The organism is Actinocatenispora thailandica (genome assembly GCF_016865425.1).
GTDB lineage: Bacteria > Actinomycetota > Actinomycetes > Mycobacteriales > Micromonosporaceae > Actinocatenispora > Actinocatenispora thailandica.
The window spans coordinates 2934556-2990810 of the sequence record NZ_AP023355.1 but is presented as its reverse complement, the minus strand read 5'-3'; the positions used below and the strand labels follow the sequence as shown (position 1 = coordinate 2990810).

Genomic DNA, 56255 nt, shown 5'->3' with positions numbered 1-56255 from the left:
GCGCGAGGCCGGAGAGCGCGCTGGCGGGGAAGGCCACCGCGGCGACGACGAGCCCGGCCACCACACCGGCCAGCAGCAGGGTCGCCACGCCGGCCAGGCCGGACCGTCGTGCCGTGGTCGGCATCGCCACCTCCGTCGCATCCCGGGTACTTCCCGCAACCCTCTGCCGGTGGCGCCGACCGCGACCAGCACATCACCGGATCGGGAGCTGATTCACTGCCCGGTACCGGCCGATCCCCAGCAACCGACCCACCATGGCGGGTTTAGCCGACTTGCCTGTTTCGCCCCATGCACCCGGGAAGATGGTCCTGGCACCGTTATGCCGCCGGATCCGTTCGCGGTTGGCCCGTGCGGATCGTTGCGTTCCGCGCCCCGGCGCGTGAAACTTCCTTACCAACGTCACCTCCAGGCTTGAAGGGAACTTCAGATGCCCCCGTCAGGTCCCGACCTGCCCGAGCGGTTGCTCGGCACCCCGCTGACCCGGCGCCGGCTCGGCACGCTCGCCGCCGGTACCGCCCTCGCCGCCGGCGTCGCCGCCATCCCCGGCATGCTGCTACCCACCGCCGCCCACGCCGAGGGCCCGGCCGCGCCCGGCGCGGACCCGAACGCACCGCTCCGGCAGCTGCGCGCGATGTGGATCGCCAGCGTCGTCAACATCGACTGGCCGTCCGCGACCGGGCTGCCGGCCGAGGAGCAGCGCGCCCAACTCACCGCCTGGTTCGACCTCGCCGTGTCGCTGCGGTTCAACGCGGTGATGCTGCAGGTACGGCCGACCGCCGACGCGTTCTGGCCGTCCCGCTACGAGCCGTGGTCGCAGTACCTGACCGGCACCCAGGGGGTCGACCCCGGCTACGACCCGCTGGCGTTCGCGGTCGAGGAGGCGCACAAGCGCAACCTGCAGCTGCACGCCTGGTTCAACCCGTACCGGGTGAGCATGCAGACCGACCCGAGCAAGCTGGTGGAGTGGCACCCGGCGCGCCGGCACCCGGACTGGGTCTTCCCGTACGGCCCGAAGCTCTACTACAACCCCGGCATCCCCGAGGTACGCCGGTTCGTCGAGGACGCCATCCTGGACGCGCTGCGCTACGACATCGACGGCGTGCACTTCGACGACTACTTCTACCCGTACCCGGTGTCCGGTAAGGACCTGCCGGACACCGACACGTTCGCCACCTACGGCGACGGGTTCGACGACATCGGCGACTGGCGGCGGCACAACATCGACCTGCTGATCAGCGAGATGTACCAGCGCATCCACGCGCGCAAGCCGCACGTGCAGTTCGGCGTCAGCCCGTTCGGCATCTGGCGCAACGCGTCCAGCGACCCGGCCGGTTCGGACACCGGCGGCACCGAGTCCTACAACGCCAACTACGCCGACACCCGGAAGTGGGTGAAGGAGGGCTGGCTGGACTACATCAATCCGCAGATCTACTGGAACATCGGCCTGCCGGTCGCCGACTACGCGAAGCTGACACCGTGGTGGGCCGAGCAGGTGCGCGACACCCCGGTCAAGCTCTACATCGGTGAGGCGACCTACAAGGTCGGCGCCGCCGGGCAGCCCGCCGCCTGGCAGGACCAGGCCGAGCTGTCCCGCCACCTGGACCTGGACGCGAAGTACCCGGAGGTGGCCGGCAACGTCTACTTCTCCGCGACCGAGGTGCGGGCCGACACACTCGGCGCGACCAGCCGGCTGGTCGCCGACCACTACCAGCACCCGGCACTGCCACCGGCGATGCCGCGGCTGGATCCGCGGGCGCCGCACCGCCCGCAGCTGACCCACGCCGTCCGCACCGACGACGGGGTGAGCCTGCGGTTCCACCCGACCGGGTCGCTGCGGCCGAGCAGCTATGCGATCTTCCGCTTCGACGGCCACGGTGCGCAGCCGGTCGTCGACGCGACCAACCTGATCGCGACCGTGCGCGCGACCGGACACACCCAGCGCTACACCGACACCACCGCGGGCTCCGGTACGTACAGCTACGCGGTGCTGGCGCTCAGCCCGACCGAGGTGGCGAGCCCGCTGTCGGCCGCCCGTACCGTGCACTGACCCGGTCCGCGCCACGGGCCGGGGCGGCCACCGAGCCGCCCCGGCCCCGTCTGCCCGGCCGCGCCGGCACGTCCGCGCGGCGCCTTCGGCGCCGGCAGGTCCGGCGCCGGCAGATCCGGGGCCGGCAGGCTTCCAGGCCGGCAGGCCTCCGGGCCGGCAGGGTTCCGGGCCGGCAGGGTTCCGGGCCGGCAGGTTCGGCGCCGGCGATGACAACCCGCGCGACGGCCCGGCCCGTGTCTAACGCACACGGGTACGGAGGGAGCACCGCCGGATGGGCCGACGCGAGGACGGGTTCACCGCGTACTACCGGGCGCGCGCGGCATCGATGCGGCGCACCGCGTACCTGTTGTGCGGCGACTGGCATGCCGCCGAGGACCTGGTCCAGACCGCGTACACCAAGCTCTACCTCGCGTGGCACCGGGTGTCCCGGCACGACCGGCTGGACCAGTACGTGCGGCGCATCGTGCTGCGATCCTTTCTCGACCAGCAGCGGCGCGCCTCGCGCCGGGAGTACCCGACCGACGCGGTACCCGACGTGGCTGTCGACGCGTCCGCGCCGGAGGAACGGATGGTCCTGCTGGCGGCGCTCGCCCAGGTCGCGAGCCGGCAGCGGGCCGTGCTGGTACTGCGGTTCTGGGAGGACCTGTCGGTCGCGGAGACGGCGGAGGTCCTCGGCATCACCGAGGGCACGGTGAAAAGCCACACCGCGCGCGGGCTGGAGACGCTGCGCCGGGCGCTACCCGAACGGCACTCGATCACCGCGGGAGACCCGGCATGACCGACCAGGAGATCAAGGACCTGTTCGCACGGGTACTCGACGAGGCGGAGCCGCCGCTGCCGGAGGCGGGCGAGGTGGTGGCCGCCGGGCGGACCGCCCGCCGGCGCCGGGCGCTGGGCGTCTCCGCCACCGCGCTCGCGATGGTCCTGCTGGCCGGTGCCGGTACCGCCGGCGCGGCCGGCCTGCTGTCCGGGGAGCGGTCCGTACCGCCGCAACGCGGTATCGCCCACGAACACACCCCGCATCCGACTCCGAACGTGACGCACTTCCTGCCGTCCGGCCGCCCCCGGACCGCGGGCCCGGACCTGTCCGCCCGCGCGTCCGAACTGCTCGACGCGCTGACCCGTTCGGTACCGCCGGGCTACGCCGTGCCGAAGGCGGACCTCGTGCGGCACGGAAACCTCACCTACCAGGTCCGCGGGTACACGGGTCCGGCCGGGCCGGCGACCGGCGACTGGGTCATCGAGGCGCACACCGACGTCTACCGCGACGGACGGGCCGGGTCGCTGTGGGTGGTCTGGACGAACAGCCAGCGGTACCCGCCGGGCGGCTCGCCGTGTGCCGCGTCGATCCCGCTGCGGCACCACGAGACGCCGGCCCGGTGCTCGGTGACGGCGGTGGGTGGGATCCAGGTGCGGCTGGACGAGCAACGCCTGCCCGACGGCACCACGGCGCGGTACGCAACGGTGTTCGGCAGCGGTCACGCCGTCACGCTCAGCGCCGACCAGCGGGGTGCCTACCCCGGCAGGGCGCCGCTGCCCGCCCCGGCGCTGTCCGACGCCGACCTCGCCCGGTTGGTGACCGGGCCGGGCTTCGCCGGTGGCGACTGACGGCCCGCGGCGCAGCACGCCCGTACCGAGTGAGGAGACCAGGATGACCGACCGAGACGCCCTTACCGGACCACCGCACCGGCACCGCACCCCGGGGCCCGACCGATGACCGTCGGTCACCCCAGTGCCGCGCCATCGGAACGCTGCGCAACCATTGACGCGCCATGCGCGTGGTGTGCCGGGCCGCCCCGCGCGAATCCCGATCCGTACGGCAAGGTAGGAGACGAACAAAGCGGCAGGTCGATCGGGAGAAGTCGACTATGCCGCGTCGCGTGACAACGTGGTCGGCCACGAAACCGCCGACCACGACTCCCCCCACCGCGATGAACAAGGAGTGACCCGATGAGCCGTCGCCGGAACCGCAGGCGCAGTCCCTGGTGGACGAAGTTGTGCCTGATCGCCGGACTGGTCCTGGTGATCACCAGTACCGGCGTGTACGCGGGCACCGTCGCCGTGGCCGACAAGGTCAACAACTCGGTCGCCCAGGACGACCTGCTCGGCGACGGCAACGGCCGCAACACCGAGCACGACAGCCGGGTCACCGGGCCGATCGACATGCTGCTGGCCGGCTCGGACATGCGCAAGAGCTGGAAATCCTCCGGCGAGCTGCCGCGGACCGACTCGATCATGTGGCTGCACATCCCGGCCTCGCTCGACCACGCCTACCTGCTGTCGATCCCGCGGGACCTGGAGGTGACGATCCCGGTCGACAAGCACACCGGTAAGGGTGGCGAGACTACCAAGATCAACGCCTCGTTCCCGGACGGGATGAAGGACGTCAACGACATCAAGGGCGGCATGCAGAGCCTGCACGCCACCGTGCAGCAGCTCACCGGTGCCGACTTCACCATGGCGGCGCTGGTCAACTGGGACGGGTTCAAGGCGATCACCGCCGAACTCGGCGGCGTCACCCTGTGCGTGGACAAGACGTTCACCTCGACCCAGCCGTCGCTCGGCCACCACACGTTCCAGAAGGGCTGCCACCACTACGACGCCGACATGGCGCTCGCCCTGGTCCGGGAACGCTACGCGTACAACGACTCCGACTACGGTCGGCAGCGGATGCAGCAGCAGTTCATCAAGCAGATCCTCAAGCGCGCCACCAGCGCCGGCGTCCTCACCAACCCCAGCAAGATCGACAAGGTGATCGGCGCCGCCGGCAAGGCACTGACCATGGACCTCAACGGCTACCAGGTCGTCGATTTGGTCCTGGCACTGCGCAAGATCAGCCCGGACAGCATCACCACCCTGCAGATCGCGCACACCACGCTGCAGGACGGCAACGAAGGCGTCGTGCAGCCGGTGGACGACCAGCTGTTCAAGGCGTTGCGTACCGACAAGGTGGACGACCTCCTGCTGTCCCACCCGGAGCTGGTCAGCAAGGGCGAAGGCACCGGCAAGTCCGCCGGCTGACCCCGCCGGTTGCGGACGCACGGCGGCGGCCGGCCCGGACGTACCGGGCCGGCCGCCGCCGATCCGATCACTTGGCCTTGTCGACGAACCGCGTGGTGTAGGTCTTCGACAGGTCGACGGTGTCCTGCTTGCCCTTGACGTTCGGTGAGAACGAGCCGAGCACCTTCAGCGAGTTGTGCGGCGCGCTCGGGGCCATCCGGCCGTCGCTGTTGAACATGCCGATCGTGTCCTTGATCGACTTGACGTACAGCTGCTTGCCACCGTTGGCGTAGTCGGCCGGCATCTTCGCCGCGATCTGCTCGGCGGAGTGCGCGTGGATCCACTTGAGCGTCCGGACCAGTGCGTTGGCCAGCTTCTGCACGGTCTGCGGGTGCGCCTTGACGTACCCGCAGTCCATGTACAGCGAGGTGGACGGGTACAGGCCGCCGAGCGCCGCCTTGGTGCCCTCCTCGGTACGCATGTCCAGCAGCACCTTGCCCTTGCCGGACGAGACCAGCTGCGCCACCGTCGGGTCGGTGGTCATCCCGGCGTCGATGCCGCCGTTCTCCAGCGCCGCGATGAAGGTCTGCCCGGCACCGGCCTTCACGGTCGTGTAGTCGGCCGAGGTCAGGCCCTGCTTGCTCGCCAGGTACTGGGTGAGGAAGTCGGTGGACGATCCGGGGCTGGTGACGCCGAGCTTGCGGCCCTTGAAGTCCTTCGGCGACCGGATCTGGCCCGCCTTGTCGCTCGCGACCATCTCGACCTCGCCCGGCACGTCGGCCATCTGCACCACCGACTCGATGCACTTGTGTTTGGTCTGCAGGTCGATGGTGTGGTCGTAGAACCCGACCACACCCTGCACGTCGCCGGAGATCAGCACGTTCTCCGCCTGCGCACCGGCCGGTTCGGTGAGCAGCTTGACGTCCAGGCCCTCCTGCTTGAAGTAGCCGAGCTGGTCGGTCAGCTTCGCGGGCAGGTAGATCACCTTGTCGATGCCGCCGACCATGATCGAGACGTGGTTGTCGGCACCCGCGGCGCCCGCCTTGTCGCCGGTACGCGAGTCGCGGCAGCCGGTCGCCGCGGTGAGGGTGAGCGCCGCCGCCAGCACGGCGCAGACGATGGACCGGGTTCTCATGGAAACTCCCTGGGGGTAAGGAAACGACTGTCGGGGCGCGGAACCGCTCAGGTCTGTGCCGCGGTACCCGCGCTGGGTGGCCGCCAGCGCAGCAGCCGCTTCTCGGCGGTCGAGATCAGCCACTCGGCGACCAGCGCGAGCACGGTCACCACGATCATTCCGGCGTAGATGCCGGCCGAGTCGAACGTGCCCTGGGCGTTGTTGATCAGCAGGCCGAGCCCCTTGTCGGCGCCGGTGAACTCGCCGACCACCGCGCCGATCAGGGCGAACCCGAAGGCCGAGTGCAGCGAGGCGAAGATCCACGAGGTGGCGGACGGGACCACGATGCTGCGCAGCACCGCGATCCGGCTGGCACCGAGGATCCGGGCGTTGTCGACCAGGTTGCGGTCCACCTCGCGGGCGCCCTGGAAGGCGTTGAAGAACACCGCGAAGAACACCAGCACCATCGCGGTGGCGACCTTCGACGACATGCCCAGGCCGAACCAGATGATGAACAGCGACGCCAGCACGATGCGCGGTACCGCGTTGGCCGCCTTGATGAACGGTGCCGCCACGTCGGCGAGGAACCGGGCCCGGCCCAGGACGATGCCGAGCACGACGCCGGCCAGCGCGCCGATCGCGAACCCGAGCACCGCCTCCTCCAGCGTCACCGCGATCTGGGTCCAGATCGAGCCGAACGCGGTGCCCCTGCTGAACCAGCCGACCAGTCGGTCCAGGATCGCGGTGGGCTTGGAGTAGTAGAACGGGTCGATCCAGTAGGTGGCGGTCAGCTGCCAGCCGACCAGCCACACCACGACCGCGGCGAGCCGGACCGCCCAGACCGCGCCGCGCCGGCGCCGCCGGCGGGCGACCAGCTCCGGTACTCCGGTGGGTCGCTGTTCGGCGGCCATCGCCGCCGCACCGTTGTCCACTATGGACAGATGGTCACCCGACACGGCTGGCCTCCCCGCGCGCCCGCGCCACCTCGACCCGCAGGCTCTCCCACACCTCGCGGTAGATCTCCAGAAACTCGGCGGTCAGCCGTACCTCCTCGACGTTGCGCGGGCGCGACAGCGGCACCTCGAACACGTCCTTGACGGTCGCCGGACTCGCGGTCATCACGACCACCCGGTCGGCGAGCGCGATGGCCTCCTCCAGGTCGTGCGTGACGAACACGACGGCGGCGCCGGTACCGGCCCACAGCCGCAGCAGCTCGTCCTGCATCAGCGCCCGAGTCTGCACGTCCAGCGCGCTGAACGGCTCGTCCATCAGCATGATCTCGGGCTCGTTGACGAGCGTCTGCGCCAGCGCCACCCGCTTGCGCATCCCGCCGGACAGCTGGTGCGGGTAGTACTTCGCGAAGCCGGCGAGGCCGACCCGTTCCACCCATCCCGCCGCCTGGGCACGGGCCGCCGCACGGCTCGCGCCGCGGTAGCGCGGTCCGGCGGCGACGTTGTCCAGCACCGAGCGCCACGGCAGGATCGCGTCGTTCTGGAACATGTACCCGACGCCGTGCGGGATGGACCGCACCCGCTCGCCGCGGACGAGTACCTCGCCCTCGCTCGCCGGCTCCAGCCCGGACACCAGCGACAACGTGGTGGACTTGCCGCAGCCGGTCGGCCCGACCACGGCGACGAACTCACCGGCAGCCACCCGCATCGTCAGATCGCGCACCGCGGTGTGCGCCTGGCCGGAACCGCTCGGGAACCGCTTGGTGGCACCCCGAAGTTCGATCACGGGGTCGTTCATGGATTTCCTCCCTGGCAGGCTCGGTCGCCGCCCGACCTCGGCGGCTTCGGCCGTCGCACGACCCGACGGACGGATGCGCGCGACCTCTTGCCTCGGCGCGGAACGTTAGGTGAACTGGCTCACGTGCGGAACCTTCTCGAAATTGTTCGTTCAATCCGCGTTAACACCGTTTCGCGCATTACGAACGCCACCGCGGTGCGCCGGCTGGCGCACATCCGTTTTGCCCGCCAGATTCTGCTGTTTCAGATTTGCGTGGTGTTACTGGTCGTCGGGGTCGGGTTCACGCTCGTCGGCTGGCTGATGGACCGCCAGCTCACCGACCAGTACGAGCGGCGCGCGCTCGCCGTCGCGCACGCGGTCGCCGCCGACCCGGACATCGCCGAGGCGGTCGCGGCCGGTGACGTGCCGGTCGTCAGTACCGACGCCGAGCGGGTACGGCGGGCCACCGGCGCCCTGTTCGTCGTGGTCACCGACGCGCGCGGGATCCGGCTCGCGCACCCCAACCCCGCCGAGATCGGCCGGCACGTGTCGACCGACCCGTCCGAGGCGCTCGCCGGACACGACGTGGTCGACGTGCAGCGCGGCACGCTGGGCTGGTCGGCCCGCGGCAAGGTGCCGGTGTTCGACGCGAAGCACCGGGTCGTCGGCGAGGTCAGCGTCGGGTTCGCGGCCGACGACGTGCGGGCCAACTGGCTGCGGGTGCTCGCCGACGCGGCGCTGTTCGCCGGCGGCGCGCTGCTGCTCGGCGTCGCCGGCTCCGCGCTGCTGTCCCGGCGGCTGAAGAGCCAGACGCTCGGCCTGGAACCGCGCGAGCTGGCCGAGCTGGTGCAGGAACGCGAGGCGGTGCTGCACGGGGTCGGCGAGGGCGTGGTCGCCGCCGACGCCGCCGGCCGGATCACCGTGTGCAACGACGAGGCGGCCCGGCTGCTCGGCAGCAGGCCACCGATCGGTGCCCGCGCCGCCGGGCTGGACCTGCCGATCCGGGTCCGCGCCGCGCTGTCCCGGCGTACCGACCAGGAACGGATGATGGCGATCGCCGGCGACCGGGTGCTCGTCGCCACCAGCCGGCAGGTACGCCGGGACGGTCACGACCTGGGCACGGTGCTGACCCTGCGGGACCGTACCGACATCGAGACGCTGACCCGGGAGCTGGACACGGTCCGGTCGCTGTCCGGCGCGGTCCGGGCGCAGCGGCACGAGTTCGCGAACCGGCTGCACACCCTCGCCGGGCTGCTGCAGACCGGCCACCACGCCGAGGCGGTCGAGTACCTGCACGCCCTGCAGGACGCGCCCACCGAGCTGGGACCGGCACCGGACGGGGTCCGCGACCCGTACCTGCACGCGTTCCTGTCCGCGAAGGCCGCCGAAGCCGCCGAGGCCGGCGTGCGGCTGCGGGTCGCCGACGTCAGCTGGGTACCGGGGCGGGTCACCGCGCCCGTCGCCGTGACCACGGTGGTCGGCAACCTGGTCGACAACGCCATCCGGGCCGCCCGGCTGGGCACCCGGCAGCCGGCGTACGTCGAGATCACCCTGCTCGCCGACGGGGACGCGCTGCACGTGTCGGTGGCCGACTCCGGTGACGGGGTGCCGGCCACGCTGCGGACCCAGGTCTTCGCCGAGGGGTTCACCACCCGGATCAGCGCCGGGCACGGGCTCGGGCTGTGCCTCGCCCGGCAGGCCGCCCGTACCCTCGGCGGCGACGTCCGGCTCGCCGACGCCGGCACCGTGGCGTCCGGAGTCGGGGCAGACGGGCCAGCCGGGACGGACGAGGCTGGCTCGGCCGAGCTCGGCGCGGGTGCCGGGCACGGCGCGGTCTTCGTCGCACAGCTACCGGCCAGCCTCGACGCAGCCGTGCCGCCGGCCGGCCGGGCTGGTGTACTGGTCGACGAGCGGTAGCCGGCGCGGAGGGGGCGGGGTGCTGAAGGTACTGGTGGTGGAGGACGACTTCCGGGTCGCCGAGGTGCACGTCGCCTTCACCGAGCAGGTCGACGGGTTCACCGTGGTCGGCACCGCACGCACCGTCGCGGACGGGCGCCGGCTGGCCGCCGAGACCCGGCCCGACCTGCTGCTGCTCGACCGGTACCTGCCGGACGACTCCGGGCTGACCCTGCTGCGCGAGGTGTCGGTGGACGCGATCCTGCTCACCGCGGCCGCCGACACCGAGACGGTACGCGCCGCGTACGCCCACGGCGCGCTCAACTACCTGGTCAAACCGTTCACCGCGGAGCAGCTGGCGGACCGGTTGCGCGGCTACGCACGGTACCGGGCCGCGCTGGCGGCTCCGGGCACGCTGACCCAGCCGGACATCGACCGGGCGATCCGGCTGCTGCACGAGGGCGACCGTACCGCCGCGCCGAAGGGCCACTCCCCGGTCACCGCGCGGCTGGTGGCCGACGCGCTGCAGGCCGCGGCCGAGCCCCGGTCGGCCGCCACGGTCGCCGCCGAGCTCGGCATCGCCCGGGCGACCGCCCAGCGCTACCTGGCCTCGCTGGCCGAATCCGGCCGCGCCACCATGACGCTGCGCTACGGCACCACCGGCCGGCCGGAACACCTGTACAGCTGGCTGCCCCGCTGACCGGCTGCCGGGCGGCCGAGCCGGTCCGGGCGGCCGGGGGCCGCCGCCGGGCCGGGGCGAGGTGGGCGCGTAGTCGGCCGGCACAACATGTCGTACCCCCGACCTAGCCTCTCCCCCATCGGTACCGCCGTCGGCGGCTGGCCGATCCACCGGTGTGCCAGATCGGGGGCAACGATGAAGCGATTCGTGGCGACCGTCGAGCAGCGGGACGACGGGTGGGCGGCGACCGTGCCGGACGGCGAGCAGGTGCTGGCGCACGACCCGCGGTCGATCACCTGGGAGCTGCGCGAGCAGCTCGGCGCCCGCCTCGGGCTGTCCAGATCGGCCGCGCAGCAGGAGATCCGGGTCGAGCTGGCGGACCGGTCCGGGCGGCCGGTGCACGGTTTCGTGCTGCTGTTCGTGCCGCTGGGACCGCCGGCCGACTACGGCGCGGTGCGCTCGGCACCGCCGGCCGGCTGTCGCTGGTTCGGCGCCGAGCTGCCCGGGCTGCGCTGCGTGCGGCCGGGGCCGACCCGGCTCGCGGCGATCGCGGACACCGTCGCGGCGCTGCAGGCCGGCTACGGACTCGCCGCCGAGGCGAGCGATCTCGGCTTCGAGAAGCCGTGGGAGTGGTCCGCGGACCCCGAGCACGGCACCGACCTCGTCGCCCAGTTGCTGCTGATGGCAGCGCAGCGGGCCGGTCAGCTCGGCATCGACCCCGGCGAGCTGGCCCGTTTCCTGCAGACCGCGCACGCCGGCAGTGCACCCGCCCCGCCGCACCCGGCAGCCCAGGGGCACCTGTAGCCGGCGACCGGGGTGCTCGCTCGGCGCCGAACCCGGTTGGCGTCGCGGCTCGGCCGGTGTCATGATCGCCGTCCACGAGGAGAGGTGGCGGCATGCGGCGCACGGTGGACCCGACCGCACTCGCCCCGGTGGTGCGGGCCGCGACCGGTCGCCGCCCGGTGACCGTCGACCGCCTGACCGGCGGTTCGAAGAAGGGCGTCTACCGGGTCCGGCTCGACGACGGTTCCACGGTCGTGGTCTACCTGTGGCGGCCCGACGAGGACCTCTGGCCGGCGGCGACGCGGCCGGTCGAGGGTTCGGCCGAGCCCTTCGCGCACGCCAGCGGGTACCAGCTGTTCGTGTCGGCGCACCGGCGGCTGGCCGAGCTCGGCGTGGGCGTTCCGGAGATTCTGCTCGGTGACGCGCAGCGGCGCTGGCTCGATGCCGACGTGATGGTCGTCGAGGATGTCGCCGGGCCGTCGCTGGAGGCGCGGTTGCGGCAGGGGCCGCAACCGTCCACGATGGACGCCCTGGCGGCCGCGCTGGAGCGGATGCACCGCTGCCCCGCCCCCGCCATCGGTAAGGTCGGCCCGGTCGAGTCGGGCGCCCGGATCGGCGAAACCCGGTGCGAGCGGATCGTGTCCGACCGCGCACTGGCCGACCTGGCCGAGGCCGCGCGTCGCGAGCCGCGGCTCGCCGCCGCCGAGGACCGGCTGGCCACGATGCTGCGCGCGCTGTGTGACCGGGTGTCGCCGCGCCGGCCGGTCGGGCTGATCCACGGCGAGCTGGGCGGTGACCACGTGCTGGTACGGCCGGACGGCGCCCCGGTGCTCATCGACATCGAGGGCGCGATGTACTTCGACCCCGAATGGGAGCACGCCTTCGCCCGGATCCGCTTCGGTGCGGACCATCCGTTGCTGGTTCGCGGCGCACTCGACCCGGACCGGCTGCGGTTCTACACGCTGGCAGAGCACCTCTCGCTGGTCGCCGGGCCGCTGCGGTTGCTCGACGGCGACGTCCCGGACCGGGCGGGGTTCGCCGCGATCGCCGAGTACAACCTGCGCGCCGCGCTCCGCTTCGATCCGGACCGCGACGGCTGCCCGGTCGAGCGCTGACGCCGGCCGAGAGCCGGCTGGCGCGTCCGGTCGGAGCGGGGCCGCCGGCCGCCTCAGCGCAGGCCGATCTGGGCGGCCATGGTGCGGGCCTGGTAGTCGAACCACTCGGTGCGGCGGTCGATCATGTTGTTGAGCTGACCGAACAGTTCGAAGCTGATCGCCCCGTAGAGCTGCGACCAGGCCAGCAGGGTGCTGGCCAGGATCGGCTCGTCGAGATCGACCTCGACGGTGCGCGCCAGTGCGGCCAGCTCGGCGCGCAGCCGGGCCGGTAGCGGCGCCGCGGTCGCCGGCGCCAGCTGCCCGGCGGCATGTGCCTCGCGGACGATGCCCACCAGCACGAACGGGGTGCGGCTGGCCGGGCCGGTGGTGTCCAGCGGCGCCCGGTAGCCGGGCACCGGGCTACCGAGCACCAGCGCGTACTCGCTCGGCGCGGCCAGTGCCCACTCCCGCAGCGCGCGGGCCACCGCGACCCACCGGCCGGCGAAGTCGGTGCGCCGCCGGTGCTGCGCGTCGGCGGCTTCGGCCGCCGCGCCGAGCGCGTTGTACGCGTCGATGATCAGCGCGGTCAGCAACTCGTCGCGGCTGGCGAAGTACCGGTACACCGCGGACGAGGCCATGCCCAGCTCGCGGGCGACCGCGCGCAACGACAGGTTCGCGCCTTCGGCGGCGAGCTGCCCGCGCGCCGCCTTCTTGATCTCCTCGGTCAGCTCGGCCCGGACCCGGGCCCGAATCGACGTGCCACGCTCCACCATGTCGCGAGTATCGCACACAATCGAGAGCAGTGCTCTTGACAACGAGCAGGCCAGCGCGAATAGTGGTCTCAAACGAGAGCACTGATCTCCATTGTGAACGGAGGAACCATCATGGGCCTGCACGTGATCGTCGGGGGTGGCCCGGTCGGCACCGCCACCGCCCGGGTCCTGGTCGAGCGCGGCGAGAAGGTCCGGGTCGTGACCCGCAGCGGCAGCGGCCCGATCGACGTCGAGCGGGTCGCCGCCGACGCGACCGACGCCGACCGGCTCACCGAACTGGCCACCGACGCCGAGGTGATCTACAACTGCGCGAACCCGCAGTACCACCGGTGGCTGACCGACTGGCCACCGCTCGCCCGCGCGCTCCGGCTCGCCGCGGCCAACACCGGCGCGGTGCTCGCCACGGCGAGCTGCCTGTACGGGTACGGCCCGGTCGACGCGCCGATCACGCCGGCCACCCCGCTCGCCGCCACCCACCCGAAGCTGCGGATCCGGGCGGACATGTGGCGCGCGGCGCTCGCCGACCACGAGGCAGGCCGGATCCGTGCCACCGAGGTCCGGGCCAGCGACTACCTCGAGGCGAACTCGGTGTTCAGCGCCATGCTGGAGACCCCGATCCGAGCCGGGAAGCGGTGCTACTCGGTGCTGCCGGTCGACGTGCCGCACACCTTCACCGCCATCGCGGACATGGCGCGCACCCTGGTCACCGCCGCCACCACCGAGGCCGCCTGGGGTCGGGCCTGGCTGGTGCCGAGCACCGCGCCGCTGACCGTCCGGGAACTCGCCGGGCGGTACGCGACGGTCATCGGGGCGTCGGCGCCCCGCCTCACCGCGCTGCCGTACCCGGTGCTGTGGGGCGCCGGGCTGGGCAACGCGTTCCTGCGGGAGATGCGCACCACCTACTACCAGTGGGCACGGCCGTTCACGATGGATGCCGGCGCCACCGAGGCCGCACTCGGCCTGACCGCCACCCCGCTGGACACGGTGCTGGCCTCGATGCGGGGCTGACGGCTGGTAGCCGGGGCGACGCGGCGGGCCTGGCTGGCGTGGTCGGAACCGGCGGTTGGTAGCGTCTGCGGCACTCGCGCGCGAAGCCGTCACCGTCGACGAGGAGGACCATGGCAACCACGATTCGCCGGGCCGTCATTCCGGCCGCGGGCCTGGGGTCGCGGCTGCTGCCGCTGACCAAGGCGACGCCGAAGGAGATGCTGCCGGTCGGCGACAAGCCGGTGATCGAGCACACCGTCCGGGAACTGATCGCGTCAGGCATCACCGACATCACCATCGTGGTGTCCGAGGGCAAGTCGCTGATCCTGGACCACTTCCGGCCCAACCCGGCCCTGGTGGCGCGGCTGCGCGCGGACGGCAAGACCGCCTACGCCGACGCGGTGGAGGAGGTCGGCGAGCTGTCCTGGCAGGGCCACATCACCTACCTGGACCAGCACGGCCCGTACGGCAACGGGACCCCGGTGCTGAACGCGGCCCGCAACTTCGGCGACGAGCCGGTGCTGGTGCTGTGGCCCGACGACGTGTTCGTCGCCAGCGTGCCGCGGGCCCAGCAGCTGATCGCCGGGTACGAGAAGACCGGCTGCCCGGTGCTCGCCCTGATGCCGATGGAACCGGCCGACTCGGTCCGGTACGGGGTGCCCACGGTCAACGAGGATCTGGGCGCCGGGCTGCTGCGCATCGGCGGCCTGGTGGAGAAGCCGAACCCGGCCGACGCCCCGTCGAACTACGCCGCGATCGGCGGCTACGTGATCACCCCGGGCATCGTGGACGAGCTCGCCGAGCAGACCAGGCGCTGGTACGAGCACCGCACCGGCGAGATCTACCTGACCGACGCGATCAACGCGTACGCCGCGCACCACGCGGTCTACGGCAAGGTCATCCAGGGCCAGTGGTACGACACCGGCAACCCGCTGGCCTACCTGACCGCGCAGTTCGCCGCCGCGCTGGCCGATCCCGAGTACGGTCCGCACCTGCGCCGCCTCGCCGCCGACCAGGCCGGCCGGGCCGACCGGTCCTGAGCTTCCCCGGCCGGCCCGGCCGACCGGTCCTGACCCTCCCGGCCGACCGGCCCCGACCTTCCCCAGCCGGCCGAGACCGGGGCGGCCGGCCGGATCCGGGCACGGGCGGGATGTGGACCGGGCGCGAACGTGGGCCTGGCCGGTCGGCCCCGGCCGTCCCACCGGGTGGGCGGACCTGAGCCGGACGGGCCGGTCCCGGGCGGCCGGCCCGGGCAGCCCGGAGCGACCGAAACTCAGGCGCGGCAGCGGATCTCGCCGTGCAGCAGGCTCAGCCAGCCGTCCTCGTCGTCGGCCCAGGCACGCCACGCGGCGGCAACCCGGTCCAGGTCGGCACGGGTCGCGGCGCCCGACTCGACCAACTGCCGGGCCAGGTCGGAGGCGACGATGCGCTCGGCCCACATGCCGCCCCAGTACTCCCGGTCCGCCCGGGTGGCGTGGCACCAGACGCTGGCGCTCGGAGTGATGTCGGTGAATCCGGCCTGCCGGGCCCAGGCCAGCAGCCGCCGCCCGGCATCCGGCTCACCGCCGTTGGCCCGGGCCGCCGATCGGTACAGTGCAAGCCATTCGTCCAGCTCGGGCAGCTGCGGGTACCAGGTGAAGGCGGCGTAGTCGCCGTCGCGAGCGGCCACGGTGCCGCCGGGCCGGCACACCCGACGCATCTCGCACAGCGCCAGCACCGGATCGGCGACGTGTTGCAGCACCTGGTGCGCGTGGACCACGTCGAAACTGTCGTCGCCGAAGCGCAGGTGGTGCACGTCGTCCACGACGAAGTCGACGTTGTCCAGGCCGCGCCGGCCGACCTCGGCCCGGGCCAGGTCGAGCGCCGGGCCGGTCCGCTCCAGCGCGGTGACCCGGCCCGGCGCGACCAGCTCGGCGAGGTCGGCGGTGATCGTGCCGGGCCCGCACCCGACGTCCAGCACCGACATGCCCGCGGACAGGTCCGGCAGCAGGTAGCCGGCCGAGTTCGCCGCCGTCCGCCACCGGTGTGACCGCAGCACCGACTCGTGGTGCCCATGGGTGTACACGTTGCTCGTCATGCCTCGACCGTAACCAGGTGTCTCGTTATTCGGAACGACAATCTCATATTTCAAGAATCAGTGACCGTGCCCGTGGTGGTACCGGTGAGCGACGGCGTGGCCACGTCCCCGCGAGATCAGCCACCGGTTGACCGGCGTCGCCGCCACGAGCGCGAGCGCCAGCGCGATCAGCAGCGACGACCAGAACAGCACCGAGCCGAGCCCGGCGACCATCGCGCCGGGGATCGCCAGCACGGTGAGGTTGTCGATGATCTCCATCACCACGATCGACACGGTGTCGGCGGCGAGCGCGATGCGCAGCGCGGCGCCGAGCCCCAGGCCGGCGCGCACCATGCCGCGCACGGTCAGCGCGTACCTTCGCGAACGCAGCAGCGACCCGCCGGACGTACGCGAACGCCGGTATCGGCCCGGCCGACCGTGGCACCACGCGCCTGGACAGACCCGTACGGTCGTGCGATTCTGTGCAGATGACCAAGGGCGCGCAGACCCGGGAGGCGATCGTCGACACGGCGGTGGCACTCGCCTTCCGCGTCGGCCTGGGCGGGCTGACCATCGGCGAGCTCGCCCGGGCCCAGCAGATGTCCAAGAGCGGGCTGTTCGCGCACTTCCGGTCGAAGGAGTCGCTGCAGCTCGCCGCGCTGGCCCGGGCCCGCGAGACGTTCATCGACCTGGTCGTGCGGCCGGCACTGACCGCGCCGCGCGGCCTGCCCCGGATCCGCGAACTGTTCGAGCGCTGGCTCGCCTGCGGCCGGGACGGCGTCCCCGGCGGATGCCTGTTCGTCAAGGCGGCCACCGAGTTCGACGGCCAGCCCGGTGCGCTGCGCGACCAGCTCGCGCAGGACCACCAGGACCTGTTCGACACGATCGGCCAGGTCTGTCGCAGCGGGATCTCGGTCCAGCAGGTGCGCCCCGACGTCGATGCCGACCAGTTCGCCCACGACCTGTACGGCGTGCTGCTGGTCTTCTACCTGACGCACCGGCTGCTCGCCGATCCGGCGGCCGAAACCCATGCCCGGGCCTCGTTCGAGGCGCTACTCGCCGACATCGCCACCTGACGGCTCGACCGCGGACGACGACCGAGCCACAGCCATGAAGGAGCACCCGTGACCACGACCACTGGCTCGCCAGAAAAAAGCACGATCGTTCGTATGAAGATCGGCCCGCGCATGCGCGCGATCCGGCTCGCGTTCGGCGCCGCGGAGCGGCTCGTCCCGGCACTCGGCGGCCGGCGGGCGGCGCTGCTGTGGTGCACCCCGCCGGCCGGCCGGGGGCGCCGGCGGGACGACCGGCCGGCCCTACCGAGCCGGCACGACGTCCTGCGCACCGGCCGCGGGCAGCGCATCGCGGTCGAGTCGTGGGGGCCGGAACGGGCGGCACCGGTCTATCTCGTACACGGGTGGGGCGGCTGGCGCGGCCAGCTCGGTGCGTACGTCGAGCCGCTGGTCACCGCCGGCCACCGGGTCGTGGCATTCGACAGCCCGGGCCACGGCGATTCCGGACCGGGGGCGCTCGGCCCGCGTCGCGTCACCGCAGCAGAGATGGTCGACGCGCTGGCCGCCGTGGTGGCCGAGCTGGGCCCACCGGCCGGCGTCCTGGCCCATTCTCTCGGCTGCGCCACGTCGCTGGTGGCCCTGTCGGACGGCATGGCACCGGCGCCACTGGCGTTCGTCGCGCCGGCCGCCGATCCGCTCGGCCGGCTCGGCGAGTTCACCGCAGCCATCGGCGCCGGCAGCCGGGTCGAGGCGGCGCTGCGCCGCCGCCTGACGACGCTGGCCGGGCGGCCGCTGGCCGACTTCGACGTCGCGGCGGCGTCCGCACCGCCGCACTGCCCACCGATGCTCGTGGTGCATGACCGGCAGGACCGAGAGGTGCCCTTCGAGCAGGGTCGGCGACTCGCCGACCGGTGGCCCGCCGGCGCGCTGATGGTCACCGACGGTCTCGGCCATCAGCGGATCCTGCGGGACACCGCGGTGATCGCCCGAGTCACCGCGTTCCTCTCCGGCCGGTGACGCGAAGGCCGACGGGTCAGGCCATCCCGCCGTTGGCGTAGAGCACCTGTCCGTTGATCCAGCGCCCCGGGCCGGCGAGGAACGCGACGAGCTCGGCGATGTCCTCCGGCGTGCCCAGCCGGCCGAACGGGTTGGCGCCGGCGATCTGGTCGATCAGTTGCTGCGGCTTGCCCTCGAAGAACAGCGGCGTGGCGGTCGGCCCGGGCGCGACCGCGTTGACCGTCACGTCCCGACCGGCGAGCTCCCGGGCAAGGATGAGCGTCAGCGCTTCCACGGCGCCCTTGGACGCGGCGTACGCGGCGTAGCCGGGGGTCTGCAACCTGGTGATCGAGGTGGAGAAGTTGACGATCGCCCCACCGGACCGGAGCCGCCGCGCCGCGAGCTGGTCGACGACCATCGTGCCGCGCACGTTGGTGCGCTGGACCCGGTCGAAGACGTCGAGATCGAGCTGCTCGACCGGAGCGAGCGGCATGATGCCGGCCGTGTGCACCAGCACGTCGAGCCCGCCGAACCGCTGCTGCGCGCGGTCGAACAGGGCGGTCATGGCCGCCTCGTCGGCGATGTCGCCGCCGTCTGCGACCGCGGTGCCGCCGGCCTCGGTGATCGCCTGAACCACCTGTTCGGCCGGCGCCCGGTGGTGGGCGTAGTGCACCACCACCGCCATCCCGTCGGCGGCCAGCCGGGCCGCGGTCGCCCGGCCGATGCCGCCGGACCCACCGGTCACGATCGCCACCCGCTGCGCTGTCTGCATGATCGCCTCCACTGTTGTGGACTGTTCGTCCATTAATTTGAATGTAGACGCGCCGTCCATATACTGCAAGCACAGTGAGGGAGACGACATGAGCGACCAGGCAGCACTGCGACCGGGCCGGGGTCGCCGGCCCGCCGCCGCGGTACGACGAGCGGTCCTCGCCGCCGCCGGTGAACTGCTGTTCGAGCACGGGCTCGGCGCGGTGACGTTCGAGAAGGTCGCCGCGCGGGCCGGCGCCAGCAAGATGACCCTGTACAAATGGTGGCCGTCGCCCGGCGCGCTCGCCCTCGACGGGTACTTCGCGGCCGTCGAGGACACGTTGGCGTTCCCCAACACCGGCGAGATCGAGCGCGACCTCACCAGCCAGCTGCACGCGTTCGTGCGGCTGCTCACCGAGCGACCCGCCGGCCGGGTCATCGCCGAGCTGGTCGGCGCCGCGCAGGCCGACCCGGAGCTCGCCGGCGCGATCGCCAGCCGGCACACCCGGCCCCGCCGGGCGCTCGCGGTCGACCGGATCGGCCGCGCGCAACGGGCCGGCCAGGTCCGCGCCGAGGTCGACCCGGAGGTACTCGTGGACCAGCTCTGGGGCGCCTGCTATCACCGGCTGCTGCTGCCGGACCAGCCGATCGACACCGCCTTCGCCGATGCCCTGGTGCGCAACCTGTTGGCCGGCATCCGCCCCTGAGCGACCGGCTCAGGCCGGTTCCTGGTAGAGACCGATCAGGTTGCCGGCCGGGTCGGTACAGCGGGCGGTGATCTCGGGCGCGTCCGCGCCGATCGGCTGCACCAGCCGGCCGCCGTGCGCGACGACCGCCTCGATCGTGTCCGCGACGCTGTCGACCATCACGTACACGAGCAGGCCGGCCCGCGTCGACGGCGGGCGCCCGGTCACCCAGGTCCCGCTGACCTCGCCGGTCGCGTCGTCGAACGCGGTCGCGCCGTCCTGCCGGGTGCGCAGCCGCCAGCCGAACACGGCACGGTAGAACTCGGCCGACTCGGCCACCCGGACCGCCGGTATCTCCAGGTAGCAGATCTTCCCGTTGCCCAACGTCGGCATCGACACCACCTCCACGTCGCTGCCAGTATCGGCGCACCGGGCCGCCGGTACCCGCGGAACGCACCCGCAGTGGCACGCCGGGCCCGCATCGAGGATCGGTAACGCCCGGCGCGACACCGGCGTTCGTGTCGAATAATGTCCGGTGGTCGCCACCGTTCCGCCGTGGAGCGGTGGACACAGCGGAGGGGTGACCGATGCGGAAGCCGAACGGATTGTCAAGGCGCGGCGTGCTGGCCGGTGCGGCGGGGCTGGCGGCCACCGGCGCGCTCGCCGCGTGCGGCTCCAACACCGGTCGTGGCTCCTCGGGCGGCGGCTCCGGCCCGGCCATCTCGCAGTGGTACCACCAGTACGGCGAGGCCGGCGTCGAGCAGGCGGTCAAGCGGTACGCCAAGGCGTACTCGAAGGCCGACGTGCAGGTGCAGTGGACCGCCGGCGACTACGACACGAAACTGGCGACCGCGCTGGTGGGCAGCGGCGGGCCGGACGTGTTCGAGCAGTCGGTGGCCAAGGTCGACCAGGTCCGGGCGCACCAGCTGGCCGATCTGACCGAGCTGTTCGGCGCCGCGAAGGACGACTTCACCCCGGCGGTGCTGGACGCGCAGACCGTCGACGGGAAGATCTACGGCATCCCGCAGGCGATCGACATGCAGATGCTGTTCTACCGCAAGAGCTGGCTGGACAAGGCCGGCGTCTCGGTGCCGACCACGCTGGCGGAGCTGGCCGGTGCGGCGAAGAAGCTGACGAACAAGAAGGTCAAGGGTCTGTTCCTGGGCAACGACGGCGGCGCCGGCGTGCTCGGTGCGGTACCGCTGTGGTCGATCGGGCAGAGCTACCTGTCCGACGACCAGCGCAAGGTCGGGTTCGACGCGGCCACCGCGGCGCCGGTGTTCGCCGCGCTGCGGAAGATGTACAGCTCGGGCAGCCTGCTCCTCGGTGCGCCGGCCGACTGGTCCGACCCGTCGGCGTTCACCCAGGGACTGACCGCGATGCAGTGGTCCGGGCTGTGGGCGGTACCGGTGGTGGCCAAGGCGCTGGGCGACGACTTCGGGGTGGTGGCGTGGCCCAAGGGCGACGCCAGCGGGAAGCTCTCGGTGCCGATCGGGGCGTACGCCTCGACGGTCAACGCCAAGAGCAAGCAGGTCGACGCCGCGAAGGCGTTCGCGAAGTGGCTCTGGATCGACAAGACCGACTACCAGCGCGACTTCGACCTGTCCTACGGGTTCCACATCCCGGCCCGCAAGTCCATCGCGGCGAAGGCCGACAAGCTGTCCACCGGTGCCGGCAAGGCCGCCGTCGACCTGGTGCAGCAGTACGGCAAGGTGCAGGCGACGCCCGGCTGGACCGCACCGATGAACACCGCCTACACCGACGCGCTGAACAACATCATCCGCAAGGGCTCGCACCCGGAGAGCGAGCTGAAGACCGCGATCGGCAAGATCGATCACCAGCTGAACACGCTGTACAAGTGACCAGTCGCGACGTGGTCGACCGGCCGGCGCCGGTGGCCGACCGGCGCCGGTCGAAGCGGCACGGCAGGCAGCGCACCTGGCCGGCGTTCTGGGTCTTCGTCGGGCCGTTCCTGGCCGGCCTGATCCTGTTCACGTTCGTCCCGATCGTGTGGAGTGCCGTTCTCAGCTTCTTCGACGCGCACAACACGGTCACCCCGACGACGTTCGTCGGGCTGGCCAACTACGTCGACATGCTGACCAACTCCGACTTCCTGGCGAGCCTGGGTACCTTCAGCGTGTTCGCGGTGTTCATCGTGCCCACCACGGTGGCGATCTCGCTCGGCCTGGCGCTGCTGGTGCACCGGCTGCGGTTCGCCCGGGCGTTCTTCCGCTCGGTGTTCTTCCTGCCGGCCGCCTGCTCGTACGTGGTGGCCGCGCTGATCTGGAAACTGTCGATCTTCAACGGGGTCCGGTTCGGGTTGGCCAACACGCTGCTCGGGCTGTTCGGCATCGACCAGGTGCCGTGGCTGTCGTCGGCCAGCCCACCCTGGTACTGGGTGGCGCTGGTGACGCTGCGGCTGTGGCTGCAGGTCGGCTTCTACATGGTGCTGTTCCTCGCCGGCCTGCAACGCATCCCCGGCGAGCTGTACGAGGCGGCGTACGTGGACGGCGCGAGACCGGGCTGGCAGGTGTTCCGGTACATCACGCTGCCGCAGCTGCGGGCCACCACGGTGGCGGTGGTGCTGCTCAACCTGATCGCCGCGTACCAGGCGTTCGACGAGTTCTACAACCTGATGAGCTCGGCCCGCGGGTACCCGCCGTTCGCCCGGCCGCCCCTGGTCTACCTGTACTTCACCGCGCTCGGTCAGGGGCAGGACTTCGGCCACGGCAGTGCGGGTGCGGTGATCCTCGCGCTGCTGATCGGGATCGTGACGGTGCTGCAGGCCAGGCTGTTCGGCTTCGGCCGGCGCGACTGACACCCGCGTCGCGGGAAACCGGACCCGCGGTCGACGCAACGGGCAGGGAGGGAACGATGGACGGTCCACACGCGGTCGGGTACGCGCGCAGCGCCCGTGGTCGCATCGGCGCGGTCGCCCGGTACTCGGCGCTGGTGGTCGCGGCGCTGCTGTTCCTGCTGCCGTTCTACCTGTTGGTGCGCAACGGGCTCGCCACCGACGCCGAGATCACCGCACCGAACTGGACGTTCTTCCCGACCACCCTGCACTGGGGCAACATCGGCGAGCTGTTCGCCGACCCGTCGGTACCGATGGCGCACGCGCTGCTCAACTCGGTGCTGGTCAGCGTGCTGCAGACGATCGGCCAGGTCGTGCTGTCCTCGATGGCCGGGTACGGCCTCGCCCGCATCCCGTTCCGCTACTCGAACTGGGTGCTCGCGGCGATCGTCGCCACGCTGATGATCCCGGCCGCGGTCACCTTCGTCCCCACCTTCGTGGTGGTCTCGTCGCTGGGCTGGGTCTCGACGCTGCGCGGGCTGATCGTGCCGGGCCTGTTCAGCGGGTTCACCGCGTTCCTGTTCCGGCAGTACTTCCTGAGCTTCCCGAAGGAGCTGGAGGAGGCGGCGCGGGTGGACGGGCTGGGACACTGGGGCGCCTACTGGCGCATCGTGGTGCCCAACTCGACCGGCTTCATCGCCGCGATCGGCGTCATCACGTTCCTCGGCTCGTGGAACGCGTTCCTGTGGCCGCTGGTGATCGGGCAGGACTCGTCGTCGTGGACCGTCCAGGTGGCGCTGTCGTCGTTCCTGACCGCCCAGACGATCAACCTGCACGAGCTGTTCGTCGCGGCCGCCGTGTCGATCCTGCCGCTGCTGCTGGTGTTCGTGTTCCTGCAGCGGTACCTGGTACAGGGCGTCGCCGAGTCCGGCATCAAGGGATGAACCGGCCGATCGACCGCATCTCGATCAGCCGATCGGTGGGGTGTCCCCGCCGATCGGCGGGGCCGGCGGATCCGCCGCGGCACCGGCTTTCCGGGCGGCTTCGGCCGATGTGACCGGGCGGTCGCGCTGCGAGCCTGGTGGTGTCCGAGATCGAGGCGCCAACAGGGAGAAGGATTCACCATGGACACCCCACGAGTGGGCACCGACCGGGCCAGCGCCAGCACCGCGCTCCGGACCGCCCGCACGTTCGTCGGCACGTACCTGACGGTCAGCGCGCTCGCGGTCGCCGCCCTCGTGTCGCTGCACGGCCACCCCACGCTGGTCACCGACGCGTCGTGGGTCCGGGCCAGCATCGTCCTGGTCACCGCCGTACTGATGTTCCTGTTCGCCCGCGGCGCGGTCCGCGGATCGCGCCGGGCCTGGCTGCGGCTGCGGATCGTCTCCGCGGTGATGCTCGTCGCGATCGCGGTGATCGTGTCGCTGCCCGGCTTCCTGCCGCTCTGGCTGCGCCTGGAACAGGGCCTGTGCGGGCTGCTGCTGCTGGCCGTGGTCGTACTCGTCAACGGCCGCGGAGTGCGCAGCGCGTTCGCGGCGGACTGACCATGGCCGCGCCACGCGCCACCAGCGCCCTCGACGTCACCGGCAAGGCCGGCGGTCCGGTTAGATTGGCCACCGGGGACGTCGAGGGGGCACCGTGGTCGCTACCTGGGCACGATCCCGGCTGGCCGGCCGGGCGGGCGGGTCGCCGGTGCTCACCCTGCTGCCCTACCTGCTGCTGGCGGTCCTGGCCGCCATCACCGTCCCGATCGCGCACTCCAACGGGCGCTCACCGCTCGTCGAGCTGGTTCTCGCCGCGGTGCTGGCCGGCTGGATGCTGGGCCTGTTCACCCTGCACCCCGGCTGGCGGGACCGGCCGGTGGTGATGGCCGTCTTCGTCGCCGGGGTGGCGGCGCTGACCATGGTGCTGGTGCTGCGCGCCCCCTGGTTCGGCTTCTTCGCGCCGGCCGGCTACGTGTACGCCTACCGCCTGGTGCGCTGGCCCGGCCAGCTCGCCGCGGTGGCCGCGATCGCGGTGGTCGCCGGTACGGCCCAGGCCTACGCGGTGCCGCGCGACGACGCCGCCGGGATCGCCACCTACGCCGCGATCCTCGTGGCCAACGCACTGCCGATGTGCGGCTACGCCTGGCTGCGGCAGAACCTCGACCGCCAGGACCGGCAGCGCCGGCAGGCGCTGGCCGAGGTCAGCGCGGCCAACGAGCGGCTCGCGGCGAGCCTCGCGGACAACGCGGCGCTGCACCGCCAGCTGCTCGACCAGGCCCACCAGGCCGGCGTCGCCGCCGAACGGCAGCGGCTGGCCCGGGAGATCCACGACACCATGGCGCAGGGCCTGACCGGCATCGTCACCCAACTCCAGGCCGCCGAGCAGGCGGCCGACGACCCGGGCCGGTGGCGCCGGCACTTCGCCGCGGCGACCGCACTCGCCCGGGAGAGCCTGACCGAGGCCCGCCGCTCGGTGCACGAGCTGCGACCCGAGCCGCTGGAGACCGGCCGGCTGTCCGAGGCGCTGGCCGAGGTCGCGCGGCGCTGGTCGGCGCGCAGCGGGATCGACGCCCAGGCCACCACCACCGGTACGGTCCGGCCGATGGCCACCGACGCCGAGGTGGCGCTGCTGCGGGTGGCGCAGGAGGCGCTCGCCAACGTCGCCAAGCACGCCGGCGCCGGGCGGGTCGGGGTCACCCTGTCCTACCTCGCACACGAGGTGGCGCTGGACGTCCGCGACGACGGGCGCGGGTTCGACCCCGCCGCACCGGCGGCACGGCGTAGCGACGGCGGTTTCGGCCTGATCGCGATGCGGCAGCGGATCGAGGCGCTGGCCGGTGGCCTCACCGTGGAGTCCGAACCCGGCCTCGGTACCACCGTCAGCGCACGGATCCCGACCCCGGAGGCGGACGCATGACAGATCCGGTACGGCTGCTGATCGCCGACGATCATCCCGTCGTCCGGGACGGGCTGAGTGGCATGTTCGCCGCCGACCCCGGGTTCGAGGTGGTCGGCGAGGCGTCCGACGGCGCCGAGGCGGTGCGCCGGGCGGAGGCGCTGCGGCCCGACGTGATCCTGCTCGACCTGCGGATGCCCGGGATGGACGGGGTCACCGCGATCGCCGAACTGGCCCGGCGCCACGTCGAGTCCCGGGTGCTGGTGCTCACCACCTACGACACCGACGGCTACGTGCTGCCGGCGATCGAGGCCGGCGCCACCGGCTACCTGCTCAAGGACGCGCCGCGGGACGAACTGCTGCACGCGGTCCGGGCGGCCGCGGCCGGCCGGTCGGTGCTCGCCCCGTCGGTCGCCTCCCGGCTGATGCACCGGGTGCGGACACCGGCGGCCGAGCCGCTGAGCCGGCGCGAGATCGAGGTACTGGAACTCGTCGCCGGCGGCACCACCAACCGGGAACTTGCGGCCCGGCTGTTCATCAGCGAGGCGACGGTCAAGAGCCACCTGCTGAACATCTACACCAAGCTCGGCGTCAACGACCGGGCCGCCGCGGTGGCCGAGGCGTTCCGCCGTGGCCTGCTGTCGGTGCACACCGACGACGATTCCTGATCGTGGCCGCTCGGCCCCGGTCGGGGTCGAGCGGCCACGCCGGTCAGACCGGGTCCGGATCGGTGACCGCCTCGGCGAACTGCGCGGCGTACAGCCGGGCGTACGCGCCGTCGGCGGCGACCAGCTGGTCGTGGGTGCCCTGCTCGACGATGTCGCCGTGCTCCATCACCAGGATCAGGTCCGCGTCCCGGATCGTCGACAGCCGGTGCGCGATGACGAAGCTGGTGCGACCCGAACGCAGCGCGGTCATGCCGCGCTGGATCAGCACCTCGGTACGGGTGTCCACCGAGCTGGTCGCCTCGTCCAGGACCAGGATCGTCGGCTCGGTGAGGAACGCCCGGGCGATCGTGAGCAGCTGCTTCTCGCCCGCGCTGACGTTGGAGCTCTCCTCGTCCAGCACCGTGTCGTACCCGTCCGGCAGGGTGCGCACGAACCGGTCGACGTGGGTGGCCTGAGCCGCCTCGACGATACGGTCCCGGGACACCCCGTCCACGCCGTAGCCGATGTTCTCGGCGATGGTGCCGCCGAACAACCAGGTGTCCTGCAGCACCATCCCGATCCGGCGGCGCAGCTCGTCCCGGGACATCGTCCGGGTGTCGACCCCGTCGAGGGTGATCCGGCCGGAGTTCACCTCGTAGAACCGCATCAGCAGGTTGACCAGGGTGGTCTTGCCCGCCCCGGTCGGGCCGACGATGGCCACCGTCTGCCCCGGCCGCACCGACAGCGACAGGTCGGAGATCAGCGGCTTGTCCTTGTCGTACGAGAAGGACACCTGCTCGAACGCGACCCGCCCGGTGATCTGCGCCGGGCGCTGCGGCTGCGCCGGGTCGGCGACCTGCTCGTCGGCGTCCAGCAGTTCGAAGACCCGCTCGGCGGAGGCCACCCCGGACTGCAGCAGGTTGGCCATCGCCGCCACCTGGGTGATCGGTTGGGTGAACTGCCGCGAGTACTGGATGAACGCCTGCACGTCGCCCAGCGACAGGTTGCCGGACGCGACCCGCAGGCCACCGATGACGGCGACCAGCACGTAGTTCAGGTTGCCGATGAACATCATCGCCGGCTGCATGATGCCGGAGATGAACTGCGCCTTGAACGCCGAGCCGTACAGCGCGTCGTTGTGCTCGGCGAAGGTGTCCGCCGCCTCCTTCTGCCGGCCGAACACCTTCACCAGCGCGTGCCCGGTGTACATCTCCTCGATGTGCGCGTTCAGCTTGCCGGTGCTCGCCCACTGCTTGAGGAACTGCGGCTGCGCCCGCTTGCCGATCACCATCGCGACCACCAGCGACACCGGCACGGTCACCAGCGCGACGACCGCGAGCAGCGGGGAGATGTACAGCATCATGACCAGCACGCCGACGATGGTCAGCAGCGAGGTGACCAGCTGGCTCAGCGCCTGCTGCAGGGTCTGCGAGATGTTGTCGATGTCGTTGGTGGTCCTCGACAGCACCTCACCGCGCGGCTGCGAGTCGAAGTAGCTCAACGGCAGCCGGGCCAGCTTCTCCTCGGTCATCTGCCGCATCCGGAACGCCAGCCGCTGCACCACCGTGGCGGTCAGCCGCCCCTGGCAGACCCCGAGCCCGGCGGCCACCGCGAACGCCACCGCGGCGAACAGCAGCACCCGGCCGACCGCGCCGAAGTCGATGCCCTGCCCCGGTACGAAGTGCATCGCCGCCAGCATGTCGGCGATCTTGCTGTCGCCCTTCGCCCGCAGACCGGCGATGACCTGCTGCTTGGTCACGGTGCTCGGGAACCGGCCGCCGACCACGCCGCTGAAGATCACGTCGGTGGCATGACCGAGGATCTTCGGCCCGATCACCTGCAGTGCCACGCTGACCAGCCCGAGCGCCAGGATGCCGAAGGCGCGAGCGCGGTCCGGCCGCATCATCCGGATCAGCCGCTTGCTGGAGGCGCCGAAGTGCATCGACTTCTCGACCGGCATCATGCCGCCGCCCATGGGCCCGTGCCCACCGCCAGCCGGCCGCCGGCGCGGAACCGCTCCCTCCCGCTCGCTCATGCTGCCTCCTGCTCGGTCAGCTGGGACAGCACGATCTCGCGGTACGTCTCGTTGCCGGCCATCAGCTCCTCGTGCGTGCCGGTACCGACGACACGGCCCTCGTCGAGCACGACGATGCGGTCGGCGTGCCGGATCGTCGCGACCCGCTGCGCCACGATCACCACCGTCGCCTCCCGGGTCTCGCCCGTCAGCGCGCCACGAAGAGCGGCGTCGGTGGCATAGTCCAGCGCCGAGAACGAGTCGTCGAACAGGTAGATCTCCGGCCGCTGGACGAGCATCCGGGCGATCGCGAGCCGCTGCCGCTGACCGCCGGAGACGTTCGAGCCGCCCTGCCCGATCGGCGCGTCCAAGCCCTCCTCCATCGCCGCCACGAAGTCGCGGGCCTGGGCCACCTCCAAGGCGTGCCAGAGCTCGTCGTCGGTCGCGGTCGGGTTGCCGTAACGCAGGTTGCTGCCCACCGTGCCGGCGAACAGGTGCGGCTTCTGCGGCACCAGGCCGACGGTGCGGGCGAGCAGTGCCGGGTCGAGCTGCCGGACGTCGACGCCGTCGATGAGCACCTGCCCCGGGTCGCGTCGAACAGCCGGGGTACCAGGTTGAGCAGGGTGGTCTTGCCGCTGCCGGTCGACCCGATGATCGCGGTGGTCTGGCCGGCGTGGGCGGTCAGGTCGATGCCGGACAGCACCGGCTGCTCGGCGCCCGGGTAGCCGAACTCGACGTTGCGCAGCTCCAACTCGCCGTGCACGGTCAGGTCGGTGACCGGGTCGGGCACCACGGTGACGCTGGTGTCGGTGTCGAGCACCTCCTCGATGCGCTCGGCGCACACCTCGGCGCGCGGCACCATGATGAACATGAACGTCGCCATCATCACCGACATCAGGATCTGCATCAGGTAGCTCAGGAACGCGGTGAGCGCACCGATCTCCATCCCGTGGCCGATGCGGTGCCCGCCGAACCACAGCACCGCGACGCTGGACAGGTTCATCACCAGCATCACCGCGGGGAACATGATCGCCATCAGCCGGCCGACCGCGAGCGAGACGTCCATCAGCTGGCCGTTGGCCTCGGCGAAGCGGCGCTGCTCGTACCCGTCCCGGACGAACGCGCGGATCACCCGGATGCCGGTGATCTGCTCGCGCATCACCCGGTTGACGGTGTCGATGCGCTTCTGCACGGTGCGAAACAGCGGGCGCAGCTGCCGGATCACCAGGGTCACCACGACCACCAGGACCGGAATGATCACCAGCAGCAGCGCCGACAGCGGCACGTCCTGGTTGAGGGCCATCAGGATGCCGCCCACACACATGATCGGTGCGGACACCATCAGGGTCAGGGAGATCACCACGAGCAGCTGCACCTGCTGCACGTCGTTGGTGGTACGGGTGATCAGCGACGGCGCGCCGAACTGGCCGACCTCGCGGACCGAGAAGGTCTGCACCCGATCGAAGATGCCGGCCCGGATGTCGCGGCCGACGCCCATCGCGGTCTTCGCGCCGAAGTAGACGGCGACCGCGGCGCACACGATCTGGACCAGCGCGACCCCCAGCATGATCCCGCCGTACCGCAGGATGTAGCCGGTGTCCCCCTTGATCACGCCGTTGTCGATGATGTCCGCGTTCAGCGTCGGCAGGTAGAGCGTCGCCAGTGTCTGGACGAACTGGAACAGCACCACCAGGACGATGGCCTTGGTGTGCGGGCGCAAGTAGACCCGCAGCAGTCTGAGAAGCACACCGACCTTCCCCGTAGTAGCCCTATCACGTTAGTCGGACGATATATCGTTAACTGGCCGGCCGGCAAGTCGACGGACCGAGAATAGCCGCCCGGAATGGCTGCCGCCCCGCCGGCGCAGCGGTCGAGCCTACGTGGACCCGAGCCGCACCGGCGACAGCTTTCTCCGCCACGGCCCGGTCACCGTAGCGTCCGCCGACGACACCGACCGGTACCTCGGCCGGACGGCTCAGATCGGCTGTGCCGGACCGGAACCGGCCGGCGCGTGCGCGGCCACCGCGGCGCCCATCCGGCGCACGATCTCGCGCAGGATCGGTTTCGAGGTCGCGAAGTTGAGCCGGACGAACCCGCGGCCGTCCGCGCCGAACGCGGCGCCGTCGTTGACCAGCACCCGCGCCTCTTCGGCGAAGAACGCGGCCGGGTCGGTGACACCCAGCCCGCGGCAGTCCAGCCAGGCGAGATAGGTGGCCTCCGGCGCCCGCCACCGCACCGCCGGCAGGTGCTCGGCCAGCAGTTCGGCCAGCAGCCGGCGGTTCCCGTCCAGGTAGGACACCGTGTCGGCCAGCCAGCCGGCGCCCGCCGAGTACGCGGCGAGGTTGGCGACGATGCCGTGGGTGCTCGCGCCGAGCGTCTGCACCAGCGCCAGCGAGTCCCAGCGCCGCGCGTCGGCCTCGCTGGTCAGCGCCACCTGGGCGCACTTGAGACCGGGCAGGTTCCAACCCTTCGAGGCCGACACCAGCGTCACCGAGTGGCCGGCAGCGGCCGGCGACACGCTCGCGTACGGCACGTGCCGGCCGCCCGGGTACACCAGCGGCGCGTGTACCTCGTCGGCGATCACCCGGGCGCCCGGGTGCGCCTGGACCACCTCCGCCAGGCCGCGCAGCTCGGCCGCGTCGAACGCACGCCCCAGCGGGTTGTGCGGGTTGCACACGATCAGGGTGCCCGCCCCGGCGGCGAAGCCCGCGTCGATCGCCGCCAGGTCGTAGCCGTGTCCCGCCGCCGTCTGGATCATCGGCACCGGCACGACCGTCCGCCCGCAGACCCGCGTCACCTCGAAGAACGGCGGGTACGCCGGCGTCGGTACCAGCACCGGGCGCTCCGGCGCGGAGTAGAGGCCGATGGCGAGCTCGATGCCGCGCAGCACGTCCGGCAGCAGACGGATCCGCTCCGCCGGTACGGCCAGTCCCCGCTCGGCGAGGACCGCGGCGGTAGCGGCCGGCAGACCGGTCGTCGCGTCCTCCGGCGGGTAGCCGGTGTAGCCACGGTCGACCGCGTCGCGCAACGCCGAGACGACCGCCGCCGCCGGCGGGTAGTCCATCTCGGCCACCCAGGCGGCCAGCACGTCGGGTTCCGGCCGGGTCCACTTGATGGACCCACGCCGGCGAAGCTCGTCGACCCGCAACGTGTCGTAGCTGTGCACGGTGCCCCTCCCCGCCGCCGATCGCGGCACGATCCGCCGGGCCGCCGCGGCGGCCACCACCACTGCCCCGCCGACGGTATCCGGCGACGGCGGGCCGGCGCGATGCGACGTGACGTACTCCCACCGGGCCCGATGCCGCCGAGGCATCCGCGATCTGCGAGCCGGTGCGCGGCCGGACCCGTTCGCGATCGCCGCCCAGCGCACCGCCTGGCGCCGACCCCGCCACGGGCGGGCGGCACCGGGCCGTCCCCGCCGGCGGCGGCGCACCTATGCTGGCGGTACGCGACTGGCGCGGCAAGGTGGGGCACCACCGGGGAGCGACGTCGGCCGCACCGCGCGCCTGGGTGTGGCAACCACGATCGTCCTGCCCTCCTGGAGGTGGCAATGTCCGCGTTGCACGACACCGATCCGCAGCTGGCCGGCCTGGTCGACGCCGAGCGGCGACGCCAGTTCGACGTGCTGCGGCTGATCCCGTCGGAGAACTACGTCTCCCCGCGGTGCTCGCCGCGACCGGCACGGTGCTGACCAACAAGTACTCCGAGGGGTACTCGCATCGTCGCTACTACGAGGGGCAGCAGGTCATCGACCAGGTCGAGGACCTGGCCGTCGAGCGGGCCCGGGAACTGTTCGGGGTCGAGCACGCCAACGTGCAGCCCTACTCCGGCTCGCCCGCGAACCTCGCCGTCTACCTGGCCTTCCTGAAGCCCGGCGATCCGGTGCTGGCGATGGGGCTGCCGGCCGGCGGGCACCTCACCCACGGCGCGCCACCGTCGGCGACCGGCCGGTGGTTCGACGCGGTGCACTACGGGGTCCGCCGGGACACCGGCCGCATCGATCTCGACGAGGTCCGTGACCTGGCCCGGCGGCACCGGCCGAAGCTGATCATCTGCGGCGGTACGGCGATCCCGCGCACCATCGACTTCGCCGCCTTCGGGGAGATCGCCCGGGAAGTGGGCGCGATCCTGCTCGCGGACATCGCGCACATCGCCGGGCTGGTCGTCGGCGGCGCCCACCCGAGTCCGGTGGGGCACGCCGACGTCATCTCCACCACCACGCACAAGACGCTGCGCGGCCCGCGCGGAGCGATGCTGCTGTCCACCGCCGAGCACGCGAAAGCGCTGGACAAGGCGGTCTTCCCGGGGCTGCAGGGCGGGCCGCACAACCACACCACCGCGGCGATCGCGGTGGCGCTGCGGGAGGCCGCGCAGCCCGACTTCGGGCAGTACGCGCACCGGATCGTGGCGAACGCGCAGGCACTGGCCACGGCGCTGACCGACCGCGGCTACCAGCTGGTGTCCGGCGGTACCGACAACCATTTGCTGCTGGTCGACCTGACCAACAAGGGCGTCACCGGCAAGGTGGCGGCGAGGGCGCTGGACGCCGCCGGGGTCGAGCTGAACTTCAACACCGTCCCGTTCGACCCGCGGCGGCCGTTCGACCCGTCCGGGATCCGGCTCGGCACCCCGGCGATCACCACCCGCGGCCTCGCCCCGCAGCACATGCCGCAGGTCGCCGAGTGGATCGACCGTACGGTACGGGCCGCGGCCGACGGCGACGAGTCCGGCCATGCCGACACCGCCGCCCAGGTCCGGGAGTTCCTCGCCGACTTCCCGATCTTCGGCGAGACCGCCTGAGCGGCCCGGCGCCTCGGCCGGCGATCAGCGCGGCAGAGTGCCGCGCGTGTTGATCCGCCGGCCGGTGCGGTCGAACACGTGCAGCTGCGACAGGTCGGCGCGCATCGGGACGATCTCGCCGACCTTGGGCGCCGCGTACGGCGGCAGCCGCAGCGCGAACTCCGCGACCTGCTGCTCGTGCCGGCCGGGGTCGGTCTCGGCGACCGGACCGGGATCGGGCGACGGCTCCGCCGAACCGCCGCGGCGCTGCCGCCACCACCGGCGCAGTGAACTCTCCACCGGCAGGACCGCCTCGTGCCCGGCGCCGGTCAGCTCGTCCAGGCCGGCGGCGGCACCGCCGACGTCCAGGTACGCGATCGTCTCGTGACCGAGGTGTTCGGCGTAGCGCACGATGCCGCGCAGCGTCCCCGCGCCGCCCGCGCCGACCGGCGTGACCGCCTCGGCCCGCAGCCCGACGATGACCTGTTCGCCGTGGTATCGCACCAGGTCGCGGACCCGCGGATCCGACCAGGGCAGCGCGATGTGCTGGTGACCGAGATCCAGCAGCAGCCGGTCGTCGAGGTAGGCGTACACCGTGGCCCACAGCAGGTTCATCCGCGGGGTGCCGAGGAACGCGGCGACGAACAGCGATTCGGGCGCCCGGTAGGCGCCGTTCGGGGTACTGAGCTGTTCGATCCGGCCGTCGCGCAGGATGGCGACCCGGTCGGCCATGGTCAGCGCCTCGGTCTGGTCGTGGGTGACGTAGATGGTGGTCACGCCGATGCCGCGGACCAGGCCGGAGATCTCCGCCCGCAGACCCTGGCGCAGCGCGCTGTCCAGGTTGGACAGCGGTTCGTCGAGCAGGAAGACCCGCGGCTCGCGGATGATCGCCCGGCCCATCGCCACCCGCTGCTTCTGGCCGCCGGACAGCTGCCCGGGCCGGCGGTCGAGGGTGTCGCCGACGCCGAGGGCGGCGGCGAGATCGGCGACCCGTTCGGTCACGGTCTCGGGAGCCTGCCGGGCCAGCTTGAGGGGAAGCCGAGGTTGCCGCGCACCGACATGTGCGGGTACAGGGCGAAGTCCTGGAACGCCATCGCGACCCGGCGCTCCCGCGGCGACCAGCGGTTGGCGATCTCCCCGTCGAACCGGATCACTCCGTCGGTCGGGTCCTCCAGCCCGGCCACCATCCGCAGGATGGTGGACTTGCCGCAGCCCGAGGGCCCGAGCAGCACCATCACCTCGCCGTCGGACACCGACAGGTCCAGTGCGTCGACCGCCACCGTTCCGCTCGGGAACGTCTTGGACACTGACTCAAGAGCCAGCGCTGTCATCGGGCCTCCAATACCGCATGGGTACGGCAAAAGCCGCCGAACATACTGTGGCCGCTCTCACAGCACATACAATCAGCCGAACGTGCAGAAGCGAAGTCGCCACTTGCGGTACGCAAGGTGCACGAATTGGGCGATGGCTCGGACACCCATCGTCGCCGGTAACGTCCAGTCCCGTGTTCGTGTTGTTGCCGCCCTCCGAGACCAAGGCGCCAGGCGGTCAGGGTGCCCCGTTACAGCTGACCCGGCTGTCGTTCCCGTCGCTGGGTCCGATCCGGTCCCGGGTCATCGCCGCGGTCCAGGCCGCCTCGACCGACGTCGACCTCGCCCGTACCGTCCTGCGGCTCTCCGCGCGGCAGGACGCCGAACTCGCCGCCAACCGGGCGCTGTGGCACTCCGCGACGACGCCGGCGCTGCTGCGCTACACCGGGGTGCTCTACGAGGCGCTCGACTACCCGTCGCTGCCGGCCGCCGACCGGCAGCGGGCACAGGAGCGGCTGGTCGTCGCGTCGGCCCTGTTCGGCGCGGTACGGGCCGGCGACGAGATCCCGGCGTACCGGCTCTCGGCGGGCATCCGGCTGCCCGGCCTCGGCTCGCTGCGATCGGTGTGGCGACCGGCGCTGACCGCCGCGCTCGCCGGCGGCCCCGTGCTGGACCTGCGCTCCTCGATGTACCAGGCGCTCGGCCCGCTGCCCGACGCGATCACCGTTCGGGTCGTCTCCCCCGACCGGACGGCCGGCTGGCGACCGTCAGCCACCACAACAAGGCGTACAAGGGGCGGCTCGCCCGGGCGGTGTGCGCCGCCGAGCGGCTGGACGGCATCGAGGACGTCATCCTCGCCGCGAAGACCGCCGACCTGGACGTGACCCGCACCGACGACAGCGAGCTGCAACTGCGTACCGAGATCGGCTGACCGGCCGAGCCGGCTGTCCGTTCGGTCCGGAAAAGTTCCCGACAACATCGGTGTCCAGCCCGCCCGGCTGGGTACGGTGGCCGTGTGATGCCACAACCCCCGAGCGTCCCCGCCATCGACGTCGACGCGGTCGCCGAGGACACGCTGATCCTCGATGTCCGCGAGCCGGACGAGTATGCCGCGGGACACATCGCCAACGCACTGCACATGCCGATGGGGTCCGTGCCGGAGCGGATCCCCGAGTTACCGGACGGCCAGCGCATCGTCGTGGTCTGCCGGTCCGGCGGCCGGTCCGCCCGGGTGACCAGCTACCTCCGGCAGGAGGGGTTGTCCGCGGTGAACCTGGACGGCGGGATGCGCGCCTGGATCGCCGCCGGGCGGCCGATGACCACCGACACCGGTGCCGAGCCGACCCTGATCTGACCACGTCGACGGACGCGACGCGAGCGGCGCACGCCGTGAACCGGCGTGCGCCGCTGGTGTCCTCGCCGAGGGCGGCGTGCGCCGCTGGTGTCCCGGCCGGACGATGGTCCCGGTGAACGGCCCGTGCCGCCGCGGCCCGGCTGGGTGACTCCGCCGCCACCGGCCTGCGCGGTGGCCGGCCGGAATGCGTTACTACCGGCATGATCTGTCTGGCCTGCCGCGAGCGCCGGCACCAGGACTGCAAGGGCCGCGCCTGGTGCGACTGCCAGCACCAGACCACGCCCCCACCGCGGGAACCGGCCACCGGCGCGCCCGGCGAGTGAGCCGGTGCGTACCGTCGCCGCAGCCCACGCCGTAGGATGGCCACGATGATCCGTGGCAGCCAGCGCAAACCGCGCCGGACCCGCGCCCAGGGGAGCTGAGCCAGCCCCCGCACGGCGGTCCGGCGTCCGGTGCTGCCACCAGCCACACCGACACGCCCGTTCGCGGGTTCGGAGCGCACCGCCGGCCCTGCCCGTTCCGGCATCCCGCGAGGTCATCGTGTCCAGTCCCGCAACACCGTCTCGTCCGTCCAGCGCCCCGCCGACCACGCCGCACGACGCGGCCACCGTCGCCAGCCGCTCCCCCGCCGTCCCGGCGCCCCCGACCGACCCCGCCGCTGCTCGCCCGGACCCGGCCGGGCGCCGCGGACGGTCGGCGCCCGCCGGGTCCGACTGGGTGACCCGCGCGGCCGACGACGCGCTGGCCGAACACCGGCGCCGCGGCGGCGACGGTGCGCTCGTCTGCGCCTCCGGGATCAGCCCGTCCGGCCCGATCCACCTGGGCAACCTGCGTGAGCTGCTCACCCCGCACCTGGTCGCGGCCGAGCTCGCCAGCCGGGGCGTACCGGTGGAGCACGTGCTGTTCCTCGACGACCACGACCGGCTGCGCCGGCTCCCGGCCGGGGTGCCGGCATCGTTCGGTGCGCAGGTCGGTCGGCCGCTGGCCGAGGTGCCCGACCCGTACGGGGAGCTGCCGAGCTGGGCGGCGCGGTTCGCCGCACCGTTGCGCGTCGCGCTGGCCGAGCTGGGCATCCGGGTCCGCGTGGTCAGCCAGTCCGCCCGGTACGCCGCCGGGCACCACACCGATGCGGTGCTGGCCGCGATGGCCGCACGGCACCGGATCGCCGCGATCCTCGCCGCCGCCCGCAGCGGCGGCGGCGAGCCGGCGTCGGCGTGGCCGTACCGGGTGTACTGCCGGCGCTGCGGTCACGACGACACCCGGATCACCGGCTACCGGGAGGAGAGCACGGCGCTGCGGTACGTCTGCGTGCAGTGCGGTCCGGACGGGTTCCGGCTCGCCGAGACCAATCACGGCAAGCTCGCCTGGAAGGTCGACTGGCCGATGCGCTGGGCCGGGGAGCCGGTCGCGTTCGAGTCGGCCGGCGCCGACCACGCGGCACCGTCCTCGTCGTTCGGGGTCGGCCGGCGCATCTGCGCCGAGGTGTTCGGGGCCCGGCCGCCGGTGCTGCTCGGGTACGGCTTCGTCGGCACCAGGGGCGTGGCGAAGCTGTCCTCGTCCGGCGCCGCTGCCCCCACCCCGGCGGACGCGCTCGCGATCCTGGAACCGGCGATGCTGCGCTGGTTGTACGCGCGCCGCCGGCCGCAGCAGGCCATCACCATCGACTTCGGCACCGAGGTGACCCGGCTCTACGACGAATGGGACCGGCTCGCCGCCCAGGTCGCCGACGGCACCGCCGCACCCGCTCGCGGCGTCGCGTACCGCCGGGCCGTCGCACCGAACCTGCCCGCATGCCGGCCGGCGGCGCCGGAGTCGACCGCACCCGACCGACTGGTCACGGGACCGGGGCTGGTCGCGCCGCAGCGGGCGGTGCCCTGGCGACTGCTCACCTCGGTACTGGATGTCACCGCGGGTGATCCGGCCTCCACCGAGCGGATCCTCGGGCAGGTCGAAGGTGTCGCGCTCCGGCTCGCCGACGTCGAGCCGCGGCGCACCCTGGCGGCGGCCTGGTTGGCCCGGCACGTACCGCCGGAGCGACGCACCCGGGTACGCGCGGAGCCGGACGACGCGTTGCTGGCCACGCTCACCGGCACGCAGCGGGACGGGCTCGCGCTGCTCGTCGAGGAGCTGCCCGGCTGCCCCGACCTCGCCGCGGTGACCGCCCTGGTGTACGGGATCCCGAAGCGGCTCGACGGCGCGCCGGCCGACGCACCCGCCGACGAGGCGGTCCGCGCGGCGCAGCGGTCGTACTTCACCCTGCTGTACCGGCTGCTCGTCGGGGCCGACACCGGCCCGCGGCTGCCGACGCTGCTGGTCGCCCTCGGCCCGGACCGGGTCCGTCACCTGCTGACCGGCTGAGCGGTACCGGCCGAGCAGCCTCGTCGTCGGCCCGGCCGCTGCACGGTGGCCGTAGCACTCGGTGCGGGGGTCAGCCGGCGCGGTGGCCGGCGCGGTAGGAACTCGGCGTACGGCCGAGCTCGCGGGCGAAATGCGCCCGCAGCGAATCGGCGGTGCCGAGGCCGGCGCGCCGGGCCACCGCGTCCACCGACAGGTCGGTGGTCTCCAGGAGCCGCCGGGCCTCGTCGAGCCGCCGAGCCAGCAACCACCGCAGCGGGCTGGATCCCGTCTCGGCGCGAAACCGCCGGGTCAGCGTCCGCACGCTGGTGTTGGCATGCCGCGCCAGCTCGGCCAGCGCGACCGGCTCGCCCAGCCGGGCCAGCATCCACTCCCGGGTCGAGGCCAGCGACACCGCCGGCGGCGGCGCGACCGGCTCGGCCGGCGGTGCCGCCTCGGCCGGCCGGGGCGGCGACACCGCCAGCGCCCGGGCGATGGCACCGGCCACCGCCGCACCGTGGTCGGCGCCGACCAGGTGCAGGCACAGGTCGATCGAGGCGGCGTGGCCGGCGCAGGTGTACACCCCGGCATCGGCGACGTACAGCGTCTCCGACACGGTGACGTCCGGATGACGGCGGCGGAACCGCTCGGCGAGCTGCGGCCCGACCGCCGCCCTGTGGCCGGCCAGCAGACCGCACCCGGCCAGCAGGAACGCGCCGGCGCAGGACGGCGCGACCAGCCGCGCTCCGGCGGCGCGCGCGGCGCGCAACGCGGCGACGACCGGAGCCGCGGGGGGCGCGAGGTCGGCGCCGCCGATCACCAGCACCGTCGCCGCGCCCGCCAGCGCGTCGAGTCCCCGATCGACGGTCAGCCCGACACCACCGATCCCGGGCACCGGTCCCGGATCGGCGGTGCAGCAGACCACCTCGTACGCCGGCTCGGCGCCGGCGCGGGCCTGACCGAACACGATGTCGGGGATCGACAGCTCGAAGCTCGTCACCGGCGGCACGGCGACCACGGCGAGGCGATGCATGGCCCGATCCTCCGGAGTTCTGGCCGGCCGACCCGTGGCTGCTGCCGGGCCCGGGCCGGAGTCTGGAACTGCGTTCATGCCCACCGAACCACGATCGCCCGACATTCATTCCGGAGGAACCATGTCCCTGCACGTCATCGTCGGCGGCGGTGCCACCGCGCTCACCACCGCCCGGCTGCTCGCCGCCGACGGGGAGAAGGTGCGCGTCGTACACCGGCGCGGCGGCGCCGACGAGCCCGGGATCGAGCGGGTCGCGCTCGACGCCACCGACTCCGCCGCACTGACCCGGCTGGCCGACGGCGCCGACACCGTGTTCAACTGCGCCGCCACCTCGTACCACACCTGGCCGCAGACGATCCCACCGCTGTTCGGCGCGATCCGGACGGCCGCCGAACGCACCGGCGCCGGCTACGTCATGCTCGGCAACCTCTACGGTTACGGACCGGTGGAAGGCCCGGTCACGGCGGACACCCCGCAACGCGCGACCGGCCCAAAGGGTGCCACCCGGGCGGCGATGTGGCGGGAGGCGAAGCAGGCACACGATGCCGGGCGGGTGCGCGCGGCCGAGGTCCGCGCCGGCCAGTTCCTCGGTGCCGGCGCCGTATCGCTGTTCTCGCTGCTCGTCGCCGCCCCGGTGCGCGCCGGCCGACCGGCGCTGGTACCGGCCGAACTCGACCACCTGCACTCGTTCAGCGCGATCGGCGACGTGGCGCGCACCCTCGTCGCGGTCGCCCGCGACGACCGGTCCTGGGGCCGGCCGTGGCTGGCGCCCACCATCCCGGCGACCATGCGCGAGTTGGCCATCCGCTTCGCGGCGCTGGCCGGCGCGCCGGTTCCGACGCTGGCCACCATGACCGACCGGGAGGTGTCCCTGCTCGGGTTGACCGACCCGTTCTGGCCGGAGCTGTTCGAGACCCGGTTCATGGACACCGGCCGGTTCCTGGTCGACGCCGGCGAGACCGAGCGCGCGTTCGGGCTGACCGCGAGCGGGGTCGAGGAGGTGCTGCGAGAGATGCTCTGACGTGCCGGTCCGCCCGCCAGCCCTCGCGCTTCTCCGCGGCGAGTCCACGTCGCTGACCGCGACCGGGACGGTCCGGCGGCCGGCCGCAAGCGGTTCCCGGCGGCGAGTCCACGTCGCTGACCGCGACCAGGACGGTCCGGCGGCCGGCCGCAAGCGGTTCCCGGCGGCGAGTCGACGGCGCTGGCCGTGGCCGGACCGGTCGAGCCGGACCGGTCGAGCCGGATCGGTCGAACCGGTGCCGCCGTGCACCGGCGATCTGTCGGTCCGCACCGCTACGGTGCCGTACATGGTGATCGAACTGGCGGCGTTCCGGGTCGTGCCGGGCGCCGAGGAGCGGCTGCTCGCGGAGCGCCCGGCGATGCTCGCCGCGCTGCGGGCCCGGTTCCCGGCCTGCCTCGCCGGGTACCTCGCCCGGGAGGACGACGGCGGCTTCCTCGACGTGCTGTTCTGGCGCGACCGGGCAGCCGCCGAGGATGCGGCCCGGTTGGTCGACACGGTGCCGGAGTGCGCCGCCTGGTTCGCCCACATCGCGTCGTCCGGCGGGTTGCGGCACGTCGAGGTGCTCGACGCCTGGCCCGGTGCGCCGGGTGGCGCCGCCGATGCGCGATCATGACCGGCATGTACCGACTGTGGCCGGAGCCGGACACCACGCCGCTGACCGACGAGCAGTTGCTCGACTGCTACCTGCCCCCGACCGGGACCACCCGCGCGTCCGGGTCAACTTCGTCACCAGCGCGGACGGCGCGGTGAGCGTCGGCGGCTACTCGGCCGGGCTGTCCGGCGCGGCGGACAAGCGGGTGTTCGGACTGGTGCGGATGGTGTGCGACGCGGTGATGGTCGGGGCCGGCACGCTGCGGCACGAGGGGTACGGCGCGCTGCGGCTGGACGAACGCCGCCGGTCCTGGCGCCGCGCCGCCGGCCTGCCCGAGTACCCGCCGCTGGTGCTGGTGTCCAGCCGCCTCGAACTCGACCCGGGCAGTGCGATGTTCACCGACGCACCGACCCGGCCCGTGGTGCTCACCCACGGTGGCTCCCCGGCCGATCGACGCCGGGTCTTGTCGCAGGTCGCGGACGTGCTGGTGCACGGCGACGCGGAGCTGGACCTGCCCGCAGCGCTGGCCGAGCTGGCCGGTCGCGGCCTGCGGCAGGTGCTCTGCGAGGGCGGCCCGCACCTGCTGGGCAGCCTGACCGCCGCCGACGCGGTCGACGAACTGTGCCTGACCGTCGCCCCGCAGCTGACCGGGCCCGGGCCGGGGCGCATCACCGCCGGCCCACCCGCCGCGGTCCGCTCGTTGCGTCTCGGGCACGTGCTCGCCGCCGACGACAACCTGCTGCTGCGCTACGTCCGGGGGTGACCGGGACGTCGCCGCCGACACCGGCCGGGCGGTTCTGCGCGGCGTGGCCGCGGCCGTGCGGCACCATGGGGCGGTACCACCGGACGAGCAGGGAGTGTCGAGCGTCATGACCCAGGTCCAGCCGAGAACCGAGGCGGACGACGCGGTGGTGTGGGAGGAGCTGTCCGCCGACGAACCGGAGATCGAACCCGGCGCGGTCGTGGGCCGCGTCCTGGGCACGGCCGACGCGACGCCGCTGAGTTTCTGGGTCGCCGTCCGGCCGGGCGCCTACCTCCAGCTCGACGACGTGGTGGTCACCGACCGGCAGGTGCCGGGGCGGGACCCGGTGACGATCGCCGGCGTGGTCACCCAGGTGCGGGCCCGGCACGAGGGTGCCCAGTTCGACTCCGACGTGTTCCTGATCTCGGAGGGCACCCTGCCGGCGCAGGTGCAGGAGGCGGCCGAGATCACCACCACCCGGCTGGAGCCGGAGATGTACGTGCCGCCGATGCCCGGCGCCGAGGTGCGCCGCGCGGCGGCGGACGAGCGGGCGACGGCGCTGTACTTCGACCGGATGGAGCGCCGGATCGCGCTGGGCACCGGCCGGGACGGCGAGCCGATCTACCTCAACGCCGACTTTTTGGACGGCACCCGCGGCGCGCACGTGTCGATCTCCGGCATCTCCGGCGTCGCCACCAAGACCTCGTTCGCGACCTGGTTGCTCTACTCGGTGTTCGGCTCCGACGTGCTCGGCGCCGAGGCGACCAACACCAAGGCGTTGATCTTCAACGTCAAGGGCGAGGACCTGCTGCTGCTCGACCACACCAACAGCCGGCTGGACGACGACCAGCGCGCCGCGTACGCCCGGCTCGGCCTGCCGGCCGGCGCGTTCGCCTCGGTGTCGGTGTTCGCCCCGGCGCGGGCCGGCGACCCGGAGGGCACCCCGGACGTGGTGGCCCGCACCACCGGGGTGGACGCCTTCTACTGGAGCATCTACGAGTTCTGCCACGACCGGCTGCTGCCGTACGTGTTCGCCGACGCGGACGACGACCGGCAGCAGTACACGATGGTGGTGCACCAGGTGGCGGCCCGGCTGGCGCGGGACGCGATCGAGGCCGAGGACGGCGCCGCGGTCATCTCCGGCACCGTGGTCCGCAGCTACGACGCGCTGGTGGACCTGCTCGTCGACCAGCTCACCGACGACGACACCCGGGCCGAGTGGGCCGGTTCGGCGATCGGGCTGGGCACCGTGAACGCGTTCATCCGGCGGATGGTGGCGAGCAAGCGCGACCTCGGCCGGCTGGTGCGCGGTGATCTGCCGGCCCGGCGGCCGCACCAGATCTCGACCGCCGACGCCGGCCAGCTCACCGTCGTCGACCTGCACAACCTGCCGGACCGGGCGCAGCGGTTCGTGGTCGGGGTGACGCTGCGCACCGAGTTCGAGCGCAAGGAGAAGGCCGGGACGGCCCGGCCGCTGCTGTTCGTGGTGCTCGACGAGCTGAACAAGTACGCGCCGCGGGACGGCACCAGCCCGATCAAGGACGTGCTGCTGGACATCGCCGAGCGGGGCCGGTCACTCGGTGTGATCCTGATCGGCGCGCAGCAGACCGCGAGCGAGATCGAACGGCGCATCGTGGCGAACTCGGCGATCCGGGTCGTCGGCCGGCTCGACGCCGCCGAGGCGGGCCGCCCCGAGTACGGCTACCTGCCCACCGCGCAGCGGCAGCGCGCGGTGCTGGCCAAGCCCGGCACGATGTTCGTGGCGCAGCCGGACATCCCGGTCCCGCTGGTGGTGGAGTTCCCGTTCCCGGCGTGGGCGACCCGACCCTCGGAGGCGGGTGAGGCCCCGGCCACCGCCACCCGCTCGGTGGTGCAGCGGGCCGACCCGTTCGCGGTGGTCGGTGCCGCCGCGGACGAGGACGACATCCCGTTCTGACCGGCGATGCCGGCCGGCGTCAGTCGACCAGGTCGGTGAACGGGCTGTGCAGGTCGCGGTCGGGCGCCAGCCGCTGCACCGCGTCGGCCATGTGCGCGTCGATCAACCCGAGCACCAGCGCCTCGGTACCGTCGCGCAGCGCCGCCGCGATCGTGGTGTGCTCGGTGATCCGGTCGGCCGGGCTGGCGTAGGTGCGAGACAGCTCCCGGATGCACATCCGGGTCTCGATCAGCAGCGTGCGCGCCATCCGGCTCAGCCGGGCGCTGCCGGACGCGGCGACCAGCGCCTCGTGGAAAGCGGCGTCGGCCCGCCCGACCGCGGGCTGGTCGTCGGCGTTGATCGCATCGCGCAGCTGGTCGCAGATCCCGTCCAGCGCGTCGGCGACCGCGGCCCGGTCGCCGCGGCGCAGGATCAGCCGGGCCGCCGCCTGCTCGATCGCGTTGCGGGTGACGTACACGTCCTGCACGTCGTCCGGCGACAGCTCGCAGACGAACAGGCCGCGGTACCGCTCGGAGCGCAGCAGCCCCTCCTCGACCAGCCGCTGCATCGCCTCGCGCAGCGTCCCCCGGCTCACCTCGAAGCGGCCGGCCAGGTCCGCCTCGCCGAGCTGGTCGCCGGGCGCGAGGTCGCCGTCCATGATCGCCAGGCGCAGCCGGTCGGCGATGATCGCCGACGTCGACTCGTGGTTGACCGGTTCGACCCGGGTCAGGCCCACCGTTCTTCCCCTCCCCCGACCCCGGTGTCGCCGGGGCCTGTCTCGAACAGCCGGCCGAGCCGGGCGGCATGCGGCGCCGCGCCGATCAGCCGCAGCCCGGCCCAGATCGTCACCTGGTTCGCGGTCAGTACCGGCTTGCCGAGGTGTCGCTCCAGTTCGGGCACCAGCGACACGGTACGCATCGCGGTGTCCGGTACCAGGATCGCCTCCGCGTCCGGCCGGTCGTGCGCGACGACCAGCTCGCGTACCGCATCGTCGGTGAGCCGGCCGACCTCGGCGGCGGTGGTGATGCCGTGGCTGTCCAGTCCGACCACCTGCAGCCCGGCGCCGGTGAGGAACTCGCCGAACAGCCGGGCCACCGGCTCCGGGTAGCTCGCCGCCACGGCGACCCGGTGTACCCCCAGCGCTCGGGCGGCGTCCACGAAGGCGAACGAGGTACTGGTCGCCGGTACGCCGGCGGCAGCGGCCAGCTCGTCCACCTGCCGGGCGGCGCCGTCGGCGCCGAACACGAAGCTGCCGCTGGTGCAGGCCCACAGCACCGCGGCCGGCCGGTGCCGGGCCAGCCGGGCGGCGCCCGCCGCGAGCCGGTGCGCTCCACCGAGGTCCAGCAGCGCCTCGACGGTGTGCAGGTCCTCGCCATCGGTGTGTTCCACCGCGAGCAGCCACCGGTCACCGAGCAGCGCCTGGGCGCGCGGGTAGTCGTCCTCCGCGGCGTGGCCCGGGTACAGGAACCCGACGGTGTCGCTCATGGTCGTTCCCTCCTCGTCGGACCTCGTCGAACCGTCCATGACCCGCTCGCCCGGCACGCTCATGGTCGTTCCTCCTCCGTCGCCCGGCCCGCGCGGCACCAGCTCCTCGCTCGGCAGCCGCATGGCCTCTTCTCGGCGCCGAACCCGCCCCGGCGCAACATTGTCGACAATCTCAGACGTCGGTGAGCCACCGGCCCGGGCCGACGACCGGCAGTCCCATCCGGCGCAGGCACGCCCACATGGTCAACTGGTTGGCGGTCAGGATCGGCTTGCCCAGCTCGGCTTCCAGCGGTTCGATCAGGTCGTAGGTGGGCAGGTTGGTGCAGGCGACGAAGATCGCCTCGGCGTCCGGCCGGTCCACCCGCAGCATGTGCTCGGCGATGGTGCGGTAGCTGACCTTCCAGATCCCGCTGCCCAGGCCGAGGTTCTCCCCGGCCACGGTGCTCACCCCGATCTCGGCGAGGAACTCGTGCAGCCGCGCGGTCAGGTCCGCGTCGTACGGGGTGACCACCGAGATCCGGCGCAGCCCGAGCGCGCTGAGCACCTCGGCCAGCGCACCCGAGGTCGTCACCGCATCCGGCGCGCCGGCGTCGATGATCACCTTGCGCAGCGCCTGCTCCGCGGCGAGCCCGTTGACGAAGCTGCCCGAGGTGCACAGGTAGGCCACCACCTCCGGCTCGACGTGCAGCACGTCGTGGGTCGCGGCGACCACGTGCCGCGACGTGCTCACCAGCTCGGCCATCCGCAGGCTGACCGGAACCGGCTCGTACGGCGTGCGGGCCAGGTGCAACGACACCTCCGCGGGCACCCACCTCCACAGCTCCCGCTCCAGCGCGAGATCGAACGGGGCGATCACCCCGATCCCGCGCTGGGCCAGCGGACCATCGAACAAGAGCATGTCCAAGGCCGACCCCCGAACGCGCGTCAGCACAGTCCTCCGGGGCTGATCCGCGGATTGTTGACAATCATACGATCCGTTTCTACCGTGTCAATATGGTTCGACCAGCCGATTCGTCGCTCGCTCGGGTGCACCCTCGGGTGGTCGTGCTGTGCGGCACCGATCGCCCGCCCGGCCTCGAGCCCGTCGAGCGCGCCGCCGACGTGCGGTACGTGCCGGCCGACCGGCTGGCCGCCGAGCTGCCCGGCGCCGACGTGCTCTTCGTCTGGGACTTCACGTCCCGCGCGGTGCCGGCCGCCTGGCCGGCCGCCGATGCCGCACCCGGCTGGGTGCACATCGCCAGCGCAGGCGTCGACACCCTCGCCTTCGACGCGCTGCGGGACGGCGACACCGTGCTGACCAACTCCCGCGGCGTGTTCGACGCGGCCATCGCCGAGTACGTGCTGGGTCTGGTGCTGGCCTTCGCCAAGGACCTGCCCGGCACCCTGGACGCGCAGCGGCACCACGACTGGCGGCACCGGGAGACCGAGACGATCGCCGGCCGCCCGGCGCTGGTCGTCGGTACCGGCCCGATCGGTCGCGCGATCGCCCGGTTGCTGTCCGCCGCCGGCCTGCGGGTGTCCGGCGTCGGCCGCACCGCCCGCCGCGACGACCCCGACTTCGGTGAGGTGCACGCCGCCGGCGAGCTGCGCAGGGTGCTGCCCGACACCGACTTCGTGGTCCTGGCCGCACCGCTGACCGCGCAGACGACCGGCATGATCGACGCGGCCGCGCTGGCCGCGATGCGGCCGGGTGCCCGGCTGATCAACGTCGGCCGCAGCCCCCTGGTGCGCACCGACGACCTGGTGGCGGCGCTGCGCTCCGGCTCCATCGCCGGCGCCGCGCTCGACGTCTTCGACGCCGAACCGCTGCCCGCCGACTCGCCGCTGTGGACGCTGCCGGGCCTGCTCGTCTCGCCGCACATGTCCGGCGACTTCGCCGGATCGTTGACCACACTGGCGCAGCTGTTCGTGGCGAACTTCGATCGGTGGCGGCAGGGCCGGCCGCTGCACAACGTCGTCGACAAGCACCTCGGCTACGTGCCCGGCGGCGCCGCCGGGCCGGCCACCGCCGGCCACCCGGTGGACGAGGTGCCCGTCGCCGGCACCGGACAGGAAGGGCTCCCCGCATGGACCCGGACATGACCGACGCGTACCGCACCGCCCCGCACCCGGTCGGGCCGGACACCGACGCCGTCCCGGCCGGCCTGGCCACCGAGGACGTGCTCGCCCGTACCGCGTCCGAGCTCGTCGCCGGCTTCTCCACCGGGGAGCTGTCGCCGGTCGCGGTGACCACCGCGACGCTGCGGCGCATCGACAAGCGCGACGGCGAACTGAACGCGTACTGCCTGCTGGACCGGGCGGGTGCGCTGGAGCAGGCAGAGCAGTCGGAGCAGCGGTGGGCGCAGGGCAACCCGATCGGCCTGCTGGACGGCGTGCCGGTGGCGGTGAAGGACCTGTTGCTGCTGGCCGGGGCGCCGACCCGGCGGGGTTCGCGGACGATCGAGGCGGCCGGACCGTGGTCGGACGACTCCCCGGCCACGGCCCGGCTGCGCGAGCACGGCGCGGTGCTGGTCGGCAAGACCACCACGCCGGAGTTCGGTTGGAAGGCGGTCACCGACAGCCCGCTGACCGGGCTGACCCGCAACCCGTGGGCGCCGGACCGTACCCCGGGCGGATCCAGCGGCGGCAGCGCCGCGGCGGTCGCGGCCGGGCTGAGCACCCTCGCGATCGGTACCGACGGCGGCGGCTCCATCCGGATCCCCGCCGCGTTCTGCGGCATCGTGGGGTTCAAACCGACGTACGGGCGGGTGCCGGCCTGGCCGCCGAGCCCGTTCGGGCTGCTGTCCCACGTCGGGCCGATGGCCAGGTCGGTCGACGACGTGGCGCTCGCGCTGGACGTGCTGTCGTTGCGTGACCCGCGGGACCCGGCAGCGCTCGCCCCGCCGGTCGGCTCGTACCGGGAGGCGGTGCGCCGGCCGGTGCGCGGGCTGGTCGCGGCGTACAGCGCGACGCTCGGGCACGCGGAGGTCGACGCCGAGGTCGCCGAGCTCGTCGACGAGGCGGTGAACGCGCTGTCGGTCGAGGTCGGGCTGCGAGTCGAGCTGGCCGACCCCGAATTCGCCGACCCGCTGGACACCTTCGAGACGCTCTGGTCGGCCGGCGCCAGCCATGCCGTCGCGGCGGTGCCGCCGGATCGCCGGGAGCAGCTCGATCCCGGCCTGCGGCGGCTCGCCGAGGCAGGCGACCGGTTGACGCTCGCCGACTACCAGGCGGCGCTGGACGCGCGAACCGGCGTCGGGGTGGCGCTCGGCGAGTTCCACGAGCGTTACGACGTGCTGCTCACCCCGACGGTGCCGATCCCGGCGTTCGCGGCCGGCCACGACGTGCCGCCCGGCACCGAGTGGACCCGGTGGCCGCAGTGGACACCGTTCAGCTATCCGTTCAACCTCACCGGCCAACCGGCGGCGACCGTACCGGTCGGGCAGACCGCCGACGGCCGGCCGGTCGGACTGCAGGTGGTCGGGCCGCGGCACTCCGACGACCTGGTTCTCGCGGTGTGCCGCGCGCTGGAAGCGGTCCGCCCGTGGCCGCTGACGGCACCCGACGCCGGCTGACCGGCGCCGAAAGTATCCAACGGCTCGACGAGAGGTGGCGCTGATGGCGCGGTTCGTGGAGATCAGCCTGGCCAAGCGGGGCGCGGTGTGCGTGGCCCGGTTGCTGGACGCCGAGGCGCCGGCGACCTGCGCCGCGGTATGGGACGCGCTGCCGGTCGACGGCCCGGCCTACCACGCCAAGTACGCCCGGAACGAGATCTACGCGCTGCTGCCGGCGCTGTCGACCAGCCCGCCGATGGAGCACCCGACGGTGACGCCGCTGCCCGGTGACGTGTGCTTCTTCGCGTTCGAGGGCACCGAGATCGGATCCCCGGCGTACGGCTACGACACCGGCAGTCCCGCGCACGGCGGGCCCCAGGTGGTCGACCTGGCGCTGTTCTACGGCCGCAACAACCTGCTGATCAACGGCGATCGCGGTTTCGTACCGGGGTCGGTGTTCGCCACCATCGAGCAGGGACTGCCGGCGATGGCCGAGGCCGCCCAGGACATGTGGCTGCGCGGCGTCGAGGGCGAGCGCCTCCAGTTCCGTCGCCTAGACGAGGACTGACGACACGGCAGGCAGCTCCGGCGGCGCCCGTCTGGCGCCGCCGGAGTTGTCTGTCGTCCGTGGCCGGTGGGAACCGGCCACGGACGACGAGCGGTCAGGCGGTCGCGTCGGCCACCGCGGCCGACCACAGCTCCAGCGCCTCGTCCACCTCGTCGCCGGTGACCACCAGCGGCGGGATCATCCGGACCACGTTGGAGTACGCCCCGCAGGTCAGCAGCAGCAGGCCGTGCGCCGCGGCGGCGGCCTGGGCGCGCTGCGCGGTCGCGGTGTCCGGTGCGCCGTCGGCGCCGGTGAACTCGCTGCCGACCATCAGCCCCAGCCCCCGCACGTCGCCGATCACCGGGTTCGCCGCGGCGACCTTGCGGGCGCCGTCGATCAGCCGGCGGCCCTGTTCGGCGGCATTGTCGACCAGCCGCTCGTCCTCGATCACCGACAGGGTGGCGAGCGCGGCGGCGCAGGCGACCGCGTTGCCACCGTAGGTGCCGCCCTGCGAGCCCGGCCAGGCCTTGGCCATCAGCTGCTCCGACGCCGCGATACCGGACAGCGGGAAGCCGCTGGCCAGCCCCTTCGCGATGACCTGCACGTCGGGCCGGATGCCGAAGTGCTCGTGGCCCCAGTAGCGTCCGGTGCGGCCGAACCCGGTCTGCACCTCGTCGAGCACCAGCACGATCCCGTACCGGTCGGCGCGTTCCCGCACGCCGGCGAGGAACCGTTCGGTGGCCGGCACGTACCCGCCCTCGCCCAGCACCGGCTCGACGAAGATCGCCGCGGTGTCGTCCGGGGCGGTGCCGGTGGCGAACAGGTAGTCCAGCTCGCGCAGCGCGAAGTCGGTGGCCGTCTCCTCGTCCCAGCCGTAGTGGTACGCGTACGGGAACGGGGCGGTGTGCACGCCGGCCATCAGTGGCGCGAACCCGGCGGAGAAGCGGGTACCGGACCGGGTCAGCGACGCCGCCCCGATCGTCCGGCCGTGGAACGAGCCGTCGAACACGACGATGTTGGGCCGGCCGGTCGCCTGCCGGGCCAGCCGTAGCGCCGCCTCGACCGCCTCGGACCCGGAGTTGGCGTAGAACAGCGTGTCCAGGCCGGCCGGGAGCACCGTGCCGAGCCGCTCGGTGAGCTCCAGCAGCGGCCGGTGCATGACGGTCGTGTACTGCCCGTGGATGAGCCGGCCGGCCTGCTCCCGCACCGCCGCCACCACCCGCGGATGGCAGTGACCGGTGCTGGTGACGCCGATGCCGGCGGTGAAGTCGAGGAAACCGCGGCCGTCCGGGTCGAACACCCGAACTCCCTCGGCCCGGTCGACGAGCACCGGGGTGGCCTGCTTGAGCAGCGGTGACAGGTGCGTCATGAGTTCCTCCCGAACCAGCCGACGAGCGTATCGTTGGATTGTCGACAATCTCTCTGCCACCTAGCATGGTCCCCGGACGCGCCATCGGCAACCGGTCGGGCAGATCCGGCAGTGGTCGACGCGCACACCGCGACGACGAAGGGCGGCAGCGATGACAGGCAGCACCACCACCGCGACACCGGGAACCGCGACACCGGGAACCGCGACGCCGGGAGTTCTGTCGGAGCGCGAACGCGAGGTGCTCGCCGCGGTGCCGGGTGAGCTGTTCATCGCCGGTCGCTGGCTGCCCGCCGCCGCCGGCGCCCGGTTCCCGGTGCTCGATCCGGCCACCGGCGAGACGCTGTGCGAGGTCGCCGACGGCGGCCGGGAGGACGCGCTCGACGCGCTCACCGCCGCGCACGAGGCACAGCCGGCCTGGCAGGCCACCGCGCCGCGGGAGCGCGGCGAGATCCTGCGCCGGGCGTACCAGCTGCTGGTCGACCGGACCGACGAGCTGGCCCTGCTGATGACGCTGGAGATGGGCAAGCCGCTCGCCGAGGCGGCCGGCGAGATCGCCTACGCGGCCGAGTTCTTCCGCTGGTTCGCCGAGGAGGCGGTGCGCATCGACGGCGGGTACGCGACCGCGCCGGACGGAGCGAGCCGGTTCCTGGTGCTGCGCCAGCCGGTGGGCCCGTGCGTGCTCGTCACCCCGTGGAACTTCCCGATGGCCATGGGTACCCGCAAGATCGGGCCGGCCATCGCGGCCGGCTGCACCATGGTGCTCAAGCCGGCCGAGCAGACCCCGCTGTGCGCGCTGGCGCTCGCCGACATCCTGGCCGAGGCCGGGCTGCCGGACGGGGTGCTCAACGTGGTCACCACCAGCCGGCCCGGCGAGGTGGTCGAGCCGATGCTGCGCGACGGCCGGGCCCGCAAGCTGTCGTTCACCGGGTCGACGCAGGTCGGCCGGCTGCTGCTGGCGCAGGCCGCGGAGAAGGTGCTGCGCACCTCGATGGAGCTCGGCGGCAACGCGCCGTTCCTGGTGTTCGACGACGCCGACCTGGACGCCGCGGTCGACGGCGCGATGGCGGCCAAGATGCGCAACATCGGTGAGGCGTGCACCGCCGCCAACCGGTTCCTGGTGCAGCGCGGCGTGGCGGACGAGTTCGCCCGCCGGCTGGCCGAGCGGATGGCGGCGCTGACGATGGGCCGCGGCACCGAGCCGGGTGTCACCGTCGGGCCGCTGATCGACGCGGACGGCCGGGACAAGGTCACCGAGCTGGTGGCCGAGGCGGTCGCGGGCGGGGCGCGGGTGCTCACCGGCGGCGCCCCGGTCGACGGCCCGGGGACGTTCTACCCGGCGACGGTGCTCACCGGGGTGCCGGCCGGTGCCCGGATCGGCCGCGAGGAGATCTTCGGCCCGGTCGCGGCGATCTCCGCGTTCGACACCGAGGACGAGGCGGTCGCCGCGGCCAACGACACCGAGTACGGCCTGGTGTCGTACGTGTACACCCGGGACCTGGCCCGGTCGCTGCGGGTCGCCGAGCGGCTGGAGGCCGGGATGATCGGGTTGAACAAGGGCGTGGTGTCCAACCCGGCCGCCCCGTTCGGCGGGGTGAAGCAGTCCGGCCTCGGCCGCGAGGGCGGCCGGGTCGGCATCGACGAGTTCCTGGAGACCAAGTACGTCGCGATCCCGACGCCGTGACGGGTCAGCCGGCGCGGTCCAACCGGTCGGCCGGCTCCCCGGTGCCGGCTGCCGGGCCGGCACCCGCGGGCACCGGCGCGTCGACGGCGGCCAGTACCGCGGCTGCGGCGCGGGCCAGCTGGTCGAGCCGGTCGATCTCGGTGCGGTGGAATGCCGGGCCGGCGGCACGGGCCACCATCAGGACGGTGTCGGCGGTCAGCGGAGCGAGCGCGGCGTGGGTGCCGTCGGCCAGCGGGTGACCGCGGGGCCGGCTGGGGGTGATCGCGCCGAGCGCGAGCGAGGCCGGTGCCCGCACGCTGGTCAGTACCGGTGTCGGGGCCGGGCCGGTGCCCGCCAGCGCGGCCCAGTCGCCGCCGAACAGGTCGGGAGCGGCGTCCACCAGCGTCGCGGCGGCCCGCGGCGGGTCGGCGGCGAGCTGGCCCAGGACCGCGACCTCCGCGGTCGGCGCCATCGCCCGGGGGCGCCAGGCCGCGAGCACGCGTACCCCGGGGATCGTCTCGACCCGCTCGGTGAGCTGGTCGATGGTGAGCGACCCGAGGCGCAGCGACAGCTCGTCGATGGCCCGGCCCGATCCCGTCTCCAGCACGCTGACCTGCAGAATGTCGGCACCGATCACGCCGAGTGTCCAGGACAGCCGGCCCAGCGACCCCGGCGAGTCGGGTAGCGCGACCCGTACCCGTACCAGCATCTCGGTCCCCTTTCTGCTCCGGTGCAGTCGTCGACTCCGGTACGGAGTCTGGCCGCCGGCTGTTGCCGGCGTGTTGCCGCCCGATGTCTCGTACCGGCGACCGCCGGTGACCGGTGGCACACGCTTCGGCGCGCGCACCGGCATGCCTGCCGGAGGGCGTCGGTGGGTGGGCCTACAGTGCTGGTGCTGAGGCCGGCGCCGGGAGCCGCGAGGGGAGCTGTGGCCGTGAAGATCCTGCACACCTCCGACTGGCACGTCGGAAAGGTGCTCAAGGGACGTCCCCGCATCGACGAGCACATCCGGGTGCTGGCCGAGCTGGTGCGCATCGCCGAGGCCGAGCGCCCCGATCTGGTGATCGTCGCCGGCGACCTGTACGAGACGGCCGCGCCGAGCCCGGAGGCGACCCGAGTGGTGGTGCGTGCGCTGACCGCGCTGCGCCGCACCGGAGCACAGGTGGTGGCGGTCGCCGGCAACCACGACAACGGGGCCGCGCTGGACGCGCTGCGCGGCTGGGCGGACGCGGCCGGCATCGCGCTGCGCGGCACGATCCGGTCCGCCGAGGACCCGGTGGTGACCGGTGCCACCGCCAGCGGCGAGGCGTTCACGCTGGTGGCGCTGCCGTTCGTGTCCCAGCGGTACGCGGTGCGGGCGAGCGAGATGTTCCAGCTCACCGGCGCCGAGGCGAACCAGACGTACGCCGATCACCTGGGCCGGCTGCTGGACTCGTTGACCGGCTCGTTCCGCGGCGACTCGGTCAACCTGATCACCGGGCACCTGACGGTGGTCGGGGCGACGACCGGCGGCGGCGAGCGGGAGGCGCACACCATCCAGGCGTACGCGGTGCCCGCGACGCTGTTTCCCACCTCGGCGCACTACGTGGCGCTCGGGCACCTGCACCGGCAGCAGGCGGTGCCGGGCCCGTGCCCGGTGCACTACTCGGGCAGCCCGCTCGCGATCGACTTCGGCGAGCAGGACAACACCCCCGGCGTGCTGATCGTCGAGGCCGCGCCGGGCACCCCGGCCACCGTCCGGCCGGTGCCGATCACCTCGGCGCGGCGGCTGCGCACGGTGTCCGGCACCCTGGACGAGCTGGCTGCGCTCAGCGTCGACGACGACACCTGGCTGCGGGTGTACGTGCGGGAGAAGCCGCGGGCGGGGCTGCGCGAGCGGGTGCAGGAACTGCTGCCCGGCGCGCTGGAGGTGCGCATCGACCCGGAGCTGCTGGCACAGGTGGGTGGCACCGCGCAGCGGGTCGGCCGCGCCGGGCAGAGCCCGCGGCGACTGTTCGCCGACTACCTCACCGAGGTCGGCCACGACGACGGGGCGGTGCGCGACCTGTTCGACCGGCTGCACGAGGAGGTGGGCTGATGCGCCCGGTGCGGCTGGATGTCGCCGGTTTCACGGTGTTCCGGGACGAGACCACGATCGACTTCACCGACGCGGAGTTCTTCGTGCTGCTCGGGCCGACCGGCTCGGGCAAGTCGACGGTGCTGGACGCGATCTGCTTCGCGCTGTACGGCACGGTGCCGCGCTGGGATCACCTGCGGTCGGTGGAGAACGCGCTGTCCCCCTCGGCGTCGGAGGCGCGGGTTCGGCTGGTGTTCGAGTCGGGCGGGGTGCGCTACGTGGCGACCCGGGTGCTGCGCCGCAGCGCCCGGGGCAAGGTGAACACGGTGCGCGCCGGCCTGGAGCGGCTGCCGGCCGGCTTCGAGCTGGCCACCCTGGACGACGAGCAGCGCGCCGGGGACGAGCTCGGCGAGGTGCTCGCCGGTACGCCGTCGGAGATGGTCGAGGCGGTCGCCTCCGCGGTCGGCATGCCGTACGAGCAGTTCACCACCTGCGTGGTGCTACCGCAGGGCGAGTTCGCGGAGTTCCTGCACGCCAAGCCGGCCAAGCGGCAGGAGATCCTGGTCAACCTGCTCGGCTTGCGCGTCTACCAGCGGGTCGCGGAGCGCGCGCGGCTCACCGCGAAGGAGGCGGACAGCGACGTGCGGGCGGCCGAGGCGCTGCTCGCCGACCTGACCGACGCGACCGAGCAGGCGGTCACCGAGGCCGCCGAGCGGGTCACCCAGCTGCGCGAACTGGACACCCGGATCGCCGCGACGGTGCCCGAGCTGACCGACGCCGAACGCCAGGCCGCCGAGGCCCGCGAGGCGCTCGCCGCGCTCGACGCCGAGGGCCGGCTGCTGGCCGGCGTCAGCATCCCGGCCGGCGTCGCCGAACTCGCCTCGGGCGCCGAGCGGGCTGCCGCCGAGGCCCGCGACGCGCTCGCCGCGGTCACCGCCGCCGAGAGCGCCGAGGAGCAGGCGGCGCACCGGCTGGACGAGGCCGGCGACGCCGCCGCGCTGCGTGCCCTGCTGGACCGGCACCGCGAGCACGACCGGCTCGCCGCCGAGCTGACCGACGCGGGCCGGCAGATCGAGACGCTGACCGCGGACCGGGACGCCGCGGCCGAGCGGCTCGCCGCCGCGGAGTCCGCGCTCAGCGCGGCCGACGCGGCCGTCGGCGCCGCCCAGACCGCGCAGACCGCCGCCGCGCTGCGCCCCGAGCTGCAGGTCGGCGAACCGTGCCCGGTGTGTGCGCAGCAGGTCGACACCCTGCCGCCGCCGATCGACGCGCCGGCGCTCGCCGCGGCCCGGAACACGGCGAGCAGGGCCCGCGCCGCGCGGGACGCCGCGGACCGGGCGGTGCGGGACCGGTCCGGCGCGTGTACCGCGGCGGCCCATCACCGCACCCAACTCGCCGCCCGGCTCGACGCGCTCGCCGCCGAGCTGGCTGACCAGCCCGCGCCGGACGAGCTCGCCGCCCGGCTGGCCGGGCTGGACGAGCTGCGCGCCGCGCACGCCGCGGCGCGCAACGCCGTGGTGCAGGCCCGGCGGGCGCTGCAGCGGGCCAGCTCGGCCACCGACGATGCCGATCGGCGGCTGCGCAGCGGCTGGCGGCGGTACGACGAGGCCCGGGACGCGGTGTCCCGGTTCGGCCCACCGGCCGCCGACCGGGACGATCTGGCCGGCTCCTGGGCCGCGCTGGTCGACTGGTGTGCCGCGGCGGCCGACGAGCGGCGCGCCGCCCGGGCCGACCGGCTCGGCGTGGCAAAGCGTGCCGCGGCGGCGGCCGAGGCGGTCCGGGGCAAGGTCGGTGCCCTGCTGGCCGAGTGCGGGGTCGCCGGCCCGGCCGAGCAGGGCGCGGACGCCGCCGCGTACCAGCTGGCCACGGCGCTCGCGGTGCAGAACGCCGAGGCGGAGCACCGGCGCGCGGCCGAGCGCTGCGAGCAGTCAACCGCGCTGCGAGCGCGGCGGGCCGAACACGTGCGGGCCGCCGAGGTGGCCCGGGCGCTGGCCGGGCACCTCGCCGCGGACCGGTTCCAGCGCTGGCTGCTCACCGAGGCGATGGACCTGCTGGTCGACGGCGCCTCCACGATCCTGCGCGAGCTGTCCGCCGGACAGTACTCGCTGGCCTACGACGGCGGGGAGTTCTTCGTCGTCGACCACCACGACGCGGAGCTGCGCCGGGCGGTGCGCACACTGTCCGGCGGCGAGACGTTCCAGGCGTCGCTGGCGCTGGCGCTGGCGCTGTCCGAGCAGCTCGCCGGGCTGTCCACGACGGCGACCAGCCTGGAGTCGATCATGCTCGACGAGGGGTTCGGCACCCTCGACCCGGGCACCCTGGACACCGTCGCCGCGACCCTGGAGAACCTGGCCGCGCACGGCGACCGGATGGTCGGCCTGGTCACCCACGTGGCGGCGCTCGCCGAACGGATTCCGGTGCGCTTCGTGGTCCGCAAGGACGCCCGCGGCGCACACGTGACGCGGGAGAGCACATGATCACGCGGCGGCGCGCCGGTCGTGGTCGTCGCGGGTTGCCGGTGCACGGTCCCGCCGACGCAACGGCCGCGACCAGGGCCGGGCGGTGCACGAGTCACGGGCGCGCGGCGC

General features: G+C 73.2%; 53 protein-coding genes, 2 pseudogenes and 1 riboswitch (1 of these 56 running past the window's edge). Of the genes and pseudogenes, 36 read left to right on the top strand and 19 right to left on the bottom strand.

Annotation, left to right across the window (positions count from 1 at the left end; genetic code table 11):
- Window positions 1-124: the 5' portion of a transglycosylase domain-containing protein gene (locus Athai_RS13275; RefSeq protein WP_203961775.1), read on the bottom strand. It extends 1982 nt beyond the left edge of the window; 124 of the gene's 2106 nt are visible here — the first part of the coding sequence; the start codon lies at window positions 122-124; its stop codon lies beyond the left edge, outside the window.
- Between the two features lie 303 nt (window positions 125-427).
- Between Athai_RS13275 and Athai_RS13270 the strand changes: the two genes are divergently transcribed.
- From Athai_RS13270 to Athai_RS13255, 4 genes are all read left to right on the top strand, one after another.
- Entirely contained in the window at window positions 428-2047 is a 1620-nt protein-coding gene (locus Athai_RS13270; protein ID WP_239156908.1) for a glycoside hydrolase family 10-like protein, read from the top strand.
- A gap of 271 nt (window positions 2048-2318) precedes the next feature.
- Entirely contained in the window at window positions 2319-2825 is a 507-nt protein-coding gene (locus tag Athai_RS13265; protein WP_203961774.1) for a SigE family RNA polymerase sigma factor, read from the top strand.
- Entirely contained in the window at window positions 2822-3655 is an 834-nt protein-coding gene (locus Athai_RS13260; protein WP_203961773.1) for a hypothetical protein, read from the top strand. The genes Athai_RS13265 and Athai_RS13260 overlap by 4 nt, the downstream gene beginning before the upstream one ends.
- Window positions 3656-3997: 342 nt before the next feature.
- A complete protein-coding gene (locus Athai_RS13255) occupies window positions 3998-5068 on the top strand; it encodes an LCP family protein (protein WP_203961772.1) in 1071 nt (356 codons plus the stop codon).
- 67 nt (window positions 5069-5135) lie between these two features.
- Here the strand turns inward: Athai_RS13255 and Athai_RS13250 are convergent, their stop codons facing one another.
- Genes Athai_RS13250 through Athai_RS13240 form a run of 3 tightly spaced genes read right to left on the bottom strand, consistent with a single transcriptional unit; the run spans window position 5136 to window position 7910 of the window.
- Window positions 5136-6182, bottom strand: a complete 1047-nt coding sequence (locus Athai_RS13250; RefSeq protein ID WP_203961771.1) for an ABC transporter substrate-binding protein — start codon at window positions 6180-6182, stop codon at window positions 5136-5138.
- 47 nt (window positions 6183-6229) lie between these two features.
- Complete coding sequence (locus tag Athai_RS13245; RefSeq protein WP_239156907.1) at window positions 6230-7117, bottom strand: ABC transporter permease; 888 nt, start codon at window positions 7115-7117, stop codon at window positions 6230-6232.
- Complete coding sequence (locus tag Athai_RS13240; protein ID WP_203961770.1) at window positions 7107-7910, bottom strand: ABC transporter ATP-binding protein; 804 nt, start codon at window positions 7908-7910, stop codon at window positions 7107-7109. The genes Athai_RS13245 and Athai_RS13240 overlap by 11 nt, the downstream gene beginning before the upstream one ends.
- 255 nt (window positions 7911-8165) lie before the next feature.
- Here Athai_RS13240 and Athai_RS13235 point away from each other — a divergent pair, with 255 nt between their 5' ends.
- From Athai_RS13235 to Athai_RS13220, 4 genes are all read left to right on the top strand, one after another.
- Window positions 8166-9806 (top strand): sensor histidine kinase, encoded by a 1641-nt coding sequence (locus Athai_RS13235; protein WP_275422435.1) that lies wholly within the window; start codon window positions 8166-8168, stop codon window positions 9804-9806.
- 19 nt (window positions 9807-9825) lie between these two features.
- Window positions 9826-10485, top strand: a complete 660-nt coding sequence (locus tag Athai_RS13230; protein WP_203961769.1) for a response regulator — start codon at window positions 9826-9828, stop codon at window positions 10483-10485.
- A 174-nt stretch (window positions 10486-10659) separates the two neighbouring features.
- Window positions 10660-11268 carry a hypothetical protein gene (locus Athai_RS13225; RefSeq protein ID WP_203961768.1) on the top strand — a complete coding sequence of 203 codons (609 nt, stop codon included), beginning with the start codon at window positions 10660-10662 and terminating at the stop codon, window positions 11266-11268.
- Window positions 11269-11360: 92 nt separating this feature from the next.
- Window positions 11361-12362 (top strand): phosphotransferase family protein, encoded by a 1002-nt coding sequence (locus Athai_RS13220; protein WP_203961767.1) that lies wholly within the window; start codon window positions 11361-11363, stop codon window positions 12360-12362.
- A 53-nt stretch (window positions 12363-12415) separates the two neighbouring features.
- Here Athai_RS13220 and Athai_RS13215 read toward each other — a convergent pair whose 3' ends face one another.
- Complete coding sequence (locus Athai_RS13215) at window positions 12416-13114, bottom strand: TetR/AcrR family transcriptional regulator (protein ID WP_203961766.1); 699 nt, start codon at window positions 13112-13114, stop codon at window positions 12416-12418.
- Window positions 13115-13225: 111 nt separating this feature from the next.
- Here Athai_RS13215 and Athai_RS13210 point away from each other — a divergent pair, with 111 nt between their 5' ends.
- Window positions 13226-14122, top strand: a complete 897-nt coding sequence (locus tag Athai_RS13210; RefSeq protein ID WP_203961765.1) for an NAD-dependent epimerase/dehydratase family protein — start codon at window positions 13226-13228, stop codon at window positions 14120-14122.
- Between the two features lie 110 nt (window positions 14123-14232).
- The gene (locus Athai_RS13205) at window positions 14233-15141 is read left to right on the top strand and encodes a UTP--glucose-1-phosphate uridylyltransferase (RefSeq protein ID WP_203961764.1); all 909 of its coding nucleotides are present in this window, start codon (window positions 14233-14235) and stop codon (window positions 15139-15141) included.
- A 233-nt stretch (window positions 15142-15374) separates the two neighbouring features.
- Here Athai_RS13205 and Athai_RS13200 read toward each other — a convergent pair whose 3' ends face one another.
- Both Athai_RS13200 and Athai_RS13195 read right to left on the bottom strand, forming a co-directional pair.
- On the bottom strand, window positions 15375-16166 hold the full coding sequence (locus Athai_RS13200) for a methyltransferase domain-containing protein (RefSeq protein ID WP_203965628.1): 792 nt from the start codon (window positions 16164-16166) through the stop codon (window positions 15375-15377).
- Window positions 16167-16235: 69 nt separating this feature from the next.
- Window positions 16236-16520 (bottom strand): DUF4396 domain-containing protein, encoded by a 285-nt coding sequence (locus Athai_RS13195; RefSeq protein ID WP_275422434.1) that lies wholly within the window; start codon window positions 16518-16520, stop codon window positions 16236-16238.
- Between the two features lie 125 nt (window positions 16521-16645).
- On the opposite strand from Athai_RS13195, the gene Athai_RS13190 reads away from it, so the two are divergent.
- Together Athai_RS13190 and Athai_RS13185 are read left to right on the top strand one after the other, a co-directional pair.
- Window positions 16646-17233: a TetR/AcrR family transcriptional regulator gene (locus tag Athai_RS13190; RefSeq protein ID WP_203961762.1), complete on the top strand. Its 588-nt coding sequence runs from the start codon at window positions 16646-16648 to the stop codon at window positions 17231-17233.
- 48 nt (window positions 17234-17281) lie between these two features.
- Window positions 17282-18187, top strand: a complete 906-nt coding sequence (locus Athai_RS13185) for an alpha/beta hydrolase (RefSeq protein WP_203961761.1) — start codon at window positions 17282-17284, stop codon at window positions 18185-18187.
- A gap of 16 nt (window positions 18188-18203) precedes the next feature.
- Here the strand turns inward: Athai_RS13185 and Athai_RS13180 are convergent, their stop codons facing one another.
- A complete protein-coding gene (locus Athai_RS13180; protein ID WP_239156906.1) occupies window positions 18204-18971 on the bottom strand; it encodes an SDR family oxidoreductase in 768 nt (255 codons plus the stop codon).
- Window positions 18972-19026: 55 nt separating this feature from the next.
- Here Athai_RS13180 and Athai_RS13175 point away from each other — a divergent pair, with 55 nt between their 5' ends.
- Window positions 19027-19623 carry a TetR/AcrR family transcriptional regulator gene (locus tag Athai_RS13175; RefSeq protein WP_203961760.1) on the top strand — a complete coding sequence of 199 codons (597 nt, stop codon included), beginning with the start codon at window positions 19027-19029 and terminating at the stop codon, window positions 19621-19623.
- A gap of 9 nt (window positions 19624-19632) precedes the next feature.
- Here the strand turns inward: Athai_RS13175 and Athai_RS13170 are convergent, their stop codons facing one another.
- Entirely contained in the window at window positions 19633-19995 is a 363-nt protein-coding gene (locus tag Athai_RS13170; protein ID WP_203961759.1) for a VOC family protein, read from the bottom strand.
- 194 nt (window positions 19996-20189) lie between these two features.
- Here Athai_RS13170 and Athai_RS13165 point away from each other — a divergent pair, with 194 nt between their 5' ends.
- From Athai_RS13165 to Athai_RS13140, 6 genes are all read left to right on the top strand, one after another.
- A complete protein-coding gene (locus Athai_RS13165) occupies window positions 20190-21464 on the top strand; it encodes an ABC transporter substrate-binding protein (protein WP_203961758.1) in 1275 nt (424 codons plus the stop codon).
- The gene (locus Athai_RS13160) at window positions 21461-22420 is read left to right on the top strand and encodes a carbohydrate ABC transporter permease (protein WP_239156905.1); all 960 of its coding nucleotides are present in this window, start codon (window positions 21461-21463) and stop codon (window positions 22418-22420) included. The genes Athai_RS13165 and Athai_RS13160 overlap by 4 nt, the downstream gene beginning before the upstream one ends.
- Window positions 22421-22476: 56 nt before the next feature.
- Window positions 22477-23340: a carbohydrate ABC transporter permease gene (locus tag Athai_RS13155; RefSeq protein WP_203961757.1), complete on the top strand. Its 864-nt coding sequence runs from the start codon at window positions 22477-22479 to the stop codon at window positions 23338-23340.
- 180 nt (window positions 23341-23520) lie between these two features.
- Window positions 23521-23940 carry a hypothetical protein gene (locus tag Athai_RS13150; protein WP_203961756.1) on the top strand — a complete coding sequence of 140 codons (420 nt, stop codon included), beginning with the start codon at window positions 23521-23523 and terminating at the stop codon, window positions 23938-23940.
- Window positions 23941-24034: 94 nt separating this feature from the next.
- Window positions 24035-25297, top strand: coding sequence for a sensor histidine kinase (locus Athai_RS13145; RefSeq protein WP_239156904.1), 1263 nt, complete (start codon window positions 24035-24037; stop codon window positions 25295-25297).
- The gene (locus Athai_RS13140) at window positions 25294-25944 is read left to right on the top strand and encodes a response regulator (RefSeq protein WP_203961755.1); all 651 of its coding nucleotides are present in this window, start codon (window positions 25294-25296) and stop codon (window positions 25942-25944) included. The genes Athai_RS13145 and Athai_RS13140 overlap by 4 nt, the downstream gene beginning before the upstream one ends.
- Window positions 25945-25987: 43 nt before the next feature.
- Here Athai_RS13140 and Athai_RS13135 read toward each other — a convergent pair whose 3' ends face one another.
- The 3 genes and pseudogenes from Athai_RS13135 to Athai_RS13125 all read right to left on the bottom strand — a co-directional run bounded on the left by Athai_RS13135 (window position 25988) and on the right by Athai_RS13125 (window position 31103).
- Window positions 25988-27958: an ABC transporter ATP-binding protein gene (locus tag Athai_RS13135; RefSeq protein ID WP_203961754.1), complete on the bottom strand. Its 1971-nt coding sequence runs from the start codon at window positions 27956-27958 to the stop codon at window positions 25988-25990.
- A pseudogene (locus Athai_RS13130) lies at window positions 27955-29684 on the bottom strand (ABC transporter ATP-binding protein). Before Athai_RS13130 ends, Athai_RS13135 begins: the two are co-directional and overlap by 4 nt.
- A gap of 228 nt (window positions 29685-29912) precedes the next feature.
- The gene (locus Athai_RS13125) at window positions 29913-31103 is read right to left on the bottom strand and encodes a MalY/PatB family protein (RefSeq protein ID WP_239156903.1); all 1191 of its coding nucleotides are present in this window, start codon (window positions 31101-31103) and stop codon (window positions 29913-29915) included.
- Between the two features lie 272 nt (window positions 31104-31375).
- A riboswitch (ZMP/ZTP riboswitch) is annotated at window positions 31376-31456 on the top strand.
- Window positions 31457-31487: 31 nt separating this feature from the next.
- Between Athai_RS13125 and Athai_RS35090 the strand changes: the two genes are divergently transcribed.
- Together Athai_RS35090 and Athai_RS13120 are read left to right on the top strand one after the other, a co-directional pair.
- Window positions 31488-31628, top strand: a complete 141-nt coding sequence (locus Athai_RS35090) for a hypothetical protein (protein ID WP_338028136.1) — start codon at window positions 31488-31490, stop codon at window positions 31626-31628.
- Window positions 31601-32737 (top strand): serine hydroxymethyltransferase, encoded by a 1137-nt coding sequence (locus tag Athai_RS13120; protein WP_338028135.1) that lies wholly within the window; start codon window positions 31601-31603, stop codon window positions 32735-32737. Before Athai_RS35090 ends, Athai_RS13120 begins: the two co-directional genes overlap by 28 nt.
- A 24-nt stretch (window positions 32738-32761) precedes the next feature.
- Here the strand turns inward: Athai_RS13120 and Athai_RS13115 are convergent.
- A pseudogene (locus Athai_RS13115) lies at window positions 32762-34047 on the bottom strand (ABC transporter ATP-binding protein).
- 173 nt (window positions 34048-34220) lie between these two features.
- Between Athai_RS13115 and Athai_RS13110 the strand changes: the two are divergent.
- From Athai_RS13110 to lysS, 4 genes are all read left to right on the top strand, one after another.
- On the top strand, window positions 34221-34910 hold the full coding sequence (locus tag Athai_RS13110) for a YaaA family protein (protein ID WP_203961752.1): 690 nt from the start codon (window positions 34221-34223) through the stop codon (window positions 34908-34910).
- A 134-nt stretch (window positions 34911-35044) separates the two neighbouring features.
- Window positions 35045-35380: a rhodanese-like domain-containing protein gene (locus tag Athai_RS13105; RefSeq protein ID WP_203965619.1), complete on the top strand. Its 336-nt coding sequence runs from the start codon at window positions 35045-35047 to the stop codon at window positions 35378-35380.
- Between the two features lie 200 nt (window positions 35381-35580).
- Window positions 35581-35703: a hypothetical protein gene (locus tag Athai_RS34775; RefSeq protein WP_275422430.1), complete on the top strand. Its 123-nt coding sequence runs from the start codon at window positions 35581-35583 to the stop codon at window positions 35701-35703.
- Window positions 35704-36097: 394 nt separating this feature from the next.
- Window positions 36098-37738, top strand: a complete 1641-nt coding sequence (lysS, locus tag Athai_RS13100) for a lysine--tRNA ligase (protein ID WP_203961751.1) — start codon at window positions 36098-36100, stop codon at window positions 37736-37738.
- A gap of 70 nt (window positions 37739-37808) precedes the next feature.
- Here the strand turns inward: lysS and Athai_RS13095 are convergent, their stop codons facing one another.
- Window positions 37809-38747 carry a GlxA family transcriptional regulator gene (locus tag Athai_RS13095; RefSeq protein WP_239156902.1) on the bottom strand — a complete coding sequence of 313 codons (939 nt, stop codon included), beginning with the start codon at window positions 38745-38747 and terminating at the stop codon, window positions 37809-37811.
- Between the two features lie 121 nt (window positions 38748-38868).
- Between Athai_RS13095 and Athai_RS13090 the strand changes: the two genes are divergently transcribed.
- The 5 genes from Athai_RS13090 to Athai_RS13075 all read left to right on the top strand — a co-directional run bounded on the left by Athai_RS13090 (window position 38869) and on the right by Athai_RS13075 (window position 43038).
- Window positions 38869-39768: an NAD-dependent epimerase/dehydratase family protein gene (locus Athai_RS13090; protein WP_203961749.1), complete on the top strand. Its 900-nt coding sequence runs from the start codon at window positions 38869-38871 to the stop codon at window positions 39766-39768.
- A gap of 286 nt (window positions 39769-40054) precedes the next feature.
- Window positions 40055-40381, top strand: a complete 327-nt coding sequence (locus Athai_RS13085) for an antibiotic biosynthesis monooxygenase (RefSeq protein WP_203961748.1) — start codon at window positions 40055-40057, stop codon at window positions 40379-40381.
- Window positions 40382-40386: 5 nt separating this feature from the next.
- A complete protein-coding gene (locus tag Athai_RS35255) occupies window positions 40387-40518 on the top strand; it encodes a hypothetical protein (protein WP_420829780.1) in 132 nt (43 codons plus the stop codon).
- Window positions 40515-41123: a pyrimidine reductase family protein gene (locus Athai_RS13080; RefSeq protein ID WP_420829779.1), complete on the top strand. Its 609-nt coding sequence runs from the start codon at window positions 40515-40517 to the stop codon at window positions 41121-41123. The genes Athai_RS35255 and Athai_RS13080 overlap by 4 nt, the downstream gene beginning before the upstream one ends.
- A gap of 106 nt (window positions 41124-41229) precedes the next feature.
- Window positions 41230-43038 (top strand): ATP-binding protein, encoded by a 1809-nt coding sequence (locus tag Athai_RS13075; protein WP_239156901.1) that lies wholly within the window; start codon window positions 41230-41232, stop codon window positions 43036-43038.
- Between the two features lie 19 nt (window positions 43039-43057).
- Here the strand turns inward: Athai_RS13075 and Athai_RS13070 are convergent, their stop codons facing one another.
- The 3 genes from Athai_RS13070 to Athai_RS13060 are packed head-to-tail and all read right to left on the bottom strand — an operon-like array spanning window position 43058 to window position 45400.
- The gene (locus tag Athai_RS13070; protein WP_203961746.1) at window positions 43058-43753 is read right to left on the bottom strand and encodes a GntR family transcriptional regulator; all 696 of its coding nucleotides are present in this window, start codon (window positions 43751-43753) and stop codon (window positions 43058-43060) included.
- Window positions 43744-44625 carry a maleate cis-trans isomerase family protein gene (locus tag Athai_RS13065; RefSeq protein ID WP_239156900.1) on the bottom strand — a complete coding sequence of 294 codons (882 nt, stop codon included), beginning with the start codon at window positions 44623-44625 and terminating at the stop codon, window positions 43744-43746. Before Athai_RS13065 ends, Athai_RS13070 begins: the two co-directional genes overlap by 10 nt.
- A gap of 49 nt (window positions 44626-44674) precedes the next feature.
- On the bottom strand, window positions 44675-45400 hold the full coding sequence (locus Athai_RS13060; protein ID WP_203961745.1) for a maleate cis-trans isomerase family protein: 726 nt from the start codon (window positions 45398-45400) through the stop codon (window positions 44675-44677).
- A 95-nt stretch (window positions 45401-45495) separates the two neighbouring features.
- Here Athai_RS13060 and Athai_RS13055 point away from each other — a divergent pair, with 95 nt between their 5' ends.
- From Athai_RS13055 to Athai_RS13045, 3 genes are read left to right on the top strand one after another with little or no spacing between them, the layout of a single operon-like run.
- Complete coding sequence (locus Athai_RS13055) at window positions 45496-46584, top strand: D-2-hydroxyacid dehydrogenase (RefSeq protein ID WP_203961744.1); 1089 nt, start codon at window positions 45496-45498, stop codon at window positions 46582-46584.
- Window positions 46581-48056 (top strand): amidase, encoded by a 1476-nt coding sequence (locus Athai_RS13050; RefSeq protein ID WP_203961743.1) that lies wholly within the window; start codon window positions 46581-46583, stop codon window positions 48054-48056. Before Athai_RS13055 ends, Athai_RS13050 begins: the two co-directional genes overlap by 4 nt.
- 43 nt (window positions 48057-48099) lie before the next feature.
- Entirely contained in the window at window positions 48100-48603 is a 504-nt protein-coding gene (locus Athai_RS13045) for a DUF3830 family protein (protein WP_203961742.1), read from the top strand.
- A gap of 94 nt (window positions 48604-48697) precedes the next feature.
- Here Athai_RS13045 and Athai_RS13040 read toward each other — a convergent pair whose 3' ends face one another.
- A complete protein-coding gene (locus tag Athai_RS13040) occupies window positions 48698-49951 on the bottom strand; it encodes an aspartate aminotransferase family protein (protein ID WP_203961741.1) in 1254 nt (417 codons plus the stop codon).
- A 151-nt stretch (window positions 49952-50102) separates the two neighbouring features.
- On the opposite strand from Athai_RS13040, the gene Athai_RS13035 reads away from it, so the two are divergent.
- Complete coding sequence (locus Athai_RS13035; protein ID WP_203961740.1) at window positions 50103-51632, top strand: NAD-dependent succinate-semialdehyde dehydrogenase; 1530 nt, start codon at window positions 50103-50105, stop codon at window positions 51630-51632.
- Between the two features lie 4 nt (window positions 51633-51636).
- On the opposite strand, the gene Athai_RS13030 is transcribed toward Athai_RS13035, so the two are convergent.
- Window positions 51637-52320 carry an ACT domain-containing protein gene (locus Athai_RS13030; RefSeq protein ID WP_203961739.1) on the bottom strand — a complete coding sequence of 228 codons (684 nt, stop codon included), beginning with the start codon at window positions 52318-52320 and terminating at the stop codon, window positions 51637-51639.
- Between the two features lie 225 nt (window positions 52321-52545).
- Between Athai_RS13030 and Athai_RS13025 the strand changes: the two genes are divergently transcribed.
- The gene (locus tag Athai_RS13025; protein ID WP_203961738.1) at window positions 52546-53688 is read left to right on the top strand and encodes an exonuclease SbcCD subunit D; all 1143 of its coding nucleotides are present in this window, start codon (window positions 52546-52548) and stop codon (window positions 53686-53688) included.
- Window positions 53688-56144, top strand: coding sequence for an AAA family ATPase (locus tag Athai_RS13020; RefSeq protein ID WP_203961737.1), 2457 nt, complete (start codon window positions 53688-53690; stop codon window positions 56142-56144). The genes Athai_RS13025 and Athai_RS13020 overlap by 1 nt, the downstream gene beginning before the upstream one ends.
- Window positions 56145-56255 lie beyond the last annotated feature (111 nt).

What these genes read in the sequence shown, in the direction of transcription:
- Athai_RS13270 (WP_239156908.1), top strand. Translation starts at nt 428, where the DNA reads ATGCCCCCGTCAGGTCCCGACCTGCCCGAGCGGTTGCTCGGCACCCCG.
- Athai_RS13265 (WP_203961774.1), top strand. Translation starts at nt 2,319, where the DNA reads ATGGGCCGACGCGAGGACGGGTTCACCGCGTACTACCGGGCGCGCGCG.
- Athai_RS13260 (WP_203961773.1), top strand. Translation starts at nt 2,822, where the DNA reads ATGACCGACCAGGAGATCAAGGACCTGTTCGCACGGGTACTCGACGAG.
- Athai_RS13255 (WP_203961772.1), top strand. Translation starts at nt 3,998, where the DNA reads ATGAGCCGTCGCCGGAACCGCAGGCGCAGTCCCTGGTGGACGAAGTTG.
- Athai_RS13250 (WP_203961771.1), bottom strand. Translation starts at nt 6,182, where the DNA reads ATGAGAACCCGGTCCATCGTCTGCGCCGTGCTGGCGGCGGCGCTCACC.
- Athai_RS13240 (WP_203961770.1), bottom strand. Translation starts at nt 7,910, where the DNA reads ATGAACGACCCCGTGATCGAACTTCGGGGTGCCACCAAGCGGTTCCCG.
- Athai_RS13225 (WP_203961768.1), top strand. Translation starts at nt 10,660, where the DNA reads ATGAAGCGATTCGTGGCGACCGTCGAGCAGCGGGACGACGGGTGGGCG.
- Athai_RS13220 (WP_203961767.1), top strand. Translation starts at nt 11,361, where the DNA reads ATGCGGCGCACGGTGGACCCGACCGCACTCGCCCCGGTGGTGCGGGCC.
- Athai_RS13215 (WP_203961766.1), bottom strand. Translation starts at nt 13,114, where the DNA reads ATGGTGGAGCGTGGCACGTCGATTCGGGCCCGGGTCCGGGCCGAGCTG.
- Athai_RS13210 (WP_203961765.1), top strand. Translation starts at nt 13,226, where the DNA reads ATGGGCCTGCACGTGATCGTCGGGGGTGGCCCGGTCGGCACCGCCACC.
- Athai_RS13205 (WP_203961764.1), top strand. Translation starts at nt 14,233, where the DNA reads ATGGCAACCACGATTCGCCGGGCCGTCATTCCGGCCGCGGGCCTGGGG.
- Athai_RS13190 (WP_203961762.1), top strand. Translation starts at nt 16,646, where the DNA reads ATGACCAAGGGCGCGCAGACCCGGGAGGCGATCGTCGACACGGCGGTG.
- Athai_RS13180 (WP_239156906.1), bottom strand. Translation starts at nt 18,971, where the DNA reads ATGGACGAACAGTCCACAACAGTGGAGGCGATCATGCAGACAGCGCAG.
- Athai_RS13175 (WP_203961760.1), top strand. Translation starts at nt 19,027, where the DNA reads ATGAGCGACCAGGCAGCACTGCGACCGGGCCGGGGTCGCCGGCCCGCC.
- Athai_RS13170 (WP_203961759.1), bottom strand. Translation starts at nt 19,995, where the DNA reads ATGCCGACGTTGGGCAACGGGAAGATCTGCTACCTGGAGATACCGGCG.
- Athai_RS13165 (WP_203961758.1), top strand. Translation starts at nt 20,190, where the DNA reads ATGCGGAAGCCGAACGGATTGTCAAGGCGCGGCGTGCTGGCCGGTGCG.
- Athai_RS13155 (WP_203961757.1), top strand. Translation starts at nt 22,477, where the DNA reads ATGGACGGTCCACACGCGGTCGGGTACGCGCGCAGCGCCCGTGGTCGC.
- Athai_RS13150 (WP_203961756.1), top strand. Translation starts at nt 23,521, where the DNA reads ATGGACACCCCACGAGTGGGCACCGACCGGGCCAGCGCCAGCACCGCG.
- Athai_RS13140 (WP_203961755.1), top strand. Translation starts at nt 25,294, where the DNA reads ATGACAGATCCGGTACGGCTGCTGATCGCCGACGATCATCCCGTCGTC.
- Athai_RS13135 (WP_203961754.1), bottom strand. Translation starts at nt 27,958, where the DNA reads ATGAGCGAGCGGGAGGGAGCGGTTCCGCGCCGGCGGCCGGCTGGCGGT.
- Athai_RS35090 (WP_338028136.1), top strand. Translation starts at nt 31,488, where the DNA reads ATGTCCGCGTTGCACGACACCGATCCGCAGCTGGCCGGCCTGGTCGAC.
- Athai_RS13105 (WP_203965619.1), top strand. Translation starts at nt 35,045, where the DNA reads ATGCCACAACCCCCGAGCGTCCCCGCCATCGACGTCGACGCGGTCGCC.
- Athai_RS34775 (WP_275422430.1), top strand. Translation starts at nt 35,581, where the DNA reads ATGATCTGTCTGGCCTGCCGCGAGCGCCGGCACCAGGACTGCAAGGGC.
- Athai_RS13095 (WP_239156902.1), bottom strand. Translation starts at nt 38,747, where the DNA reads ATGCATCGCCTCGCCGTGGTCGCCGTGCCGCCGGTGACGAGCTTCGAG.
- Athai_RS13090 (WP_203961749.1), top strand. Translation starts at nt 38,869, where the DNA reads ATGTCCCTGCACGTCATCGTCGGCGGCGGTGCCACCGCGCTCACCACC.
- Athai_RS13085 (WP_203961748.1), top strand. Translation starts at nt 40,055, where the DNA reads ATGGTGATCGAACTGGCGGCGTTCCGGGTCGTGCCGGGCGCCGAGGAG.
- Athai_RS35255 (WP_420829780.1), top strand. Translation starts at nt 40,387, where the DNA reads ATGTACCGACTGTGGCCGGAGCCGGACACCACGCCGCTGACCGACGAG.
- Athai_RS13075 (WP_239156901.1), top strand. Translation starts at nt 41,230, where the DNA reads ATGACCCAGGTCCAGCCGAGAACCGAGGCGGACGACGCGGTGGTGTGG.
- Athai_RS13065 (WP_239156900.1), bottom strand. Translation starts at nt 44,625, where the DNA reads ATGCGGCTGCCGAGCGAGGAGCTGGTGCCGCGCGGGCCGGGCGACGGA.
- Athai_RS13060 (WP_203961745.1), bottom strand. Translation starts at nt 45,400, where the DNA reads ATGCTCTTGTTCGATGGTCCGCTGGCCCAGCGCGGGATCGGGGTGATC.
- Athai_RS13055 (WP_203961744.1), top strand. Translation starts at nt 45,496, where the DNA reads ATGGTTCGACCAGCCGATTCGTCGCTCGCTCGGGTGCACCCTCGGGTG.
- Athai_RS13050 (WP_203961743.1), top strand. Translation starts at nt 46,581, where the DNA reads ATGACCGACGCGTACCGCACCGCCCCGCACCCGGTCGGGCCGGACACC.
- Athai_RS13045 (WP_203961742.1), top strand. Translation starts at nt 48,100, where the DNA reads ATGGCGCGGTTCGTGGAGATCAGCCTGGCCAAGCGGGGCGCGGTGTGC.
- Athai_RS13040 (WP_203961741.1), bottom strand. Translation starts at nt 49,951, where the DNA reads ATGACGCACCTGTCACCGCTGCTCAAGCAGGCCACCCCGGTGCTCGTC.
- Athai_RS13035 (WP_203961740.1), top strand. Translation starts at nt 50,103, where the DNA reads ATGACAGGCAGCACCACCACCGCGACACCGGGAACCGCGACACCGGGA.
- Athai_RS13030 (WP_203961739.1), bottom strand. Translation starts at nt 52,320, where the DNA reads ATGCTGGTACGGGTACGGGTCGCGCTACCCGACTCGCCGGGGTCGCTG.
- Athai_RS13020 (WP_203961737.1), top strand. Translation starts at nt 53,688, where the DNA reads ATGCGCCCGGTGCGGCTGGATGTCGCCGGTTTCACGGTGTTCCGGGAC.